Source organism: Shinella sp. AETb1-6 (assembly GCF_009826875.1).
Classification (GTDB): Bacteria; Pseudomonadota; Alphaproteobacteria; order Rhizobiales; family Rhizobiaceae; genus Shinella; species Shinella sumterensis.
Genome location: NZ_WUMM01000003.1, coordinates 55,500 through 112,614, shown reverse-complemented (window position 1 = coordinate 112,614; position 57,115 = coordinate 55,500). Strand labels below are relative to the sequence as shown.

General features: G+C 61.3%; 54 protein-coding genes. 15 read left to right on the top strand and 39 right to left on the bottom strand.

Translation table 11 applies throughout. The features are described 5' to 3' along the window. Positions 1-20 precede the first annotated feature (20 nt). The gene (locus GR158_RS06180) at positions 21-908 is read left to right on the top strand and encodes a LysR family transcriptional regulator (protein WP_160870377.1); all 888 of its coding nucleotides are present in this window, start codon (positions 21-23) and stop codon (positions 906-908) included. On the opposite strand, the gene GR158_RS06175 is transcribed toward GR158_RS06180, so the two are convergent. The 6 genes from GR158_RS06175 to GR158_RS06150 form a co-directional block, all read right to left on the bottom strand. Then, a complete protein-coding gene (locus GR158_RS06175; protein WP_160870376.1) occupies positions 897-2,384 on the bottom strand; it encodes an L-fuculokinase in 1,488 nt (495 codons plus the stop codon). The genes GR158_RS06180 and GR158_RS06175 overlap by 12 nt on opposite strands. A gap of 88 nt (positions 2,385-2,472) precedes the next feature. Further along, positions 2,473-2,970 carry a secondary thiamine-phosphate synthase enzyme YjbQ gene (locus GR158_RS06170; RefSeq protein WP_160870375.1) on the bottom strand — a complete coding sequence of 166 codons (498 nt, stop codon included), beginning with the start codon at positions 2,968-2,970 and terminating at the stop codon, positions 2,473-2,475. Between the two features lie 13 nt (positions 2,971-2,983). Then, on the bottom strand, positions 2,984-3,694 hold the full coding sequence (locus GR158_RS06165; RefSeq protein WP_160870374.1) for a triose-phosphate isomerase: 711 nt from the start codon (positions 3,692-3,694) through the stop codon (positions 2,984-2,986). Positions 3,695-3,699: 5 nt separating this feature from the next. Continuing rightward, the gene (locus tag GR158_RS06160; RefSeq protein WP_160870373.1) at positions 3,700-4,509 is read right to left on the bottom strand and encodes a sugar phosphate isomerase/epimerase; all 810 of its coding nucleotides are present in this window, start codon (positions 4,507-4,509) and stop codon (positions 3,700-3,702) included. A gap of 38 nt (positions 4,510-4,547) precedes the next feature. After that, entirely contained in the window at positions 4,548-5,324 is a 777-nt protein-coding gene (locus tag GR158_RS06155; protein WP_160870372.1) for an SDR family oxidoreductase, read from the bottom strand. A 290-nt stretch (positions 5,325-5,614) separates the two neighbouring features. Further along, positions 5,615-6,055 (bottom strand): helix-turn-helix domain-containing protein, encoded by a 441-nt coding sequence (locus GR158_RS06150; RefSeq protein WP_160870371.1) that lies wholly within the window; start codon positions 6,053-6,055, stop codon positions 5,615-5,617. Positions 6,056-6,160: 105 nt separating this feature from the next. Here GR158_RS06150 and GR158_RS06145 point away from each other — a divergent pair, with 105 nt between their 5' ends. The 5 genes from GR158_RS06145 to dhaL all read left to right on the top strand — a co-directional run bounded on the left by GR158_RS06145 (position 6,161) and on the right by dhaL (position 12,888). Next, entirely contained in the window at positions 6,161-7,375 is a 1,215-nt protein-coding gene (locus GR158_RS06145; RefSeq protein ID WP_160870370.1) for an MFS transporter, read from the top strand. A 237-nt stretch (positions 7,376-7,612) separates the two neighbouring features. Next, on the top strand, positions 7,613-8,560 hold the full coding sequence (locus tag GR158_RS06140; protein WP_134646526.1) for a substrate-binding domain-containing protein: 948 nt from the start codon (positions 7,613-7,615) through the stop codon (positions 8,558-8,560). A gap of 73 nt (positions 8,561-8,633) precedes the next feature. Continuing rightward, positions 8,634-10,133 carry a sugar ABC transporter ATP-binding protein gene (locus GR158_RS06135; protein ID WP_134646524.1) on the top strand — a complete coding sequence of 500 codons (1,500 nt, stop codon included), beginning with the start codon at positions 8,634-8,636 and terminating at the stop codon, positions 10,131-10,133. After that, complete coding sequence (locus tag GR158_RS06130; RefSeq protein ID WP_134646522.1) at positions 10,123-11,085, top strand: ABC transporter permease; 963 nt, start codon at positions 10,123-10,125, stop codon at positions 11,083-11,085. The genes GR158_RS06135 and GR158_RS06130 overlap by 11 nt, the downstream gene beginning before the upstream one ends. A 36-nt stretch (positions 11,086-11,121) precedes the next feature. Further along, entirely contained in the window at positions 11,122-12,888 is a 1,767-nt protein-coding gene (gene dhaL, locus GR158_RS06125) for a dihydroxyacetone kinase subunit DhaL (RefSeq protein WP_160870369.1), read from the top strand. Between the two features lie 6 nt (positions 12,889-12,894). On the opposite strand, the gene GR158_RS06120 is transcribed toward dhaL, so the two are convergent. Genes GR158_RS06120 through GR158_RS06095 form a run of 6 tightly spaced genes read right to left on the bottom strand, consistent with a single transcriptional unit; the run spans position 12,895 to position 18,765 of the window. Continuing rightward, positions 12,895-13,980: a sugar-binding transcriptional regulator gene (locus GR158_RS06120; RefSeq protein ID WP_246665556.1), complete on the bottom strand. Its 1,086-nt coding sequence runs from the start codon at positions 13,978-13,980 to the stop codon at positions 12,895-12,897. A 49-nt stretch (positions 13,981-14,029) separates the two neighbouring features. Then, positions 14,030-15,043, bottom strand: a complete 1,014-nt coding sequence (locus tag GR158_RS06115; protein WP_160870368.1) for a proline racemase family protein — start codon at positions 15,041-15,043, stop codon at positions 14,030-14,032. A 34-nt stretch (positions 15,044-15,077) separates the two neighbouring features. After that, a complete protein-coding gene (locus tag GR158_RS06110) occupies positions 15,078-15,851 on the bottom strand; it encodes an ABC transporter permease (RefSeq protein WP_134646514.1) in 774 nt (257 codons plus the stop codon). A gap of 1 nt (position 15,852) precedes the next feature. After that, positions 15,853-16,701 (bottom strand): ABC transporter permease, encoded by an 849-nt coding sequence (locus GR158_RS06105; RefSeq protein ID WP_134646512.1) that lies wholly within the window; start codon positions 16,699-16,701, stop codon positions 15,853-15,855. A gap of 5 nt (positions 16,702-16,706) precedes the next feature. Continuing rightward, entirely contained in the window at positions 16,707-17,720 is a 1,014-nt protein-coding gene (locus GR158_RS06100) for an ABC transporter ATP-binding protein (protein WP_160870367.1), read from the bottom strand. A gap of 4 nt (positions 17,721-17,724) precedes the next feature. Next, complete coding sequence (locus tag GR158_RS06095) at positions 17,725-18,765, bottom strand: ABC transporter substrate-binding protein (protein ID WP_160870366.1); 1,041 nt, start codon at positions 18,763-18,765, stop codon at positions 17,725-17,727. Positions 18,766-18,907: 142 nt separating this feature from the next. On the opposite strand from GR158_RS06095, the gene GR158_RS06090 reads away from it, so the two are divergent. Beyond that, positions 18,908-19,903, top strand: coding sequence for a GlxA family transcriptional regulator (locus tag GR158_RS06090; protein WP_160870365.1), 996 nt, complete (start codon positions 18,908-18,910; stop codon positions 19,901-19,903). 34 nt (positions 19,904-19,937) lie between these two features. Here the strand turns inward: GR158_RS06090 and GR158_RS06085 are convergent, their stop codons facing one another. Continuing rightward, on the bottom strand, positions 19,938-20,813 hold the full coding sequence (locus tag GR158_RS06085) for an AraC family transcriptional regulator (protein WP_160870364.1): 876 nt from the start codon (positions 20,811-20,813) through the stop codon (positions 19,938-19,940). Positions 20,814-20,983: 170 nt separating this feature from the next. Here GR158_RS06085 and GR158_RS06080 point away from each other — a divergent pair, with 170 nt between their 5' ends. Further along, complete coding sequence (locus GR158_RS06080) at positions 20,984-21,739, top strand: SDR family NAD(P)-dependent oxidoreductase (protein WP_134646501.1); 756 nt, start codon at positions 20,984-20,986, stop codon at positions 21,737-21,739. 85 nt (positions 21,740-21,824) lie between these two features. On the opposite strand, the gene GR158_RS06075 is transcribed toward GR158_RS06080, so the two are convergent. From GR158_RS06075 to GR158_RS06050, 6 genes are all read right to left on the bottom strand, one after another. Beyond that, positions 21,825-22,877, bottom strand: coding sequence for a carbohydrate kinase family protein (locus tag GR158_RS06075; RefSeq protein WP_160870363.1), 1,053 nt, complete (start codon positions 22,875-22,877; stop codon positions 21,825-21,827). After that, a complete protein-coding gene (locus GR158_RS06070; RefSeq protein ID WP_134646497.1) occupies positions 22,874-23,905 on the bottom strand; it encodes a hypothetical protein in 1,032 nt (343 codons plus the stop codon). The genes GR158_RS06075 and GR158_RS06070 overlap by 4 nt, the downstream gene beginning before the upstream one ends. 48 nt (positions 23,906-23,953) lie before the next feature. Further along, the gene (locus GR158_RS06065; protein WP_134646495.1) at positions 23,954-24,748 is read right to left on the bottom strand and encodes an ATP-binding cassette domain-containing protein; all 795 of its coding nucleotides are present in this window, start codon (positions 24,746-24,748) and stop codon (positions 23,954-23,956) included. Further along, complete coding sequence (locus tag GR158_RS06060; protein ID WP_160870362.1) at positions 24,748-25,734, bottom strand: ABC transporter permease; 987 nt, start codon at positions 25,732-25,734, stop codon at positions 24,748-24,750. Before GR158_RS06060 ends, GR158_RS06065 begins: the two co-directional genes overlap by 1 nt. A gap of 151 nt (positions 25,735-25,885) precedes the next feature. Then, on the bottom strand, positions 25,886-26,872 hold the full coding sequence (locus tag GR158_RS06055) for a substrate-binding domain-containing protein (RefSeq protein WP_209020845.1): 987 nt from the start codon (positions 26,870-26,872) through the stop codon (positions 25,886-25,888). A 189-nt stretch (positions 26,873-27,061) separates the two neighbouring features. Then, a complete protein-coding gene (locus GR158_RS06050; protein WP_160870361.1) occupies positions 27,062-28,609 on the bottom strand; it encodes an FGGY-family carbohydrate kinase in 1,548 nt (515 codons plus the stop codon). 187 nt (positions 28,610-28,796) lie between these two features. Between GR158_RS06050 and GR158_RS06045 the strand changes: the two genes are divergently transcribed. After that, a complete protein-coding gene (locus GR158_RS06045) occupies positions 28,797-29,993 on the top strand; it encodes an ROK family transcriptional regulator (protein WP_246665555.1) in 1,197 nt (398 codons plus the stop codon). A 250-nt stretch (positions 29,994-30,243) separates the two neighbouring features. Here GR158_RS06045 and GR158_RS06040 read toward each other — a convergent pair whose 3' ends face one another. After that, on the bottom strand, positions 30,244-30,756 hold the full coding sequence (locus GR158_RS06040) for a hypothetical protein (RefSeq protein WP_160870359.1): 513 nt from the start codon (positions 30,754-30,756) through the stop codon (positions 30,244-30,246). A gap of 118 nt (positions 30,757-30,874) precedes the next feature. Next, complete coding sequence (locus GR158_RS06035) at positions 30,875-31,540, bottom strand: transcriptional regulator (protein WP_160870358.1); 666 nt, start codon at positions 31,538-31,540, stop codon at positions 30,875-30,877. A gap of 266 nt (positions 31,541-31,806) precedes the next feature. Between GR158_RS06035 and GR158_RS06030 the strand changes: the two genes are divergently transcribed. Continuing rightward, complete coding sequence (locus GR158_RS06030; RefSeq protein ID WP_160870357.1) at positions 31,807-32,688, top strand: S9 family peptidase; 882 nt, start codon at positions 31,807-31,809, stop codon at positions 32,686-32,688. Between the two features lie 87 nt (positions 32,689-32,775). Here the strand turns inward: GR158_RS06030 and GR158_RS06025 are convergent, their stop codons facing one another. The 13 genes from GR158_RS06025 to GR158_RS05965 all read right to left on the bottom strand — a co-directional run bounded on the left by GR158_RS06025 (position 32,776) and on the right by GR158_RS05965 (position 47,421). Continuing rightward, on the bottom strand, positions 32,776-33,984 hold the full coding sequence (locus GR158_RS06025) for an MFS transporter (RefSeq protein ID WP_160870356.1): 1,209 nt from the start codon (positions 33,982-33,984) through the stop codon (positions 32,776-32,778). A gap of 1 nt (position 33,985) precedes the next feature. Continuing rightward, positions 33,986-34,993, bottom strand: coding sequence for a glycoside hydrolase family 3 N-terminal domain-containing protein (locus GR158_RS06020; protein WP_160870355.1), 1,008 nt, complete (start codon positions 34,991-34,993; stop codon positions 33,986-33,988). 14 nt (positions 34,994-35,007) lie between these two features. Then, positions 35,008-35,790, bottom strand: coding sequence for a DeoR/GlpR family DNA-binding transcription regulator (locus GR158_RS06015; RefSeq protein ID WP_160870354.1), 783 nt, complete (start codon positions 35,788-35,790; stop codon positions 35,008-35,010). Then, a complete protein-coding gene (locus GR158_RS06010) occupies positions 35,787-36,416 on the bottom strand; it encodes an HAD-IA family hydrolase (protein ID WP_160870353.1) in 630 nt (209 codons plus the stop codon). The genes GR158_RS06015 and GR158_RS06010 overlap by 4 nt, the downstream gene beginning before the upstream one ends. Before the next feature lie 83 nt (positions 36,417-36,499). Continuing rightward, positions 36,500-38,131: a GMC family oxidoreductase gene (locus GR158_RS06005; protein WP_160870634.1), complete on the bottom strand. Its 1,632-nt coding sequence runs from the start codon at positions 38,129-38,131 to the stop codon at positions 36,500-36,502. Between the two features lie 14 nt (positions 38,132-38,145). After that, entirely contained in the window at positions 38,146-39,648 is a 1,503-nt protein-coding gene (locus GR158_RS06000; RefSeq protein ID WP_160870352.1) for a GMC oxidoreductase, read from the bottom strand. Positions 39,649-39,658: 10 nt separating this feature from the next. Then, a complete protein-coding gene (locus tag GR158_RS05995; protein WP_160870351.1) occupies positions 39,659-40,753 on the bottom strand; it encodes an ABC transporter ATP-binding protein in 1,095 nt (364 codons plus the stop codon). A gap of 4 nt (positions 40,754-40,757) precedes the next feature. Beyond that, positions 40,758-41,636, bottom strand: a complete 879-nt coding sequence (locus GR158_RS05990; protein ID WP_134646470.1) for a carbohydrate ABC transporter permease — start codon at positions 41,634-41,636, stop codon at positions 40,758-40,760. After that, positions 41,626-42,522 carry a carbohydrate ABC transporter permease gene (locus GR158_RS05985; protein WP_160870350.1) on the bottom strand — a complete coding sequence of 299 codons (897 nt, stop codon included), beginning with the start codon at positions 42,520-42,522 and terminating at the stop codon, positions 41,626-41,628. The genes GR158_RS05990 and GR158_RS05985 overlap by 11 nt, the downstream gene beginning before the upstream one ends. Before the next feature lie 80 nt (positions 42,523-42,602). After that, positions 42,603-43,853, bottom strand: coding sequence for an ABC transporter substrate-binding protein (locus GR158_RS05980; RefSeq protein WP_160870349.1), 1,251 nt, complete (start codon positions 43,851-43,853; stop codon positions 42,603-42,605). Between the two features lie 73 nt (positions 43,854-43,926). Further along, positions 43,927-45,246 carry a histidinol dehydrogenase gene (gene hisD / locus GR158_RS05975; RefSeq protein WP_160870348.1) on the bottom strand — a complete coding sequence of 440 codons (1,320 nt, stop codon included), beginning with the start codon at positions 45,244-45,246 and terminating at the stop codon, positions 43,927-43,929. A 94-nt stretch (positions 45,247-45,340) separates the two neighbouring features. Next, on the bottom strand, positions 45,341-47,143 hold the full coding sequence (locus GR158_RS05970; RefSeq protein WP_160870347.1) for a thiamine pyrophosphate-binding protein: 1,803 nt from the start codon (positions 47,141-47,143) through the stop codon (positions 45,341-45,343). Positions 47,144-47,175: 32 nt separating this feature from the next. Beyond that, on the bottom strand, positions 47,176-47,421 hold the full coding sequence (locus tag GR158_RS05965; protein WP_160870346.1) for a hypothetical protein: 246 nt from the start codon (positions 47,419-47,421) through the stop codon (positions 47,176-47,178). Between the two features lie 89 nt (positions 47,422-47,510). Here GR158_RS05965 and GR158_RS05960 point away from each other — a divergent pair, with 89 nt between their 5' ends. Beyond that, positions 47,511-48,200: a hypothetical protein gene (locus tag GR158_RS05960; RefSeq protein ID WP_371731622.1), complete on the top strand. Its 690-nt coding sequence runs from the start codon at positions 47,511-47,513 to the stop codon at positions 48,198-48,200. 12 nt (positions 48,201-48,212) lie between these two features. Here the strand turns inward: GR158_RS05960 and GR158_RS05955 are convergent, their stop codons facing one another. Continuing rightward, positions 48,213-49,040 (bottom strand): helix-turn-helix domain-containing protein, encoded by an 828-nt coding sequence (locus GR158_RS05955; protein ID WP_134646457.1) that lies wholly within the window; start codon positions 49,038-49,040, stop codon positions 48,213-48,215. A 161-nt stretch (positions 49,041-49,201) separates the two neighbouring features. On the opposite strand from GR158_RS05955, the gene GR158_RS05950 reads away from it, so the two are divergent. Together GR158_RS05950 and GR158_RS05945 are read left to right on the top strand one after the other, a co-directional pair. Beyond that, the gene (locus GR158_RS05950) at positions 49,202-50,149 is read left to right on the top strand and encodes a Gfo/Idh/MocA family protein (RefSeq protein ID WP_160870345.1); all 948 of its coding nucleotides are present in this window, start codon (positions 49,202-49,204) and stop codon (positions 50,147-50,149) included. Between the two features lie 21 nt (positions 50,150-50,170). Further along, the gene (locus tag GR158_RS05945) at positions 50,171-51,055 is read left to right on the top strand and encodes a sugar phosphate isomerase/epimerase family protein (RefSeq protein ID WP_371731621.1); all 885 of its coding nucleotides are present in this window, start codon (positions 50,171-50,173) and stop codon (positions 51,053-51,055) included. Between the two features lie 185 nt (positions 51,056-51,240). On the opposite strand, the gene paoC is transcribed toward GR158_RS05945, so the two are convergent. The 3 genes from paoC to paoA are packed head-to-tail and all read right to left on the bottom strand — an operon-like array spanning position 51,241 to position 54,959. After that, positions 51,241-53,439 carry an aldehyde oxidoreductase molybdenum-binding subunit PaoC gene (paoC, locus tag GR158_RS05940; RefSeq protein ID WP_160870344.1) on the bottom strand — a complete coding sequence of 733 codons (2,199 nt, stop codon included), beginning with the start codon at positions 53,437-53,439 and terminating at the stop codon, positions 51,241-51,243. A gap of 3 nt (positions 53,440-53,442) precedes the next feature. Continuing rightward, complete coding sequence (locus GR158_RS05935; RefSeq protein WP_160870343.1) at positions 53,443-54,393, bottom strand: xanthine dehydrogenase family protein subunit M; 951 nt, start codon at positions 54,391-54,393, stop codon at positions 53,443-53,445. Continuing rightward, the gene (gene paoA, locus GR158_RS05930) at positions 54,390-54,959 is read right to left on the bottom strand and encodes an aldehyde dehydrogenase iron-sulfur subunit PaoA (RefSeq protein ID WP_305851968.1); all 570 of its coding nucleotides are present in this window, start codon (positions 54,957-54,959) and stop codon (positions 54,390-54,392) included. The genes GR158_RS05935 and paoA overlap by 4 nt, the downstream gene beginning before the upstream one ends. Before the next feature lie 202 nt (positions 54,960-55,161). Between paoA and GR158_RS05925 the strand changes: the two genes are divergently transcribed. Together GR158_RS05925 and GR158_RS05920 are read left to right on the top strand one after the other, a co-directional pair. Further along, positions 55,162-55,350 carry a KGG domain-containing protein gene (locus GR158_RS05925; RefSeq protein WP_160870342.1) on the top strand — a complete coding sequence of 63 codons (189 nt, stop codon included), beginning with the start codon at positions 55,162-55,164 and terminating at the stop codon, positions 55,348-55,350. A 119-nt stretch (positions 55,351-55,469) separates the two neighbouring features. Continuing rightward, positions 55,470-55,733, top strand: coding sequence for a hypothetical protein (locus tag GR158_RS05920; protein WP_134646447.1), 264 nt, complete (start codon positions 55,470-55,472; stop codon positions 55,731-55,733). Between the two features lie 67 nt (positions 55,734-55,800). Here the strand turns inward: GR158_RS05920 and GR158_RS05915 are convergent, their stop codons facing one another. Next, complete coding sequence (locus tag GR158_RS05915; protein WP_160870341.1) at positions 55,801-57,060, bottom strand: diguanylate cyclase domain-containing protein; 1,260 nt, start codon at positions 57,058-57,060, stop codon at positions 55,801-55,803. Positions 57,061-57,115 lie beyond the last annotated feature (55 nt).

The following is a 57,115-nucleotide window of genomic DNA, read 5'->3' as shown; positions in this document are numbered from 1 at the left end:
CAAATTTATCGTCCCTGCTTATGAATATTCAATTGCGGCATATAAAGTCGTTCATCGTCGTTGCGCAGGAGAAGAGCTTCTGTCGGGCGGCGGAGCTTCTCAACGTGTCGCAGCCGGCCCTTTCCCAGACCATCATTCAACTCGAGACGAACGCCGGTTTCCCATTGTTCACGCGCACGACACGCGCGGTCAGCCTCACCCCTTTTGGCGAACAGATGCTGACAAAAGCGCTGGCCGTCAGCCGGTCCATGGATCTGTTCCAGGAGGAGGCACGGCGGGTCCAACTGGCTCTCAAGAGCGAGCTGCGCGTCGGCTTCATGATCGGGACGGCGGTGGAGTTCATACCGGCGATCGTCAAGGAATTCGAGCGGGTGCGGCCCGATGCAATCCTCAAGCTGAAGGAATACGACTTTTCGGACCCGACCGCCGGCCTGATTTCAGGCGAGGTCGACTGCGGCATCATCCGCCCTCCGATTGGAGACGAAGACATCAACATCGTCGAAATAACACGCGAGAAGTGTGTCGTGTGCCTGCCGACAGGACACCCGCTGGCGGCAAAGGAAACCGTTGTTCTCGCGGACATTCTGGACGAGCCGTTGATCGGCGCGCCGACGCCGGGACAATGGCGCGACTACTGGCTGGCCGGAGAATACCGGGATGCACAACATCCCGCGCAAGTCGTGCTCGAGGTGGCAACCGTGGAGTCGGAACTGCAGGCCGTGGCAATGGGCCGGGCCATCAGCATCACGGCAGACAGCACGGCGCGTTACTATGCCCGGCCGGGTGTCGTCTTCCGCGACATCACCGACATGCGCGAATGCATTATCGGAATTGGCCACCGCGGTTCTCCCACGGCACTCATGGCTGACTTCATCGACGTCGTCAGGCGGATTTCGTCATCCATTTGACGGAAATTCGGAGAAGACCGGCCCGAGTGAATCGTACAATCGGCAGAACAAGCGATATTGCCGCTCGGCTTGGGAATTTGTCAGATCCGGATAGTAAATCGTCTTCATCCGGACACAGTGCTCGGCCGCCGCCTCATAGGTCGCATAGTACCCGCAAGACACCGCGCCGATGATGGCCGCACCGAGACTGGGAGCCTCTTCCTCGGCCGGGACTGCAACCGGCAGACCGCAGATGTCAGCCTTGATCTGCGACCACAGGGCCGATTTGGCGCCGCCGCCTGTCGAGATGATTTTCTCGAAGGCGATGCCCGACGACTGAAGGTTTTCGATGTTCTTCCGCAGAAGGCAGGCGACGCCGCACATGATGGCCAAGGCGAAATCATAGGCGTCATGGGCAATGGTCGCGCCGAAGAACACGCCGGTTGCATTGGGATCGAACTCGGGTGGATTCACACCCGTCAGATAGGGCAGAAACGTCAGGCGGGGATCGATCGCCTTTCGGCTGCATCGCGCATCCAGGTCCGCGAAGGGGGTGTCCGGCAGACATGCGTTCTTGAACCATTCCAGGCTGATGCCGCCGGATTCGCAGACTGGAAGATAGATGTAGCTGTCTTTGAAAGGTCCGCAGTAGACCGGCACGGTCGTGGCTGCCGAAAACGGGTTTTCGACGAGGGTCGCGATCGAGGACACAGTTCCCGCCGACTCGCTTACAATACCTTGCACGGCATTGCCGGTACCGATCATGGCAGCGAAGTGATCCAGCGTGCCGGCGTTGACGAGACAGGCCGGTGGCAGGCCGGTCATTGCGCGGATGTCGGGCAGGATTTCTCCGACCACGGAGCAAGGTTCCACGAGCACAGGTAGCCGGGAGACGTCGACTCCGCAGTATTCCAGCGGTGCTTCCCAATAGGTTTTGCCGACGATGTCAAAATAATGGGAAAACGGATAGATCGAGTGCTCGCCGACGAAACGGCCGGTCAGGAGGAAGATGATATAGTCTTTCAGGAGAAGAAATTTTTCAGCGTTCTGGAAGCATTCCGGCTCGTGGTGCTTGAGCCACAGGATCTTGGTCAGAGGCCAGGTGGGGATGATCTCTGGCTGTCCTGTGATCCGGTAACAGGTATCCTTGTCGAACAGCGCCGACAGGTCGTCGCATTCGCTTCGGGAGCGCATGTCCAGCCACGAAATGCCGTTGCGCAGCGGCTCCCCATGCGCGTCGATAACAACCAGCGATTCCGCCTGCCCGGTAATGACCAGTTGATCCGGATGCCAGTCCTGAACAGCAGCTGATTTTTGGACACAGGAGCGGATCAGGCCGACGATTTCGCTGAAATACTGCTTTGCATCGAATTCGACAAAGCCGTTCACATGGATATAGGCCACCGCCTTGCTTTCCATGGCAATAGGCCTCAGGTCGCGCGTATAACAGGCGACCTTTGTGTTTGTTGTTCCCAGATCGAGGGTAATGATCCCCATCGGCGGCACAACTCCTTCTTCCACCGTATCGTCGTTGTCAGCCGGCGGCGCATTGCCGACGCCGTCGCGAGAGCAGGCTGCGGCTCGGCTATTCGCCGACGATCTGCACCCGGACGGTGCGCTCCCTCGGTCGGGTCTGATCCAGATCGGCGAAGTAGATCCGGCCGAACTCACCCAGGGTCATTTTCCCGTCCAGCAGGGGGATGCTTTCCGAGCGGCCAAGCAGGGAAGACCGAATATGACCATCGGTGTTCAGGCACCAGGCATTGAGCTCGCCGCGGAGTTCGAAGGCCTGTTTGGTGTGATAGGCGCCAGGGTGGAGATACTGCCCTTCATATTTGCAATCAGGGATGATCTTCTCCAGGCAATTGATCGTGTCCTGCAGGATGAGCGGGATCTTCGCATATGTCTCCGCCTCCGAATCTTCTTGGATCAGCACGCTGCAGCTGGTGTGCTGGCTGAACACGACGACGATGCCATCCTTGATGCCAGCCTCTGCGACGATCGACGCGACCTTGTCGGTGACGTCCTCGAAATAGATGCCATGGGGCGAATTGACCGGGATCGTTTTATGAAACACGGGCATCCATTCAACTCCTTTAATCTGTGGTTCTCTCGCGATACGCTTGGCTCATCGCTTCGATCATGCGCGAAAGCATGTCCTTGGGATCCGCGGCGCGCATGATGGCGCTCGTCGAGCCCGTGCCGTCGGCACCGGAACGAATGATCTGGTAGACGTCATGCTCGTCGCTGATGCCGGCCCCGTGCAGGACGAGAATGTCGTTCCCGACAGCCTGCACGGCGGCATTTATCCTTGCGACTTCCAGCGCATCGTCCTCGCTGCGCTTGCCGCCGCCGATAAGGGCCGGAGATTCCGCCAGCACCATATTGGGCCGCAGCATCGCCACGGCCGCGCTCTCCTCGACGGTGGCGGCGCAAACGAGCGTGGCAAGGCCGACATCGTCCGCGCGACGGATTGTCTCGTTGAGAACCGACAGGCCCAGCGGTTTTTCCGCATGGTTCAAGAGAACGCCGACAGCGCCCGCCTGCTTGAGGGCTTCCGGCAAGACCGCGCCGACGCCCCGGCCAACCGGATTGGCATCCATGTGCTGGGCGAAGACCTTCAAATGCGTGGTGGCGTGCGCGATCCTCGAAATGTCGGTGTACTGCGCCGTAAAAATAATTTCGACGTCGAACTTTCGGCACAGCGCATCCGCGTGGATCGCCAGATCAAGCGCCTCATCGCCATACATGTAGACCTTGGGACCGATCTCGAAATACGGCGCTTTCAGCTTGAACGGCCTGAACATGACCGTCAGATCCTGGCGAGAATTCTGTTCAGGTAGTCGGCAGCTTCCGGCAAGGTCACGTCAGGCTGCCCCATCGTGCTGCATTCGAGGCTGATGAACTTGTCGTAACCCGTCGCCTTGAGGGCCTTCAGGCCACGCTCCCAATCAATACTGCCCCTGCCCGGCGTGCACCGGTTGTTGTCGCCCAGATGGACATGCCGGATCGAGCCGGCGACCGCAGCAATGGCGTCCGCGATATCGGCCTCCTCAATCGACATGTGGAAGAAGTCAGGCAGGACGCCGACCTCTTTCATGTCGAGCTTCGCGGCAACGCGGGCGCAATCGACGATACTGTTCATATAAGGGCTTTCGTAGCGGTTGATGCCTTCCAGCAGAACGGCCGCTTCGGTACCGGCAACGGTTTGCGCAATCTCCCTGTATGCGGCAAGGAAGCCCTCTTCCTGCTCCGGCGTCATCTGCTTGTAGACGTCGAACAGGGGCAGAGGGTCCTGGGGGCCCAGGAGATATTCGATTTCGGTAATCGCACCGATCCGGGCGCAGACTTCCGCCGCTTCGATGTAGAGCGCCTTCGTCGCGGCCCGCTCATCGGCGTTCTCGCTCATCAGCTTGCCGGCTGCGGGCGCCATGAAGAGGAACTCGCAGGGAACGACACCCGTGTTGTTTTCGAGTGTCAGCAGTTCCTCGAGTTTCTCGTCATTCCAGCCTGCGCGGTCCGCGAAGACGGTCACGCCGCTATAGCCCCAGCGCCGCAGGAGATGCGCCTTCTCGGTCAGCGTCTTTCCCGGAACCATGATATTGGTGCACGATAAAATCATTTCATTTCCTTCGGGATATCGCTTCCGATGCAGCGCGCTCAAAAGCAGGTGTAGGCGCCATCCACGATGAAGTCGGAACCTGTCGTGAAGGAGCTGGTGTCTCCCGCCAGATAAACCGCGATCGATTGCAGTTCCTCCGGATTGCCCATGCGCTTGATGGGCGAAAGTTCGTTCCATTGATCGATGAGCGGAACGAGCGCCGGCGAGTTGAGGGTCATTTCCGTCGCCATATAGCCGGGGCTGATCGTGTTGACGCGGACGTTTCGCGTTGCCCATTCCACGGCCATTGCCTTGCACATCTGAATGACCCCCGCCTTGGACGCCGCGTAGGACGCCTCCCGCTGCGGAACATTGACGATGTGCGCGGACATCGACGCCGTGCAGATGATCGACCCCTTGCCCTGCTTCAGCATGACACGACCGGCAGCCTGCGCGGTCAGGAACGTGCCGTTGAGATTGACCTCGATGATCTTCTTCCAGTCATCGTACGTGTCGTCCTCGACGGCGACTTCGTTGGAGATGCCGGCATTGCAGAATGCGATATCGAGCCTGCCGAGTTCCGACAGGATGCGATCGATCATTTCGTTCACCTGCTGCGGGCTGGTAATATCCGTCCTGATCGCGATCAGCTTGTTCGAGGTCGCCGAAGATATCTCGGCGCATGTTCTTTGCGCCTCGTCCAGATCGAGGTCGACAATGGCGACCTGCGCGCCCGCTTCCGACAAGGCCGTCGCGATGGATTTTCCGATGCCCCTGGCCCCACCGGTGACGAACGCGACCTTGCCGTCCAGCCGCATTTTTTCGAGAATACCCACAGTGAACCTTTCCCCACAGTGACTTTGCCTTTTGTCCATGGACAAATGGCTTTGAGAACTACGTCGTACGACATTCCGGGCGCGGAATTCGGCGGATCGGAAGGCGGCAACAGGCGCAGACGCGCACCGCCACAGGTGAGCCCGCCGGCAATGAATTTGCAGCCGCTCAGGCTGTGTTGCCGGACGTCGCGACCGACCGGCCATCTAACCTGGTCAAATTATGCATGCGGCGATGGCGGCAACAATGACGAAGAGTGGAATGACTAATTTGCCTGGATTATTAATTGGACTTAGCCCGTGACCACTGTGTCTTGCCAGTTGACGGGCCGGCCGTTGGCGGACTGGACGACAAGTCTTGCGATTGGCACACCGTTTTCCCGATCCACCAATGAGGAATGCGCCTCCCCGGCCGCAAACAGGAAATCCTCACCCCACTGACGTAGCGCGACGATGACGGGGAACAGGCCTCTGCCTTTTTCCGTCAGGACATATTCGCGGTAGGCGGTTCCATCGGAGGCGGGCGCAGTCTCGAAAATTCCGCGTATCACGAGGTCGCGCAATCGAGTGGCCAATACGCCCCTGCTGATACCAAGCCCGGTCTGGAACTCGCCAAAGCGGCGCTTGCCATCGAACGCATCACGGATGATCAGGAGCGACCACCAGTCTCCGATCGCGTCAAGCGAACGCGCCACGGGACATCCCGAGTTCCACAGGCTGACGCGTTTTACCATCCTTCCAAACCTCCACTACGCAAACCAGTTCTATCTTAGAACTAGATTTGCATCAGGCCAAGTGGTCTCTCGGTGAAACTGAAACAGCACTGCGAGGTATACGGAATGGTTGGGAAGATCGCGCACGACGTGCCGGTAAAGGGATTGTCGAGGGTCACGACATTGGTTCTCGCGGCCGCCGCAGGTTCGAGCGTTGCAAACATCTATTACGCGCAGCCACTGCTCGACTTGATGGCTCAAGACCTCGGGATTTCGGCGGCCACCATAGGCATGATCGTGATGGTCACCCAGATCGGATACGGCTTAGGGCTGATCTTTATCGTGCCGTTGAGTGATCTTGTCGATCGCCGCAAGCTTATCGTTGCGCAAGGGTTGCTGTTGGCGATTGCCCTTTTGATCGTCGCAGCGGCGGGAGCAAGAACGATGCTCTTGCTTGGAATGACTGCTGTCGGCTTATTGGCCGTTCTCGTGCAGGTCCTGGTCGCCCAAGCCGCCGCTCTGGCTACGCCAACTCAACGGGGCAAGGTGGTCGGCACGGTTACCAGCGGCGTGGTGACGGGCATCCTCGCCGCCCGATCCGTCGCAGGCATCGTTGCCGATATCGGCGGGTGGCGCGCTGTATATCTTGCATCCGCATTTGTGACACTTGTGATGGTCGGCATTCTCATGTCGGTTCTGCCGCGGCGATCCCAAGAACGCGGTTCGGAGACATATATTCGCGCACTCATCTCGACGCCGGGCCTGTTTCTGCGGGAACGCATGCTTCTATCGAGAGGCGCAATCGCGCTTCTCATCTTCGCGTCCTTCGCCACTTTCTGGACCGCACTCGTTCTCCCGCTCAGCGCACCGCCGTTTTCCTACTCTCACACCCACATAGGCTTGTTCGGGCTGATCGGGCTGGCAGGAGCGATAGGCGCAACATGGGCCGGAACACTTGCGGATAGGGGTTATGGTCGATGGACCACCGGCATTTCCTTGGTGGTCCTGGTCGCGTCATGGGGATTGATCGCCCTGCTTCCGCTCTCAATGACCGGGCTCGTTATCGGCGTTTTCCTGCTGGACCTGGCGGTCCAAGCCGTCCACGTCAGCAATCTCAGCGTCATCGTCGCTTTTAGTCCGGAAAAGAGCGGACGCCTGATTGGAGCGTATATGGTGTTTTACTCGGCCGGCAGCGCTCTCGGAGCAATTGGCGCCACCTCAGCCTATGCACAGTTCGGTTGGCAAGGCGTTGTCATGCTGGGCGCTACATTCAGTGCGATTGCGCTCATAGCGTGGATCGCCAGCCTGTTACCCGAGAACACCGATCGCTCAACCGCGTAGCAGAGCCTTCCGGCGAGTGCGCGCGTTGGGCTGACGTGTGGTTCACACCATCCCGCCGACCACATTAGGCCTCAGGGTTTCCACTGCTCCTCGGGGCAGACACCGCGCGCAGTTTACTCTTGTATTTTAAAACTTACATGTGTATCTGATAACGCGGAGGCTGAGGGTTACGGGATTCGAGGCCGCCATGCACCATTCAGGCGGGAGGAGACTTCGCCTGATCCAAGGGAGATCATCATGAAGAAAATCGCCATACTGTTGGCTTGCGCGACCGCGCTTGCCCTGCCCTTCACCGCGACCGCACAGGACGCGGAAGGCACCACCAAGAAGGATGCCTATCGCTTCGTCGTCGTGCCGAAAGTCGTGCATCCCTGGTTCGACAAGGTGAACGAAGGCGCCCAGGCTGCCGCTGCGGCCATCAAGGCCCAGACCGGCTCCGACGTCGAAGTCATCTATTCCGCACCGCAGGCCGCCGACGTGGTTCAGCAGAACCAGATCATCGACAGCGCGCTTGCGACCCAGCCTGATGGCCTGGCGCTCGACCTGCTCGATCCCTCGGGCAACCGCGCCTCGCTCGAAGAAGCGCAGAACCAGAAGATTCCGCTGGTCATCTTCGATTCCGTTCCGCCGGAAGGCATGGCCATCCCTTACATCGGTTCGGATTTCTGCGAGCAGGCGAAGATCGCGGCCCGCCGCCTCGTCGAGGTTCTCGGCGGCGAAGGCGAAGTCGCCATCATGCAGGGTGTTCCCACGGCGCCGAACCACTCGATCCGTGCCGAATGCCACCGCCAGGTCTTCGCCGAACATCCGGGCATCAAGGTCGTCGCCGAAGGCATCGACAATGACAGCATCGAGACGGCCCAGCAGCAGGCTGCCGCCATCATGCAGGCAAATCCGAACCTGAAGGGCTGGGTTGCTTCGGACGCCGCGGGCCCGATCGGCATCGGCCAGGCGATCGTCGAAGCCGGCAAGCAGGGCAAGGTCACGCTCGTCGGTCTCGACAATCTGCCGGAAATGCTCGACATGATCCGTGACGGCGTCGCCGACAGCTCGTCTGCTTCGCAGCCGGAGCTGCAGGGCTATTGGTCCGTCATGCTGCTTTGGGCGCAGGCGACCGGCGCCAAGGTGCCCGGCTATCTCGACACTGGCAACGCCTTCCTGACCAAAGAAAATGTGGGCGGCTGATCCGGGAGGATCGGATGCCTGAGGCGCGGGATTCCCGCGCCTCCTCCATTTCTTACAGGCGCTGAGGTGCCCCATGGCTTATCTTGAAACCCGCGGCCTCGGCCGGGATTTTCCCGGTGTGACCGCGTTGAACGGGGTCGATCTTTCGATCGAACTCGGCCGCACGCATATTCTCGCGGGCGAGAACGGTGCGGGCAAATCCACCCTCGTGAAGATCCTGACCGGTACCGACCGGGCCTCCCGCGGCGATATCCTCATCGACGGCCGCAACCCCGTCGAGGATCCCTCGCTTTACAAGAATGTCGCCTACGTTCCCCAGGAGCTCAATCTGTTTGCGCAGATGAGCGTTGCCGAGAACCTGTTCATGCCGTTCAGCCGGACGGGCCACGGCGGGCTCCTGGTCAACCGCGGCGCCCTGGTCGAGGAAGCGCGCGGCTATCTCGAACGCTTCGGCATCGAGGCCGATCCGCGCGAGCTCGTGGCCAACATCTCCGTTTCGGACCAGCAGCTTCTTCAGATTGCCCGCGCCTGCACAAACGCAGACATGAAAGTGCTGATCCTCGACGAACCCACGTCATCCCTGACGCGCGTCGAGGTCGACAGGGTCTTCCGGGTGATCCGTGGCCTGCTCGACCGCGATCACGCCATCGTCTTCATCAGCCACAAGATGGACGAGGTCTTCTCGATCGGTGACGACTACACGGTCCTGCGCAACGGCGAGAAGATCGAAAGCGGAAAGATTGCCGACATTTCCGAGGCCGACCTGATCCGCGCCATGTCCGGCCGCGACATCGCGTTCGAGGAGCACTTCCGTCCGCAGGTGCCGGTCAGCGATACGATCATGACCGTGCGCGGACTTGCCGGGCCGCGCTTCCAAGATATCGACTTCGAACTGCGCCGCGGCGAAATCCTGGGGTTTGCCGGGCTCGTGGGCGCCGGCCGCTCGGAGGTCATGCAGACGATCTTCGGCTTCCTCAAAGCCAAGGCGGGCACGGTCACCGTCGAAGGCAAGCCGTGGGCACTGAACGACACGGCCGCCTCCGTTGATGGCGGCATGCTCTATCTCTCGGAAGAGCGCAAGCATCACGGAATCTTCCCGCTGCTTTCTCTGCGCGAGAACATCGGCATCTCCATCCTGTCGCTGACGAAAGGTACGCTCGGCATCAGCAGCGGCCGCGAGCGTGAGGCCGTGCAGAAGATCATCGACGAATACGGTATCCGCACTTCGGGCATGGGCAAGCGCATATCGCAGCTTTCGGGCGGCAACCAGCAGAAGGCCATCATCGGCCGGGCGATGGCGACGCGGCCCCGCGTGCTGATCTTCGACGAGCCGACGAAGGGCATCGACATCCGCACGAAGACCGAGATCTACCGGATCATGAAGGGCCTTGCGGAAGAGGGCGTGGGCGTCATCCTCGTCTCGTCGGAACTGGACGAACTCAAGAAGTGCGCAAGCCGCATCATCACGATGCACCATGGCCGCATCACCGGCGCGTTCGATACCGCCGAAACGAACAATGAAACACTCGTAGGCGCCATCTTTGGCACGGAGGCGAAAGCCGATGCAAACTAAACCCCTGGCACTTTTGACGCGCAGCCCGCTTGCCGGCGTTTTCGTCGCGCTGGCCGTCATCTTCACGCTTTCCGCGCTGATCTCCCCCTATTTCCTGACGCCCTATAACCTGTCCGTCATCGCGCGTGGCCTCGCCTTCGTCGGCCTCATCACGATCGCACAGTCGATGCTGATGGTTCTCGGCGAACTCGATCTCTCGCTCGGCGTGATCGGCGGCCTGTGCGGCGTCATCTCCGGCATCCTCATGGTGCGGCTGGGTGTTGAACCCTATTCTGCGATGCTTCTGGCCGTTCTGCTCGGCGCCACGCTCGGTCTCGTGAACGGCCTGCTCGTAACCATGCTCAGGCTCCATTCCCTGGTACTGACCATCGGCACGGCCGGCATCTTCGGGGGCGCGAACCTGGTGCTGACGCGCGGCGTGGCAATCACCGGCATCCCGAAGGACGTCCAGTATCTCGGCCGCGGTGATGTGCTTGGCATGCCCGTCCCCTTCGTCATCATGCTCGCGGCGCTCGCTGTCGCCACCTTCGTGATGCTGAAGACGCCCTTTGGCCGCTACATGTATGCGATCGGCAACAACCAGGCCGGCGCGCGCATGCTCGGCATCAAGGTCGACAAGGTCCGCCTCCTCGTGTTCGTCGTCGCCGGCGCGATCGCCGCCCTGGCCGGCGTGCTCATGGTCGCCCGTCTCGGCACGGCGCAGCCATCGATCGGCGAGACATGGGTGCTCGCGCCCATCGCAGCCTCCGTCATTGGCGGCGTTGCCACGACCGGCGGCGTCGGCAGCCCGATCGGCGCCATCTTCGGTGCAGGCATCATCGCCATCATCGAGAACATCATCGTATTGTTCGGCGTCTCGCCCTACTGGCAGGGTATCGTCTCGGGCGCGATCGTCGTACTCGCCATTTCCTTCGACGCCATTTCCCGCCGCTATCTGCGTCGCGACGCGTGACGCATCGGCTGCATCGATCTGACGAAAGACAAGAGAATGAACCAGGAAGTCAAAACCAAGAAATTGATCAACGCCCCGGAAAACATCATCGCCGAGATGATCGAGGGCATGGTCGGCGCGCATCCCGACATGCTGCGGGTGGAGGGTGAAACCGGACGCGCCGTTGTTGCGGTCGATGGTCCGCGCGACGGCAAGGTCGGCATCGTCGTGGGGGGAGGTTCGGGCCACGAACCGGCTTTCGCGGGCTATGTCGGACGCGGCCTCGCCGATGCCGCCGCCGTCGGCAACGTCTTCGCATCCCCCTCGCCGTCGCACATCGTCGAAGCGGCCCGCGCGGTGGATGGCGGTGTGGGCGTGGTGATGCTCTACGGCAATTATACCGGAGATGTCCTCAATTTCACCATGGCCGCGGAAGAGCTGGAGCAGGCCGGCATCGCGGTGCGTCATGTGGCAGTCGCCGATGACGTCGCCTCCGCGCCGATCGAACGCAAATCCGAACGGCGCGGCATCGCCGGCGACTTCTTCGTGTTCAAGATCGCAGGCGCCGCCGCCGATCTGGGCGAGCCGCTGGCCCGCGTCGAGGCGCTCGCGCACGCAGCAAACGACGCAACCCGTTCGATGGGTGTGGCACTCAGCCCGTGCTCGCTGCCACAGACGGGCAAACCGAACTTCACGATCGGCGACGATGAGATGGAAATCGGCATGGGGCTTCACGGCGAGCCCGGCATTCGCCGCCAGAAGCTCGCGACGGCGGACCAGGTGACGGACGAACTTGTCGACGCCATCTTGGGGGAACTCCAGGTCGAGGCCGGTCAGCGCGTCGCTGTTCTGGTCAACGGGCTGGGCGCCACCTCGCAGATCGAACTCTATGTGATCTTCCGCCGCGTCAAGCAGCGCCTGGACGCGCTTGGCGTCGAAATTCACGCATCCTGGGTCGGTGAGTACGCGACATCGCTGGAAATGGCCGGCGCATCGGTCACGATGATAAAGCTCGACGATACGCTCCAGGCCCTGCTGGATCATCCGTGCCGAACCCCCGCCCTTGTCGTCGGCACCTTCGAGAAGACGAGCGGCGTCGCATCGCGCACCCGCCAGAGCGCCAGACTGGTCGAAAGCGCGGCCCCGTCTGAAGGAAAACCCGGCGTTCTCGTGACGGAGGGCGACGTGACGCCCGCCATTTTCAAGGCGATGATGGATGCGGTAGGCGAGCAGATCATCGCGGAGAAAAACTGGCTCTCCGAACTCGACGGCGTGATTGGCGACGGTGACCACGGCGTGACGATGGAAATCGGCTGGAGAGCGGTCCAACTGGCGCTCAAGGATGCCCAGGACGACGAAACGATCGAATCCATCTGCAAGCGAATGGCCAAGGCATTTCTCGATGCGGTCGGCGCATCCTCCGGCCCGCTCTATGCCACCGCGTTTCTGCGCGCCGGCACAGCCGTCAGCAACCGTCTCAATCTCGACGGCGCCGGCATGGCCGAATGGCTGATTGCCGCCTGCCAGGGTATTCGCGACCGAGGAAGGGCCGAACCCGGCGACAAGACGATGGTCGATGCATGGGTCCCGGCCGTCGAGGCAGCCGCAAAGGCGGCGGCCAATGGCGGCTCGTCGCTTGACGTGCTGGTCGCGGCAAGAGATGGCAGCGAGGCCGGAATGAAGGCGACCGCCGCGCTGGAATCGCGCCGGGGCCGTTCCGCCAAGCTCGGCGAACGCTCCGTCGGCCATATCGACCCTGGCGCGGCATCGACCTACGTCACCCTGCGCGCCATGACCGCCGCCCTCGAAAAGGCGCGTGGCTGATCGATATCAGCGCGGGCCCTGGAGAAGGGCCCGCGCGACCCCCTCATTCGTAACGAGCCGATTGACGTAGCCGGCGCGCAAAATGGCGCGGATGATCGGGATCTTGCGGATGCCACCCGACACCAGCACGGAAATCGGCTTGAGCTTGAGCTTCTCCGGCGGGAGCGCAATGATCGACTCGTTCAGGAAGTGATCGATGGGCCGGCCCTGGGCATCCAGAAACCAGCCCATGAACTCCCCCACCGCGCCACGTTTCAGGACGGTATCGAGATTATCCTTCACGACTCGAATCTGGGTGAGCGAGGTATCCTGCGTCAACGCCCCGCACGAAACGATGCCCACATCCGCGATCTCCGTTCGCGCGAGGACGTCGGTGAGTTCATCGTTCAACAGGATGGCATCGCGGCTTTCCGGGTTGGCGCAGTAGATGGGCGCGGTCAGATAATGACATTCGATGCCGAGCGCGCGTGCAAACGCCGTCGCGACCTCGAATGTGTTCGTCGACGAGCCACTCGTCACACCGCCGGTCAGCCCCACGACCCAGCTTTCGGATCGCGGACGCGCCCGAAGCGCGCGGACCGCAAAGCTCAGGGTTCGTCCCGACCCGATGCCGACACCCATGTCACGATCTTCGATGAGCTCGCTGGCAAGCGTCCCGGCCGCCTCGCCGATGACGCGTTTCTGCTCGATGTAATCGTCGAGGTCCGGCACCACGACGGCGTCGGCGAGACCATAGCGATGGGACACTTCCTCAGCGAGTTCGATGCAATCCGTCAGGGGCAGCGAAACGCTCACCTGAACCGCGCCGGAATCACGAACCTGGCCGATGATCTTGTTGACCTTCAACCGCGTGATATTCATCCGCTGAGCGATTTCCTGCTGGGTCTGCCCGCCTATGAAGTAGAGCCAGGCGACGCGCGCACGCTCGAGGTCCTCATCCAGAAATCCCGGTTCATTTGGCATTGAGCGGCACACTCCATATCGCGCCTCCTCAAATAACCACTTCACTCTACGCGGGCAACCGTGGTGCGAACCGTCGGCGGTATCGGTATGGACGGGAGCCCGACAATCGCTGCCGTTCACACGCGCCATTCGCGATGACCGAGATGCCGGCGGACTTGCCGCCGGCATCCTATTCACATCAGAGCACGAGAAAACCCGCGTCGACCGGATCATCGCGGTTTATGGTCCAGGCGGCCGTACCCAGCATGCCGGCAGTGCCCTTGACGGTGGGGCGCACAGCGCGGACTTCACCGAGCTTTGTCTCTCCGATCAGGCAGCCTTCGAACACGCCCGATCCCAGCAGGCCTTCAGACGTGATCGTCTGGTTGAGGCTGATCACGCCACGCTTTTCGAAATACGCCATCATTGCCGACGTGCCGGTCCCACCGGGCGAACGGTCGAGCTGGCCTGCCGAGAAAACGTGGACGTTCTTGTAGAGGCAACCCTCGATCGTCGGCTCGTGCCAGAAGGTCACGAAGTTCAGATTGTTGATGTGCGCTTCGGTCGGGTGCTGCACCTTGACTTTCTCGCGGATGGCTTCGCGTGCGATCAGGCCCATGCGGGAAAGCTCGGAACCGTTCTCCGGCGCGATACGCAACGTCGTGTTGCGAAGATCGATGATGCCGAAGTAGTTTCCGCCCCAGACCAGATCGGCCTTGAGGCGGCCGTAGCCCGGCAATTCGAATTCGATATCCTGCTCGGCAACATAGGCCGGAACGTTCTCGAAACGGGTCCAGAGCACGCGATCACCTTCGTGCGCGACTTCGGCCACGACCAGGCCCGCCGTCGTCTCGAAGCGGATCTTGGTAAGCCCGTCCGGCGAGCGCCGCACCAGGCCGTTTGCGACCATCGCCATTGCGACCGCAATGGTTCCATGCCCGCACATATGCGAATATTCCTTGCCGTCGATATAGATCAGCCCGGCATCGAATTCGGAAGATGATGGCGGTGTGAGAAAGACGCCGAACATATCCGCATGACCGCGCGGCTCGCGCATCAGCGCCTTGCGCAGCCAGTCGTAGTTCTCTTCAAGAAAAGTACGCTTCTCAAGGATGCTCGAATTGGCCGGATAGGGAATCCCACTGTAGATGATGCACAGCGGCTCACCTTCCGTGTGGGTATAGATCACGTTATACACGTCCTGAACGCGCATTTTTCTTCTCCTGACGATGTTTGGGTGAATACGTTTAACTTCCGGACAGGAAGTCCAAGCCAATCAGCCAATCGATCAATATGATTGCTATGGCTGCTGCCAAGATGGTTAGCGACGAGACCGCCGCGATGGAGGGATCGACCGAGTACTGCACGTAGTTGAACAGTTGAACCGGGATCGTGTTCAGGGTCGACGTCGTATTGAAGATCGATAGCTCGACATTGATGAACGACGTGATGAAAGCGAATATTCCACCCGACACCAGTCCCGCCTTGATCTGCGGAAGCGTAACCAGAAAGAAGGTGGACCACGCTGATGCGCCAAGATCACGCGATGCTTCTTCCTGGGACAGCTGGTCGTGGGAAAACAACGGCAGAAGCGTGCGCAACACGAAGGGGGTCACGATGATGACATGCCCGACCAGCAGTGCCGGAAAGTTCCTTACCAGCCCGATCGACGCACCGAATTGCAGCAAGGCCGCGCCGATCACGATATGCGGCAGGACAAGCGGCGACAGGAGGACGGCGGAAAGCGCTGATTTGCCCGGAAAGGTGTAGCGCGTCATCGCAATTGCGGCCGGCAGAGCCACAAGCATCGCCGCCATCGTCGCCAGGGCAGCAAGACCGGCACTGGTGAGGAACGAGCGAATGTAGGTCGGGTTCTCCAGGATCACCGCATACCAGGAGAGCGTCAGCCCCTGAGGCGGAAAGGCGAGGAATTTGGTTTCGGTGAGCGACACGCCGATCACCACCACCAACGGCAGCACGAGATAGGCCAGCGTGGTCAGCGCTATGAGACGAATGATCATCTCAGTTTCCCTTCTTTTCGTGCACGCCGATGCGCGTCATCCAGGACGAAATGCCGATAAGGGCCATGGTGAACGTAAGCAGCGTGATGGAAAGCGCGCCGCCATAGTTGAAATCGAAGACAGTCGAGTATTGCTGAAAGGCGAGCATGGCGAGCACGGTGACCTTGCCACCGGAAAGGAGCGCGGGCGTCACATAGGCGCTGATTGCCATCGAAAAGACGATGATGCCCCCGGCCATGACCCCATGCATCGTCAGCGGAAACGTGATGCTGCAGAAGGTGCGGAGTGGTCCGGCCCCCAAGTCGCGCGAGGCGTGCTCGAGCGATGGTTCGACGCGGGCAAGCGCGTTGCCGATCGTTAGCACCGTGAACGGCAGAAGAATGTAGACTAGGCCGATGAGGATGCCGGTCTCTGTTCCGAGGAAACGAATGGGACGTTCGATCAGGCCGGCTCCCAGCAAGGCGTCGTTGACCAGTCCCGTCCGTCCGAGGAGGACCATCCAGCCGAACGAGCGAACGATGTTGGACGTGAAAAGCGGAAGGATCAGCATGATGACGCATGCCCTACGCCAGCTGCGCCATTTGACGATGCGCACGAGGTACCACGCCAGCGGATAACCGAGCACGATGCAGATGATCGTGGAGAGAATTGCCAGCCGGAAGGTAACGGCAATGACCTGCCAGTGGTAACCATCCAAAAGCACGCGCCCATATTGGGAAAGCGTGAACTGCCCGTCCTGCGTCGTCAGCGATGCGACGAAGACGACACCGAGAGGAATGAGGAAAAAGGCGGTGAAGACGCAGAGCGGAAGCGCCAGCAACCAGAGAAGGGTGAGACGGGAGGTAAACATCTGCCCTACCCTTCCAGGATATGGATGTCGGCCGGATCGAATCCCGCGATGATCTCGACGCCTTCGCGGATGTCGCCGGGCAGGACGCCGTAGCTGCGCGCATGCAACGACCGGCCGCCGGAGACCATGTAGATGTTGGAGGTGCCGCCAACATATGTGCTCGCCGAAACGGTCGCCGGAAGCGAAAGCCAGCCGTCCGGTAGGCTGTCGGCGCGCGTAAAGACACGAAGGTTTTCCGGGCGCAATACGCCATCGAAAGCAGCGTCGCGCGCGAGCGAACGCCCGTCTTTCTGCATCGGCACGATGTTCGCCTCACCGATAAAATCGGCGACGAAACGGGTGCGCGGCCGACGGTATATGGTCTCGGGCTCGTCGATCTGTTCGATACGGCCGGCCGACATCACTGCGATGCGGTCAGACATGGCCATCGCCTCATCCTGATCGTGTGTCACGAAGATGAATGTGATACCGAGTTGGACCTGCAGCTGTTTGAGTTCGATCTGCATCCGTTTGCGCAGCTGCAGGTCCAGTGCCGACAGCGGCTCGTCAAGCAGCAGCAGCTTGGGCTTGTTGACGATGGCGCGGGCGAGCGCAACGCGTTGCTGCTGACCGCCCGACATCGCACGCGGGCTGCGCGGTGCCATCGCGGCCAGGCCAACCATTTCCAGCGCCTCATGCGCCCGCACTTCCGCTTCCTTGCGAGAGGCGCCGGCACGCCGCGGGCCATACGAGACATTCTCCAGAACCGTCATGTGCGGGAACAGCGCATAGTTCTGGAAAACAGTGTTGAGTGGCCGCCGCTCCGGCGGCAACGACGACACATCCTGCCCATCGATGATGATGCGCCCACCGTCGGCCGACATGAAGCCGCCAATGACGCGCAGAAGTGTCGTCTTGCCGCAGCCGGACGGACCGAGCAGAGAAATGAACTCGCCCTGCATGACATCCAGCGACACGCGATCGAGCGCTCGGTGGCTTGAGAAGGACTTCGAGACGTCTTGGATGGCAAGCAGGGTCATTGGCTCAGTTCGCGATTTCGCGGTTCCAACGGTCGGTGACTGCGGGACGCTTGGTGTTAACGTCCGACCAGTCGAAGAGGCGCAGGCTTTCGATCGATCCGCCGGCACCCCAAGGCAGCTTTTTCTCCACGTCGGGTGAAAGTTTCACGCCGGTGACAGCCGGACCAAGATAGAGCTTTTCGGCAAGGCAGCTCGCCGCCTCGGCGGTCAATGCGGTGTCGATAAACTGTGCGGCAGCATCGGCATTTTTCGTTCCCTTTACGATATGCATGCGAGCGTCCGTTGCCCACACGCCCTCCTTGGGAACGGTGAAGCCGATCGGAAGGCCGGCGTCGATGAGGTCCCATGCGCCGACGTTGAAATGGGCGCCAATGACTACTTCGTTGCTTTGAAACGCGTTCGATGCCGCACCCGACGTATCATAGAGCAGACCGGTGTCGAGCGCCTTCAGCTTGGCGAAAGTGGCATCCATGGTTTCGGATTTGTCGCCGAAAGCCCCGGCGAGGAAAATCACGAACGGGACGCCAGCCGAATTGTTGGGCGAAGGGATGGCAACGGCGCCCGCATAGCTCTCGTTCCAGAGCTCTTCCCAGCTCTGGGGCACGTCGCTGACCTCGGACGTGTTGTAGATGAGGCCGAGCGAATAGTAGCCCGCGCTGACAGCGAACGCGTGGTCGCCGTTCTTATAGATCGCCTGCGGCTGAAGGGCGCCGGCATTGGAGAGCTTTTCCAGATCGATCGGCGCCAGAACGCCAGCGGCCTCGGCGATCTCGCTGATCCCGCCATCCATATAGGCGACGTCGATGACCGCTTCGCCCGTCTGCTGCTGCAGCTTGGACAGCGTCGTCGTGGAATTGCCGATCTCGGCGACGACCTTGATTCCGGTTGCTTTCGTGAAAGGCTGGGCGACACACGCGTCGAATGCTTCACCCCAATTGCCACCGTAGTAGGCGACCGTAATCGATTGCGGCGTCGTCTGGGCATGGGCTGCATGCGACAGGCCGACAAGTGCCGCCGCCGTGCTCATCAATACTTTATTCCACATCTCGTTCTCCGTCTCTGGGGTGTCGCGTTTTGCGCTTGGGATCATTGTCCGGGGAGGACCATAGCAGTAAGAAGACGATCTCTATTGAATAATATGGCCACATGGTTGAACATTATCGACAAATCTGGACGGACGAGCCTTGATGAGAACACCGGAGAATAGCTTGGAGCTGCGTATCGCCTTCGTCTTGCAGGACAAGTTCACGCTGGCGGCCTTTTCCGGCTTCATAGACGCGCTTCGGCTGGCGGCGGACGACGCGGCCAAAAGCCGGCAGATCCGTGTCGGCTGGAGCGTATACTCGCTGAAGGGAGGCCAGGTTCACGCCAGTTGCGGTCTGTCCGTAACAACGCTGGCGGCCCCGCGCGATCCCACCGGTTACGACTACATCGCGATCTGCGGTGGCAACAGTTTCGACGATGATACCCCGTCGCCTCAGTTGCTCCACCTCATCCGGTCGGCCCACAATCTCGGTATCGGCCTGCTTGGAGTCTGCACGGGAAGTTTCGCGCTTGCCCGAGCCGGCCTGATCGACGCCCGGAGATATTGCATCCACTGGAACGTTCTTGAGGCCTTCAAGAGCCGGTTTCCACGGGCGCAGATCTCCATGGACAGAATTTTTGTCGATGAAGGCGATGTCATCACCTGCGCCGGATCGACCGCGGCCATCGATCTGGCGCTTTATCTCATCGTGCGGCACTGCGGATCAGAACGGGCGCGGCAGGTCATGCGCCACATGATGCTCACATCGATGCGACCGGCGAGCGTACCGCAGGCGCACTTCTTCCAGTTGCCGCCTGATGGAACCGACAGCCGCGTGCGCAAAGCGTTGCATTTCATGGAACAGCAGCTCGACCAGCCGCCCAACAGCCTTGCGATTGCACGGTACTGCGCGATTTCCCACCGCCAGCTTGAGCGCCTGTTCCGTACAAATCTCAATCAGACGATAGGACAAGCGTTCAGAAGCATGCGGCTGAACTATGGGCGCTACCTTCTATCGGGCGGCTCGCTCTCGGTGATGGAGATCGCAAACATCACGGGCTTCGCCGACACGGCGCATTTTTCACGCGAGTTTCGCAAGGCTTTCGGACAGACGCCCAGCACCTTCCGGGCGTCGTCGAGCCCAAGCAGTGCAGCCTGAAACCGGCCGCCAAGACGTCCCGTTCTGCGTGGCGTCATGCACCCAGCCTCGCCTCGCGCATATCACGGCCGGGTGGCATGCCGAACAGCCGCGCGTAATCCCGCGTGAACTGCGGCACGCTTTCATAGCCGACGAAGTGGGCGGCGTGGGCGATGCCGGCACGATCCATGAGCATTATCCGGCGCGCCTCGATCAGCCGCAGCTGCTTTTGGAACTGAAGCGGCGACAGCGTGGTGACAGCGCGAAAATGCTGATGAAAGGACGATTCGCTCATCCCCGCCTCTGCTGCGAGATCCCCAACGCGCAGTGTGCCGGCATAGTCCTGGCGGATCAGTGCCACCGCCCGTGCTATACGATCGGCGTGGGTATCGGCCCTGCCAAGCGAACGGATCGCGGCACCATGCTGCCCGGTCAGCAGCCAGTAATGCATCTCGCGTATCAACGCGTCACCCAGCACCGGCAGAGCGGAGGGCCTCTCCATCAGTCGCAGCAACCGCTGCGCCGCATCCATCACGTCGGCGTCCGCCGGCTCGACATGGATCGGGCCGGCATCGACCGGACGCAGATCGGCCTCGGTGGTCAGCGCGCGCAGGAGTGCGGCATCGAGTTCGAGCGCGACCGCATAATACGGAGCTGACGGGCTTGCATCGAGAATCTGGCTTATCGTCGGCACATCGGCCGTGATGACCAGGGCTTCGCCTGCACCATATTCGAAGCTCTTCGTGCCCATGGTCACGCGTTTGCGGCCCTGAAGGCAGATCGCTATCAGCGGCTTTTGCACCGCGACCTGCAATTCGCCCGGATGCAGCACACGAACCGCACCCAAACCGCGAAAGGGCGTGGGCGCAAAACCGGACCGGTCGGAATGGCCATTGGTATGACGGCGAACAAGGTCAAGAAGAGTGTGCATGAGACGGTCTTATGAAAATTTCGTTGCCGTATCAGGCAAGGATATCGGCTCATTTGCAAGCCATATCGTCGAGATTCGCAGAAACAGGCAAAACTCGGCGAGGAACAGGCAACTCTTCGGGGCGCTTCCGCGCCATCTTCGGCTCACCCCAACGACGGAAGGAGCATTCCATGAGTAAAATCGCACTGATCACCGGCGCCAATCGCGGCCTTGGCCGCAACACAGCCATCGCGATTGCCCGCCACGGCGGTGATGTCATCGTGGCCTATCGTGGCAACGCCGCCCAGGCGAGCGAGGTCGTCGCGGAAATAGAAGCCATGGGCCGCAAGGCCGTTGCCCTCCAGCTCGATGTTGCAGACATAGCAAGCTTTCCGGCTTTTGCAGATGCGCTGCGTAGCAGCCTGCGGGAAATCTGGAACCGCGAAACGTTCGATCATCTGATCAACAATGCAGGCCATGGCGAATTCGCCCCGTTCCGGCAGACGACCGAGGCACAGTTCGACGGGCTGTTCAACGTGCACGTGAAGGGCGTATTCTTCCTGACCCAGGCGCTTTTGCCACTGATTGCCGATGGCGGCAGGATCGTCAATTTCTCGACCGGGCTGACCCGCTTCTCCTATGAAGGGTTCTCGGCCTACGCGTCCGCCAAGGGCGCGGTCGAAACGCTGACACGGTATATGGCGAAAGAACTGGGCCCGCGCGGCATTGCCGTAAACGCCGTCGCTCCAGGCGCCATCGAGACCGATTTCGGCGGTGGGGTCGTGCGCGATAACAGGGATCTGAACGCACAGTTCGCCCAGCTGACGGCACTCGGTCGCGTCGGCCTGCCCGACGATATCGGTCCGATGGTCGCGAGCCTGCTCTCCGATGACAACCGCTGGGTGACCGCACAGCGCATCGAGGTTTCGGGCGGCCAGGCTATCTGACTTCGGCCGGAGCGGTGAGCGAGCCAAGCGGCGCGCCCACCGCTCTGTTGGCCATGTTGGCAACGGCGGCGCTGTCCCATTTCGTTCAGTGAGCGCCGGTGGGCAATTGGCCATCACCGCCGGGAGCGCGAACGCCCCACGTTTTCGCGAGGGACAGGCACTCACGCCACGGCACGATCGCACCGGTCGTGGAAATGCTGCGAAGGGACGCCGCGGCGGCGGCATGAGCCAGTTGCAGTGACTGCGAGATTGTCCATTCCTCGTGGAGGCCATAGATCATGCCGGCGGCAAAAGCATCGCCGGCGCCGTTTGCGCCCTGGATCTCGCTCTCGGGAATGGCAACGGAGGGCAGGACCGTATGCTCTCCGTCACGCGTCACGGCGATCGCGAAGCCCGGGCAATGCACGGCAACCAGCGTCATCGCGCCACACTCCATGACGGCCTCCGCCGCTCTTATGCAGGCATCCCTGTCGGACATCCCGGTCCGAGTGGTCTCGATTCCGGCAATCGCCCCGATCTCCACGTCATTGACAATGAGATAATCGAGATGCGGCAGGCATGGTGCAACAAGCGCGGCCATCAGGTTCGGCTCGATGCTCGCCAGTTCCATATTGGTGAGCAGGCCAGCCGCGCGCGCTTTCTTCAGGACGGCCACCCAGCCATTCGGCTCGTCATGCCAGGGTGAATCGAGAATACGATGCACGCCGGGCAGACCGAGATGCAGAAAGCGCATTCGTGTTTCGGAAAAGTCGAAGTGCTCGGGCGTGAGCAGTGCACCTGTTCCGGCATGGAAGATGTGGGTGCGCCTGTGCGTTGCGCGCGACACGAAGGCATCGCAGAACTGGGTAGCGGCACCTCCCGTCGTCCTCATCTGCCGCGTATCGATCCCGGCGGCCGTGGCGGTCGCCATGAGGAAGCGGCCGTCGTCATCGTCTCCGACAAGAGCGATCGTCTCGACCGGGATGGCAGGATCGAGCAGCTTGATGTCGACGGCGAGATTGCAGCCCGATCCGCCGCCGTGACGCTCTTCCTCGAACAGTTCGGCAAGGCCATCCTCGCCGGGCCAGTGGCTGACCGTGCGATTGTAATCGACACACCACGTGCCGGCTGTGAGAATACCCCGCCGGCCGCTGGTCATTTCGACTGTTCCGCCTTGAGAACCGCTTCGGTGACGACGTTATCCTCGGCAAGTGCGCGGATAGGCGTGATCCCGTCCTTCGAAAGGCTGGCATGGTAGGCTTTTACGGCCTCGGACGGGGCAATCGTTCCCGAAGCGACTTCGCGCATGAAACGCACCATCTCCAGCGGATTTTCGGCAAGGTTGATCTTGCGGCCGAACAAGGCCACCCGCGCGCCGAAACGTTCGGCCTGGTGCAGGAGTTCGAAGCAATCCCGCGTCGTTCCCGCTCCGCCGCCCAGGACGCCGACGATGACGCTCGGGTCATAGGAGGCGAGCTCTTCCATTGCCTTGGCCCCGTTGAACGGGATTTTGAGGAACTGCGGCCGGTCCGCCTTCGTCACACCGGCAAGGCAGCGCATCATGACGTCGTTGACATAGTGCGGCACCATGTCAGGCGCGATACCGGAATCGACATTCGGATTGAAGACTTCGAGGAAGTATTTGAAATTGTTGCGCGCAGCGTCCTCCCGGAACGCATGGAACGCTTCCAGCGCCTGATAGTCATGGTCGAGATCGTTGTTGAACGTGATGGAATAAAGCCCGAGGTCCGTGCCGGTGATCGGAGCGCCAGGCGCCGGGTCGATGGTGCCGGTGGCAACGCGCGAAAGGGATGCCGTCCGGAAAGGCCGCGACGGCTGTTTCGAATAGGTCGCGCCGCGGCAGACCCAGACATCGGTCGTGTCGTTGGCGCGGATTGCAGGCTTCACCGCGCTGTTGCGGTAGACGCCCATCTCGATCAGCGCCTCCATGTTGGAGGCTGATGTCAGCATGATATCCACGAGGTCCTGCTCGACCACGGCACGGATGTTTTCCAGGAATTCTGGCCGGGTGTAGTGGCGCGACCAAGTACCGTCCTTGGCCCGCTTGGGGCCGCACGACGTCATGCTCGGCCCCATATCACCGTCCTTGGCATCGGCGATGATGAAGTCGTTGCGCGTGTACTGGCCGGCGCGGATGCGCGCGAGCTTCTGATCGAGGCGGTACATGAGGCTATTTCCTTTCGTTGCGGCCCGGCCCGAAGGCGGGCGGAAGACTTAGGCCGTCGCGGCACCGGTCATGATGGCGACGACATCGTTCATGGTATGGGTTTTCGGCGACACGACCGCCGCACGCCGGCCAAGCCGCATGATGTGAATGCGATCTGCAATGTCGAAGACATTGGGCATGTTGTGGCTGATCAGCACCACCGGCAGGCCGCGATCGCGGATCGAGCGGATGAGTTCCAGCACCTGCCCGGTTTCGCGCACGCCGAGCGCGGCAGTCGGCTCATCCATGATGACCAGCTTGCGGGCAAAGAGCGCCGCACGCGCAACCGCCACCCCCTGTCGCTGGCCGCCAGAGAGTGACTCGACAGGATTGTCGATTGCCGGCAGGCGGAACTTCAACTCGTTCATTGCGCGTCGGGCTTCCTCGCGCATCCGTTTCTTGTCAAGGCGACGGAAAAGGCTTCCCAACAGGCCGGGCGCACGCAGTTCACGGCCAAGGAAGAGATTGGACGCGATGTCGAGCGCCGGGGCGACGGCCAGATCCTGATACACCGTCTCGATACCGGCATGACGCGCATCGAGCGGACCCTTGAAATGGATGGGAACACCATCCAGCAGGATTTCCCCGCTGGTGGGGTGCAGCGCGCCTGTCAGCGCCTTGATCAGCGTGCTCTTGCCGGCGCCATTGTCGCCGACGACGGCCAGGATTTCCCCGGCGCGCAGTTCGAAGTCGACGCCATCAAGTGCGGTGACATGGCCGTAGGTTTTCACCACATTGCGTGCTTCCAGCACGATATGGGGCTTTGTCTCGGTGGCCTGAAGGGGCGTGGTCTCGGCAGACATCAGCTTTTCCTCCGGGACATCTGATCGAGTGCGACAGCGATGATGACGAGGATGCCTGTGACCAGGTCCTGCCAGAGCGGATCAATGCCGGCGAGCGTGAGGCCGTTGCGCAGCACACCGACGATAAGGGCACCGATCAGGGTGCCGGTGAGGCCACCGCGCCCGCCGAAAAGGCTGGTGCCGCCGATCACCACGGCGGTGATCGAATCGAGATTGGCGCTCTGCATCGCATTGGGATCGGCGTTTGGAATGCGCCCGAGCGCGAGCCAGGCGGCAATGCCGTAGATCAGCCCGGCGAGAAGGTAGACCGAAAGGAGATGCCGCCGCACCGGAATGCCGACAAGGCGCGCCGCCTCGGTATTGTTGCCGATGGCATAGACGTGACGGCCCCATTTCGTCTGGTTCAGCAGATACCAGACGACGGCGTAGAGCGCGAACATGATCAGCACGCCATAGGTCAGCACGAAGCCGCCGAGCTTCATCGTGTTGCCCGTCCACGCGAGAAAGGGATCGCGCACCGGAAACGCGCCACCTTCCGAGATCAGCCGCAAGGCGGCGGTCAGAATGCCGAGAATGCCGAGCGTGACGATGAAAGGCGGCAGCCTGAGCCCGCTGACGAGACCGCCAGCGGCAAGGCCGGCTGCTGTGCAAAGCAGGATGGCAAAGCCCATCGACAGAACGGGATCATAGCCGAGGTTGACCAGCTTGCCCGCAACGATCGTGCCGAGAACGCAGATGGCGCCCACTGCCAGATCGATGCCGGCCGTCAGGATGACAAGTGTCTGGCCGATGGCCAGCACGCCGATAATGACGGTCTGCTGCAGGATAATCGACAGGTTGTGCGTTGCCAGGAAGCGCGGATTGCTGAGCGCGAAGATCAGGCAGAAGCCGATCAACACCAGCAGCGGCCCCGCCGAGGGCGCACCAAGGATGCGCGATTTCAGGCTTCGCGACGTCTCGACTGGAGAAACGGTGGCTGTTGTCATGGCGATCTCATGCTGATGGTCATCTTGCGCGGCGCGCCCCACCCGGGAAACGTCGGCTGGACGCAGCCGGCGGTGTGCTCACGGATGCAGCGATCCCCGAACGGGGCCACGCTCGGCATAAGCCTCACATGGCCCCATCGGGAGAAAGCGTTCAGTCACCCCAGCAGTTTTCGAGACCCCAGGCGGTATCCTTCGATTCCAGCCCCTCGACCGGCTTGTCCGTGATCAGGAAGGAACCGGTGTTGACGAAGCCGCTCGGCTTTTTGCCGGTGGCTGCATATTCCACAACGGCATCGACACCCATAGCGGCCATCTTGTAGGGGAACTGCATGACGGTCGCCGCGATCTTGCCGTCCTTGACGTCGCGCACACCCGCGCAGCCGCCGTCGATCGATGTCAGCATGACATCGCCTTCCTTGCCGAACGACTTGAGCGCTGCATAGGCGCCAGCGGCGGCAGGTTCGTTGATCGTATAAACGGCGTTGATGTCGCCGTTCTTGGAGAGCAGGTTCTCCATGCCGATCTGGCCCTTGTCCTGCGCGCCGTTTGTGATCGCCGCACCGGCAATGGACGGATCGCCTTCCGCGATGCCGAAGCCCTTCAGGTAACCGTCGTGACGGAACGTGTCGACGGTGCCGCCGGGCGTGCCGTCAAGCATGGCGACGACGGCCTTCTTGTCGCCGAGCGCCTTGCGGGCATAGCTGCCCTGCTGCACGCCGGCCTCGAAATTGTCGGTCGCGAAAGTGGCATCGACCGCATCCGCCGGGTCCGTTGCCGTGTCGAGTGCAATGACAAGCACGCCAGCCTCGCGTGCCTTCTTGATGACATCGAGCATGCCGGAGGAATTGTTCGGGGTAACCAGGATGCCCTTGGCGCCCGCGCTGATCAGGTCCTCGATGGCCGCAACCTGGCCTTCATTGTCGCCGTCGAACTTGCCGGCGCGCGCGATCAGCTTGACGCCCTTTTCCTTGGCGCGGGCGTCGGCCGCCTGCCGCATCTTGACGAAGAATGGATTGACCTCGGTTTTCGTAACGAGACCGACGATGACGTCTTCCGCTGAAGCGGACCCAGCGGCAAAAGTCAGGCCCAGCGCAAGGCCGAGCGCGCCGAAAGCCGTCGAACGCACGGATGTGCGAATGCTATGAAGCGACATGAAACCCTCCCAAATTTGATGACGCCGCCGAGCCTTCTGGCTCTCACGGCCGGCACGACCTCTCCTCAAAGGCCGAGGGAATTTGCGCATCTCTTTTGGATAAAGTCAAATGCTAAAAACTTATGTTTTGTATATTTTTATGCAAAATACGCAGGCTGCCGAAATCGTGCCTGGTCACAAATCACGAAGCGCATGCATCGCCGAGTGAACGGTTCCACCCGATGTCAGGCCGCGGTAAATTTCATAGACGGATCGATAGCGCGATGCCTTCATCGGTTGCGGCTCGACACATGTAAAACGTTGGGCACCGAAACGCGCGGCGCCGTCGGCGTACGTCTCGACAGCGCCGCTGGCCACAGCGCCATGGATGGCAGCACCAACGGCCGTGGCATTTTCGATGTCGGGGACTTCGACGCGGCAATCGAGCACGGCTGCCATCATCTGAATCAACAAAGGATTTGCGCGCGCCAGGCCGCTTGCCATCAACACGCGGTCCACCGGCAATCCACCTGAGGGAAAAAGATCGAAGATCGTCCGCGCGCCAAAGCACAGGCCTTCCATCAGCGCGAGATAGATTTCACCAGCCGTTGTGTGGCGCGTCAGGCCGGCAAGCAGGCCGGTCAGATTGCCATCAGCGAACGGGACACGGTTGCCGCCCAGCCAGTCGATCGCCACAAGACGGCCGGCCGCAGGCGCGAGCGCGGCCACCTCTTCGTTATAGGCAAGGAAGCTTGCCTGCATGCCCTTGCCGCGCGGAAACGTCCGCACGAACCACGCGAGCGTGTCGCCGAAACTCGGCTGGCCGGCTTCGTAGCACCAGAGCTGCCGCATCGATCCATCGAAGGCGACACCTTCGATGCCCGGAGGTAGTGGCCTGTACGCGTCCCCTAGATAAAGATAGGCGGCGGACGTCCCCAGCGCGCCGACAAAACAGCGCGGCGAGACAGCACCGATGGCCGGCAGCAAAACATGCGAATCGATGACCGCGACGGCGACGACTGCAGCACCCTGAATACCCGTCACGTCACGCCATTCCGCCGATAACGTTCCCGCCGCCGACCCGACGGGTAGCGGGGCTGAAAGCCGCTCGTGAAGGCCCCCCACTATACCCTCGGGATAACCGGCTTCGGCCGAAAACTGCGCCTTGAAGGCGGCAAAGCCCAGGCCCCGCGCCTCCTGCCCGGTCAATTGCCAGACAAGCCAGTCGCCACTTTCGATGTACCGGTCCGTCGCCGCCCACAGCGCCGGCGCTTCCGCCGCAATCTGCGCGGCCTTCGCCAGCAGCCATTCGCCGGAGACACGCCCTCCGAAATTGTCGAGAAACGGGGCCGGGCGGGCATTGATGCTGTCCGCATAGGCCTGCGCGTTGTGCTTCCAGAGCTTTACATAGGCGTGCGGATCGCCAGGGTACCGTCGTGACAGCGGCACGCCGTCGGCGCTGGCAGGAAGCGGCGAACTGGCGGTAAAACCGAGCCCGATGCCTTGGATCGTGCGCCCGCGCCCCAGCCGCGAGAGAATGTCGGCCGCAGCCTCCGTGTAATCATCGGCGTTCTGCAGCGTGAAGCCGGAAGGGATGCTGCTTCCTTCAGGCAGCACAGTCGTCATGATCCCGTGCCGATAGGGATGGACGTGGTGGGCCACCTGTTGCCCGCTTTCCGCATCGACCAGCACGCCCCGCGCAGACTCGGAACCGTAGTCCAACCCGATAAGATATGTACGCACGAACGAACTCTCCACCCACAATCACCCGATACATACAAAATAATACATAAATAGCAATCTTATGTATTTTATTATACATAATGAGCCGTTGCACGGAAATCCTCGCTTTATTTCGCCGGCCTTTCCCGCTAGAGCGGGCTGACGGGAGCTTTGCATGAAAAAACCAAACCAGAGTATCGACGCGACGATGATCGACGGGGCGGGAAGCCTGCTTTCCCTGATCGCCTCGGGAGCGGCAACATCACGCGCCGAATTGCTTGAGGCGTCGGGCCTGTCGCGGGCTACGGTCACGCAACGGTTGAACGGGCTTTTGGCAAGCGGGCTCGTATGCGAGACGCAGGACACGCTGCCGAGCGGCGGACGTCCCACGCGCGTCCTCGCGATCAACGCGGAAAGCGGGTTCGTGATCGTCGCCAACATCGGCGAAACGCACATTCATCTTGCAGCCATGGATTTGCAGCCGGCTATCCTTGCCGAGACGACGCTGCCCTTTTCGATTACCAGCGGGCCGGATGTAACGCTGGCACAAATCGGCGATGCGATTTCTGCACTGGCGAAAGATGCTCAGAAGACGAACGGCCTGTTTGTCGGCATCGGACTCAGTCTGCCCGCGCCGGTCGATTTCAAGCGCGGCTGCGTCGTCGGCCCGTCGGTCCTGCCCGGGTGGGATGAGTTCGATATCATCGGCTGGCTGAAGCGCCGTTTTGCCGTGCCGGTTTATGTCGAGAACGACGTGAACCTGATGACGATCTGTGAACACAAGCGCCGATTTCCCGCCATCGACGACATGGTCTTCGTCAAGATCGGAACGGGGATCGGAAGTGGCATGATTGCCGGTGGCCGGCTTTTTCGCGGCGCACAGGGCGCTGCAGGCGATATCGGCCATATCCAGTTCCTGTCGGACGATGCACCGCTCTGCCGCTGCGGAAAATTCGGCTGCATAGAGGCGCGCGCTGCCGGTTGGGCAATCGCGCGCGATCTGAATGCACGTGGTTTTCACGCGGAAACCGCCCGCGATGTCATCGACCATGTCGACCAGCGCAAACCGGAGGCGCTCATGCTGCTACGGGCGGCCGGTAGAACCATTGGCGAGGTCGTTTCCGATGTCGTCAGCATCCTCAATCCCAGCCTGATCGTCATCGGCGGCACGCTGGCGCGCGGTGGAGACTTGCTGCTCTCGGGCATTCGCGAGCTCGTCTATCAGCGCTGCCTGCCGCTGGCGACGCGTAACCTCTCGATTGTGCTGTCGACGGCGCAAGAAGACAGCGCCCTGTTCGGGGCGGCGTATCTCATCTTGGACGACCTTTTTGGTGTCGCGAAAGTCGAGCAATTGCTCGAGCGATACTCCAATTCGGACGGCGCGCCATTGAGAGCGGACGGTTGAAACGCGCGGATTGATCGACAAGCAAGTCTCTGACGCCCGAGGTCTTCACTGGCTAAGGAATGAACGCATAAGAGATCCAATGGATCAGAGACGGGAACGAATCCGCATTCGACGTCGTCATGGAGCATTGCGATAAAGTGAGAAGCGCCTTCTCCGAGCGCCGACACTCGATACAGGTCGGCTCTGCCTATCCGTTGGCTCGATCGCGATCTTTCCGGCTTACGCCAAACCGACGGACCACGCGGGCAGCTTAACGTTCGTAACGCTCCAGCATCGTCCTCAGCTGTGCGTTCTGGAGGCGAAGCTTGCTCGCCAACTGCTCGCGGAAAGTCCTGATCTCTTCGTCCAGACTGGTCATCTGCTCGGAGACGGTAGGGGCAACCTGCGGAGGCTGCGCGGCAGCAGCGGGCGGTTCCACGTTTCCGGCACGGCCTTTTCGCTTGGCCGATGCGGGTTTGGCAGTGTTTCTGGTTTTGTTTGGTTTCCGGGTTTTGTTTGGAGAGACATCGGCAAGGGAACTGCCGACGTCTTTCGGGACGTCGGCGTTATCGTTCTCCACCGTCCCGTCAGCAACGGTGCCGCCGGCAGCATCGTCAAGCTGCGAGCGGACGGTGGAAGGGCCGTCGGGTTGATCGACGGCCGCCGGCTTTTCTGTCGAATCCGCAATCGCCGGAACGTTCGGCTTTTCGACCGGGTCATCTTCCTGCCGTTGCTGGCGTCGCGGCGACACAAGCCGGGCAAGGATGTTCCAAGGAGACGCCATTTATCGACCCCGCGTTATCCGCCTGCAGACTACGAGTTCACACGCTGACGCGGTCAAACGTCATCAGAACACTCGTCAACACATGAACCCGCGGCCGAACATCGGCCGGCTGCCGGCATTAATCGAGCTTAAGCCGCTTGCGCAGGTCGGCGTTTTCGGTGCGAAGCTTCTCAGCAAGCAGCTTGCGCAGCTTCTGGTTTTCTTCCTCAAGCTGCAGCAGGTCCGAGATATCGTCGGTCGCTTTGGAGACGGCAGGCGTCTTCTTCACGGGCTTTGGAGTACGCTTCACGGGCTTGGGCTTTGCGGGAGCAACAGCTTCGACCGGTTTCGCCTTGCGTCCCCGCTTCTGCTTTCCAGCCGTGTCGTTCGAAACGACCGCTGTTTCCGATGCGGTGCCGGCGGAAGCCACCTCAGCAGCCACCTTCTTAGCGCGCGGTCGGCGCTGCTTCTTCGCCGGGGTGGGCGTGCCAACAACAGTCGGTGCATCTACAGTGGTCGTCGTTTCGCTTTCGTCAGCCATGGTCGTCTCCTCGTTGGTTGCTCCAGTTGTGTGCTGCCGAACCGGTTCTGTCAAGAACGGTTCAACTGCCTCAGCTTTCGAGGCAAGCACATCGCCGGCGGATCTGTCGTCCGATTGATTGCCTGGAGCATATGGCACCGCCTCTTCCTCAACATCGCGGGCAACAGATTTGAGATCAATGCCGCCCCATATCGAGTTGGACTTGGGGTCTGGCTTGCGTCGACCCTTGTATTCGACTGCAAAACTACGTTGCGTTTTTTTCAAAGTTGGAAGCCCTACATATCCAAGGAAATGTTTGACGGCACATCAGCGCAGCCGCAGGCCTACTCCATAATGATTACGCATCTCTCAGTCCAGCCCGTTATACATCTCGTGTCGGGGCCGCGCCCCATCGCGACGGCGGACATCTGATCGACAACAATTCTCGGGTCATGCTTCTGTTCGCGTCACCTTTCTCATCAACGCGAAATTGGCATGAAAGCACTCTTTGCGAAGATTGTTCAAAGCCAACAACAATGAGGTGAACTGTGATGAATGTCTGCTCCTTAGTGGCAACGCTGCTTCTGACTCTCGTGTCAACCGCCGGTCATGCTGCAGAAACGGCGGTGAGAATTGAAAGTGGCGGAAGAGGGCTCGCCGGCATCCTGAACCTGCCGGACAATGAGAAGAACCCGCCCGTCGTCCTCATGCTCCATGGCTTCACCGGCCAGAAAAACGAATTTCCCATCGCAGGAGGCACAACGGGACTTTTTGCCTATACCGCTGCACGGCTTGCGGATAGCGGTATCGCCAGCCTGCGCATCGACTTCAACGGATCGGGAGAGAGCGACGGAAATTGGGAAGACACCACGTTTTCAGGACAGGTCAAGGACGCTGTTCTCGCATTCGATTACCTGCAAGCCCTTCCGAATGTTGACGTCTCGAAGATCGGTATTCTCGGCTATAGCCAGGGCGGTCTTGTCGGTGGGCATCTGGCCGCTTTGAGGCCGGAGGCATCCGCCGTCGTCCTCTGGGCACCGGTCACCAATCCCGTCGCGACCTATAGCACCATCATGGGAGTTGATACGGTGAAGAGGGCAATGTCCGGGCCGGTGGAAACCGTTACGACGGCCAAGCTGTCGTGGGGAGGCGAAACAAAGCTCAAGGGTGCCTTTTTCAGCGAACTTCCAAAAGTGACGCCGGTGGGCGCCATTGGTGGCTATCCCGGTCCCTTGCGGGTCATCGTCGGGCTGAAGGAGACGGTCGTGACACCGCAGCCGGCGGCCGGGCATATTTTGCTCGATTATCACAAAGGCCCCGATGATCTCATCACGGTCGATTCCGACCATGACTGGAACGCCGGAACCACGACAAAGACGGTCGACGAGGTCCTGCTTCCCGCGACGATCGAATGGTTCAAGACCAATTTCTAGGAATCATGAACGTGCCCGTCGAGAAACGTTGCATCTCCCGCGCGGGCGCGTGCTCATGGCAGGTCGCTCCTGCCATGAGCGCCGAACTCAGTGCTCCGATCGGGAGCGCTTGAGACGACGATCAAGTGGCACCGTCATACCGGCTATTACCAGAAAAGCGATCAGGATCACCACGAAGCTCACGACGAGCGTGGTTGCCTGCGCAAGAAAGCCCAGCACGGCCGGCCCGAGCAGCAGGCCAGTGTAGCCCATGGTCGTTACGATGGAGATGGCGCGGCCGGCAGCCCTCCCGCCGACACGTCCTGCACTGGCGAAAACCGCCGGCACCATGTTCGCAACGCCGAAGCCGCACAAGGCAAGTGATGCGAAGGACAGAAATGCATGGTCGACAAACAGCAGGATGGCGATCGCGACAGCGCAGATCAGCCCGCCTGCCCGGATGATGATCCCATGGCCCAGCCGGCGCGCGAGGCCATCGCCGGCGAAACGACCAACGGCCATGGCCGCGGCAAAGGCCGCAAATGCATAGGCGCCATGGCTTTCGGGCCGACCGAGCACATCGATCATGTAGATCGCTGTCCAATCCATCACGCCGCCCTCGGCAAGCATGGCCAGAAACCCAATCGCACCCAGCAGAAGGATCAGAGCTCGCTGTGCGGCACCAAGACCGGCCGCAGGCTCGCTTCTGCCCACCCCGAAAGAAACCGCCGAATACTCCACCCGACCTGCGATCAGGCGGGAGACGAAGGAAAACGACAGAACCAGCAGACCGGCAATGCCCAGGCATGCGAGCAGGCCGCCGCCGTACCCGATCAGCTGGCCGACGAGAAGCGCGCCAACAAGGTTGCCGACGCTGAATACCGCGTGGAAGGACGACATCAGATGCCTTCCCGTTTCCTGCTCGATCCGCGAGGCGCCCGTATTCATGGCGACGTCGAGTGTGCCGAAAGCGGCACCCGCGACGACAACGGCTCCACCGAGCGCAACGGGATTTTCGATGAAGGGAATGGCGAGGAAAGTCGCACCGAACACCGCGCCGCCGCAAAGGCTGAGCGTTTCGTTGCTGATCACCCGGTCGATGTAGCGGCCAATCGTCATCATGAGAACGATCGCGCCAAGGGCGAAGCACAGCAGGACAAGCCCGAGCTGCCCCTTGTCGAGCCCGACGCCCGATGCCAGGAGCGGCAGGCTGGACGCCCAGGCACCGATGCCGAGGCCGGCGGCGAGAAAGAAGAGCGTGCATTGCAGCCGGCTTGAAGACCGCCATGTCGATGGAACAGCTTGATTGGAGGTCATGTCACACACCGGTCGCGTTCTGCCTGACGCGGGCTGCCGCTTCACCGAGACGCTCCCGCGTGATGCGCCCTGCCCGCGTCGCAGCTGCTATGCCCTCACATAGCGTGTCGAGATGCGGACCACCGCCGACAAGCAGCAGGTCAGCACCGGCATTAAGGGACGCAGTCGCGGTTTCCAGCAGTGTGCGGCCGCGCAGGGTTGCGGGTGCATCGAGATCATCGCTGACGACCAGCCCCTTGAAGCCGAAGTCGTTCCGCAGCATCGCCATGACCGCCGGCGACGTGCTCGCGGCGTTGTCGGGGTCGATCGCGGCCACCGGCGCCGGACCCGTCATGATCGCCTTTGTGCCGGCTTCAATGGCGGCGGTGAACGGGAGTGCATTTTGGAGAATGCGTTCGCGCGGCGACAACAACGAAACGTCGACGAGCGCCGGATCTTCAACAAGATCGTTGAAGCCGGGGAAGTGCTTCGTCACCGCCGTGACGCCTGCCGACTGTACACCCTTCACGAAGGCCGACACGACCCGTGCCACGGCTTGCGGCTCGACACCCATGGTACGGGCGCGCAGCCAGGGGTTCTGGCCGTCGACGATATCGGCAACGGGGGCGAGGAACATCGTAACGTCGAGTTCGCGCGCCGCGGCCGCAGTGACCCGGCACCGCTCTGCCAACGCCTCGTCGTCCAAGGCCTGCGCTTCCTCAAGGGTGGGAAGTGCCGGCACCAGGCCCTGTAACCGCTGGATACCGCTGAGTTCCTGATCGACAGCGACGATAAGATGAGGCGTCACGGCTTTCAATGCAGCGATGCAGGCATGAAATCGCTCCGGCGTTTCTCTCGCCAATCGCTCCGGCGACATGGCGCGGGCGACATATTCCGCCCGGTTTTCTCCGATCAGCACGGAGCAGCCGCCCCGCTCGAGAAAGGGAAGCATGACCTCCGCAAAATCGAGGCTATCGAAAGCGGGGAGGATGACCGCCCTTGCGTCCTGATCGACTGAAAAATCCGTCATCGTCTCATACTCCGTCAAACCGCTTCCACATCGATGCCAACATCACGTATGGCCTTGAGGATCGCTGTATTCTTGCTGCTGGTGAACAGCGTTGAAATCATGGATACAGGCGCCACCTCATAGGTCGCCGTCTGGCCGAGCTTTTCGGCAGTGGCCAGAAGCAGGGTCTTGTTTGCTGCGCGGATCATCGCTGATTTCAGGAGCGCGTCCTCGTAATCGTCAGCGCGCAATGTCATGTCCTCGGCAACGCCACAAGTGCCGAGAATGCAGTAGTCGACGCGCAGGGCGCGGATCGCATCGATCGCCGCAACGCCTGTGGCGCTACGCGTCAACCGGCCGAGACGCCCGCCGAGCATGATCACCTCGGCGGATGGATGGTCCAGCGCCGCGGCGGCTACATCGACGGCAGTCGTGATGATGCGCACGTCAAGCGTCGGCGAAAGGGCGCGCACGAAACGCACGATGGTCGTGCTGGAATCCACCAGGAGCGTCGCGCCTTGGGGGATGGAGGCCGCGGCCGCGCCGCCAATCGCCTGTTTCTCTTCGGAATGGAGCGTTTCACGGCGATGAAAATCAAGTGCCGGCGTGACAAGCCGTGCCGCGCCACCGTGGAACCGTTGCACGAGGCCGGCATCCGAAAGGTCGCGCAGATCGCGGCGGATCGAATCCTCGGAGACACCGAACTCCTGCGCCAATGGCGCGGCGAGCACGCGCCCTGCGGTATTGATCCTCTCGATAATGACAGCCTGCCGCTCCTCCGGAGAGAGCGCCGCCAGTTCCTTTCTGTCTGCGTTCACCCCATCGCCTCCGTTTCGCGCGCCAAAAGGCCAAGCGATATCAAACGCGCTTCAAGCACCTCTGCGCTCCGGAAATGCTCTGTGTGAAATCCCAGCGCCGCTGCCGTGGCGATGTTCGCAGCATTGTCATCGATGAACAGGCATTGTTCCGCACGAACGCCTGCGCGCTCCAGAAAGCGCTCGAAGATCGGTGCATGCGGCTTGACGAGTTTTTCCGTACCCGAGACGACAAGAACCTCGAACACATCCAGGAACGGGAAAATCTCCCTGGCGCGTGGGAAAGTCTCGGCCGACCAGTTCGAGATCGCATGCACGGGAACGCCACCCGCCTTCAGGCGACCGAGCAACTCCGCGGTTCCAGCAATCTCGCCGCCCAGCATTTCATGCCAACGCAGCCAGTAGGCCTCGATCAACTCGGCCTGTTCGGGATGGCGCGCCGTAAGTTCGGCAATACCGTCGGCGAAGGGGCGGCCAGCGTCGAATTGCTCGTTCCACGCGCCCGTGCAGATATCGCTCAGGAACGCCGAAACCGCCACGTCATCCGAAAGGAGCTTGCGATAGAGATAGGCCGGGTTCCAGTCTATCAACACACCGCCGATATCGAAGACCACGATGCTCGGATTCATTGTCTTGCCTCTTCGTGCACAAACTCGATTCACTTATGCACGAATAGGCGAATTTACGCAATAAAACGCAACGCCATTTTTGTTCAAGTCCGCAAGAAATCCGCGGCGCGCTCGCCGATCATGATGCAGACGGAATTGGGGTTTCCGGAAATCAGCGTCGGCATGACGGACGCATCGGCGATGCGAAGGCGCTCGACGCCGTGCACGCGAAGCTTCGGATCGACCACGGCCATGTCGTCGCGGCCCATCCGGCAGGTTCCAGCCGGATGCAGGGCAGCGTGGGCGTCCTTCACGCAGAAAGCCCGGATCTCCTCACGCGTCCGAAGCGAGGGGCCCGGCGTGTGGCGCGCCGCCACGAATTTCGCGATGGCGGGCTGTTCCATGATATCGAGCGCCGCCATCGTTCCATCGGTGATGGCTTCGAGATCGTAAGCCTCGGAGAAATAGCGAGGCGCCACGCGCGGGTTCGCTGCCGGATCGGCGCTCAGCAGCGTAACCTCACCGCGCGACCGCGGCCGGATCTGCCCCAAATTGACCGTGCAGCCGTTGCCGCCCGGCACCGCATCGACCCCCTCCTCGATGCCGGCGCCGACAACCATGAAATACTGGACGTCCGGCGTCGCCTGTGTTTTGTCACCCCACCAGAAGGCACCTCCCTCGATGAGGTTGGATGCCGCCGGTCCGTTGCGGAAAAGCGCATAATTCAGGCCGGCAGCAGCCTTCCAGTGCAGCTTCTTGTACTTGTCGTAGCTGTGCGGTCCGTTCAACTGGTAGACGAGGGAAATCTCGATATGGTCCTGCAGGTTCTGACCGACGCCGGGCAGGTCGGCGTGGACCTGGATGCCGTGCTTTTGAAGTTGCTCCGCAGGACCGATACCGGACAGCATCAGAAGCTTCGGCGTGGCGATCGCGCCGGTCGAGATAATGACCTCCTGATCCGCGCGGTAGACGATGCTGCGCCTTCCCTTCACGCACTCGACGCCGATGGCCCGTCCGTTCTCGATGATAAGGCGAGTGACAGTGGTTCCCGTCTCGATGCGCAGATTGCGCCGTTTGCGGGCCGGTCCGAGATAAGCGACGGCAGCGGAACTGCGCCGGCCGTTCTTCGCCGTGATCTGATAGAGGCCGCAACCGGCCGGGGCGCCCGAATTGAAATCCGGGTTGTATGGTAGTCCCGCCTGCTGGCAGGCCTGCAACCACGCGCGGGTCAGCGGGTGGATATACTCGATATCGGAAACGCCGAGCGGCCCGCCGACGCCATGCGCCTCGTTGCAGAAGCGGTTATTGTCCTCGGCACGCTTGAAGAACGGCAGCACATCCCGATAGCCCCATCCCTCCGCGCCAAGCTCCACCCACTGGTCGTAGTCGTCAGGCACGCCACGGATGTAGATCATCGCGTTGACCGAGCTGCCGCCGCCCAGCACGCGCGCCTGTACCATGGTCGGCGTATCCGTCCGTTCCTGCTCTGGCATCGGCTCCCAGGGAATGCGCTTCAGCAGATCCCCCTGCGCCGTTTTGTAGTAGGCGCCGGGAATGTGGATATAGGGACTGAGGTCGCGCGGCCCCTCCTCGATCAGGAGAACACGCGTATCCGGGTCCTCCGACAGCCGCGCAGCGACGACGCAGCCCGTCGAACCGCCGCCGACGACGATATAGTCGAAGGTGCGAAGTTCTTCCGGCTGACGCGGAGAAATGCCGTAGCGTGCCGATCCCATGTCGCGAACCGTCATCACTTTCCTCCCGCAATGGCGGCACCCGCCTTGATAGCGAGCGCGGCAATGGTCAGCGCCGGGTTGACGGCAGCCGATGTCGGCAGCACCGAGGCATCCGTGATGTAGAGGTTCTCCACATCGTGGCTGCGGCAGTTCACATCGACGACGGAGTTTTTCGGATCGTCGCCGAGGCGGGCCGTGCCGCATTGATGCGACGTCGTCTTGCGGCCGAAGGTATGTGTCAGCACGATCGGGAAGCCGGCTTTGCGCATCACTGCGCGGGTTTTGCGAATGAGCGCCTCATGCGCACGCATGTTCGATCGGATCCAGTGCATAACAATCCGCCCGTCGCGAACCATGACCCGGCTTTCAGGATTGGGCAGGTCCTCGCTTGTCAGGAACCAGCCATAGGCGTAGCGCGCCATGAGCCGCGCAAACCATGCCGGCGCCGGCATCGGCAGATTGGCCTTGAGGATGTTGCCGGTGATGTGGCCAAGAAGCTGCACATTCCCGAGAGGAAAGCCGTACTCGTTGTCTTCGTTATAGAAATCATTGAAGGCAATGGTCTTCTGATAAACGCAGCTGTTGGCGGCGAAGGGATCGATCGTCAGCATCGCGGTCGTGTTGTGGTTCATGAAGTTACGGCCGAGCTGGTCGGAGCCATTGGCGAGGCCTGACGGATGCGCCTTGCTGGCCGAGCGCAGAAGGAGCGCCGCGGTCTGAACGGCACCGGCCGCCACGGCAAAGCGATCCGCCGAGATCCGATGCTCGATCCCGTCCTTCCCATAGACGGCTGCAACGACACGACGCCCGCTCGGATCGGTCTCGAGGCGGCTGACGCTGGCACCGGTGACGAGGCTGACATTCGGATGCGCAAGCGCGCCGGCGAGCGGGCCGACCTCCGCATCGATCTTGCCTGTTCCGGTGTTCGGAAAGGCGTCCCAGCCGGTCTTGGCCCGCTTCAGCCAAGCCTCGATATCGATCGACAGGGGCAGGGACGCGGGATGAACCCCGGCCTTTTCAAGCCGGCGGCGCACCGCAGCCATGGCCGGTTCGTCGGGAACCGGCGGATAATCGTAACGCTTTTCGTGCGGCGGTTCCGTCGGATCGCCGGAGACGGAGCCGCGCACCTTGAAGATCGCCTCGGCAGCATCATACCACGGCGACAGATCATCATAGGTGAGCGGCCAGCCCGGCGATGCACCGTCCATGTGACGGCGCGGGGAAAAATCCTCTCGGCGGTAGCGGTACATGACGGCACCGAAGAACTTCGAATTGCCGCCGACATAGTAGTAGTTTCCGGGCAGGAAGCTTTCGCCGTCCGTCCCCAACCACTCCTCGGACGACCGGTAAAAGCCCTTCTGGAAGATGGCAATGTCGTCACGCGCCTCGGGGCTGTCCGTCAGATGCCCTCCCCGTTCGAGAATGACGATCCTGAGGCCCGAGGGCGCAAGGCTGTAGGCCAAGGAGGCTCCGCCGATGCCGGAGCCGATGATGACGATGTCTGCCGTCTCGGTCATGAAAGGTCTTTCAGTCGATGCGCGTTTCGGTTTCACTGTCGAACAGCACGATCTTCGAGGTATCGACCGCCAGCGCGGCTTCGCGACCCGCATGGGCCTGCCGTGGCGGGAGACGGGCGGTCACTTCCACGCCGCCAAGCTGGAAGACGGCCAGCGTATCCGGCCCGGTCGGCTCGACGACGTCGAAATCGATGGTCAGCGAAGGAGCGGGGCTGCCGGTTGAAGCAATGGAGAAATTCTCCGGACGGATGCCAACCAGGACCTTCTTCCCGGCATAGCGACGCAGGGCATCCGCCGAAAGCGCGATCCCGCCGATGCGCGCCGCCGGCCGGCGCGCGATCCCGATCACCGCCGTGCCGTCCGCTTCCAATAGGGCCGGCACGATGTTCATCGCGGGCGAGCCGACGAAGCGTGCGACATAGACATTGGCTGGCCGGTCGTAGACCGCCTGCGGTTCGTCGAGCTGCTGCACCACGCCGTCCTTCATCACGGCGACGCGGGTGGCAAGCGTCATCGCTTCGATCTGGTCATGCGTGACATAGACGATCGTCGTACCGAGACGCGCGTGCAGTCGTTTGATTTCTGTGCGCATGTCCACGCGCAGCTTGGCATCGAGGTTCGACAGGGGTTCGTCGAACAGGAAGAGCTTCGGCTCACGTACGATGGCGCGCCCCATGGCGACACGCTGGCGCTGACCGCCCGAGAGCTGCGAGGGTTTGCGGTCGAGCAGATGGGTGATCTGAAGCAGATCGGAGGCTGTTTTCACGGCCTTGTCGCGGTCGGCCTGCGCGACCTTGCGGATCTTCATGCCGAACTCGATGTTCTGCCGCACGGTCATGGTCGGGTAGAGCGCGTAGGACTGGAACACCATGGCGATGTCTCGATCCTTCGGCGACAGGTCGTTGACGGTCCTGCCGGCGATACGGATCTCGCCGCCGGTTACCGTTTCCAATCCGGCGATCATGTTGAGCAGCGTGGACTTGCCGCAGCCGGAAGGCCCGAGCAGCACGAGAAAGTCGCCGGTGCCGATGGAGATGGAGACTTCCTTCAGAACCTCCAGATTGCCGTAGGCCTTGCGGACGCGATCGATTTCAAGAGTGGACATGGGCTCAGCCTTTCACGGCGCCGGCCGTCAGCCCGCGGACGAAATAGCGGCCCGCGACGATGTAGACGACCAAGGTTGGGATGGCGGCGATCATGGCGGCGGCCATGTCGACATTGTACTGCTTGCGGCCCATCGTGACGTTGACGATGTTGTTGAGCGCAACGGTGATCGGGGAGGACTGGCCGGCCGTGAAGGACACGCCGAACAGGAAGTCGTTCCAGATCTGGGTGAACTGCCAGATGCACGACACGACGATGATGGGCAGGGCCGCCGGCAGCATGACGGAGAAGAAGATGCGGAAGAACCCTGCCCCATCGATCTGCGCCGCCCGCGTCAGTTCATCGGGAATGGTGATGAAGTAGTTGCGGAAGAACAGCGTGGTGAAGCTGATGCCGTACACCGTGTGCACCAGCACGAGACCGGGGATCGTGCCCGACAGACGCAGGCTGCCCAGAAGCTGAGCCATCGGCAGGATGACGGCCTGGAACGGCAGGAAACAGCCGAACAGCATCAGGCCGAAGACGAAGTTCGCCCCGGGAAAGCGCCATTTCGTCAGGATATAGCCGTTGATCGCGCCAATCGCGGTGGACAGCGCAACCGCCGGAATGACCATCAGCAGCGAGTTGACGAAATAGGGGCGCAGGCCATCGCAGGCCGTACCGATACAGGCCTGCCCCCAGGCCTTTTCCCAAGCCTCGAAGGTGATCGCCTGCGGCAAGCCGATAAAGGAGCCCGAATAGATTTCGTCGAGCGACTTCAGCGAGGTGACGATCATCACCCAGAGCGGCATCAGATAGAAGATGGCGAGCGCGATCAGCGATCCGTAGATGAAAAGGCGGCCGAACTGATGCGCGCGGCGCGCGGAGCGAGCCTCAGTGCTCATTGCGCGCCTCCTTCAGCTCCGAATAGAGATAGGGAATGATGATGGCGGCGACCGTCATGAGCATCATGATGGCGCTTGCAGCCCCGACACCCATCTGGTTGCGCCGGAAGGTGGCGGAGAACATGAACGTGGACGGCATCTCCGTCGCATTGCCGGGGCCGCCGCCGGTCAGAGCCAGCACAAGATCGAAGCTCTTGATCGAGATGTAGCTCAAGAGGACGATGACACTCAGGAAAGCCGGGCGCAGCATCGGCACGATGATGTTGAGATAGATGCGCGGCAGGCTCGCGCCTTCGATCTGTGCGGCCTTGATGATCGACGTGTCGATGCCGCGTAGGCCGGCCAGGAAGATGGCCATGGCAAAGCCGGTCGATTGCCAGACAGCGGCAATGACGACGCAGTAGATGGCGTATTCGGGCCGCGTGATCCAGTCGAAGACGAAACCGGTCCAGCCGAGATCGTTGACGACCTTCTCGACGCCGAGATCCGGGTTGAGAATCCACTTCCAGGCCGTCCCCGTCACGATGAAGGACAGCGCCATCGGATAGAGATAGACGGCGCGCAAAAACCCCTCGGCGCGGATCTGCTGATCGAGCAGGATGGCGATCAGCAGGCCGATCGCGATCGTGATCGCCAGGAACAGCACGGTGAACACGAAGAGATTGGCGACCGCCGTTTCCCAGCGTGGCGTCGACCACAGGCGGATATATTGCTCCAGTCCGACAAAGTCGTATTTCGGAACCATTTTCGACGACGACAGGGAAATCCAGCCCGTCCAGGCAATGAAGAGATAGACGCCGACGATGATGGCGACGAGGCTTGGCGAAAGGACCAGCCGCGGCAGCCATCGCGAGAATCTATCCTTCAGCGAAAGTGTACTGCGCATGACAGTCATCCCACCGTTTCATAATATTCATGCCCGAAATGCCCGCCGGAATTGTCCGACGGGCATTTCGGAACGAGCGATCAGCGCGCGTTGTTGATGCCGTCGACCAGAGCCTGGACGGCGTCCTTGGAGGACATGTCGGTGACGAAGAACTTGCCGACGACGTCGCTGAACACGCCGGAGAACTGCGGCGGGGCTGCGAAGCCCTCCGTCAGGCCGCCCACCATGTTGCCACTGGCAACAGCCGCTTCACGATCGGCGAAGCTGCGCTTGGCGCAGGCGTCGAAATCCTCGACCGAGACATCCGACCGGGCCGGAATTGAGCCCTTGATCTTGTTGAAGTTCTTCTGGACCTCCGGGTCCATGATCGATTCCGCCCAGGCATCCTGCGCAGCGATGACGGCCGGATCGTCGTTGTTGAACACACCGAAGGCATCGATGATGAACTTGAAGTTCGCGGTTGCGGCCGGCGTCGGGAAGCACAGGAAATCTTCGCCGGGCTTCATGCCCTTGGCCAGAAACTCACCCTTGGCCCAGTCGCCCATGATCTGCATGCCGGCCTTGCCGCTTGCGACCATGCCCGTCGCCACCGCCCAGTCGCGGCCGGTGAAACCATCGTCGACGAGACCGCGCACCTTGCGCAGCTTGTCGAAGGCATCGATCATCTGGTCGCTGGAAAGAGCGGCTTCATCGAGATCGATGACCGCCTTCTTGTAGAACTCCGTACCATTCACATCGGTCACGATCGCTTCGAAGACCTCGAGGATCTGCCAGGGTTCGTCGCCGATGGCCAGCGGCACGACGCCGGCTGCCTTGAGCTTGTCACCGGCCGCGATGAGCTCGTCCCAGCTCTTCGGTTCGGCAATACCCGCCTTGTCGAAAACGGCCTTGTTGGCCCATACCCAGTTCTGGCGATGCATGTTGATCGGCAGCGAGATGAAGGTGTCGTCGCTCTTGACGAAGGCGAGCAGCTGCGGCGCCAGCGCCTTGTCCCAGCCGTTCTTGGCATAGAGATCGTTGAGGGAGCGCAGGACGCCCTCCTTCGCCCAGTCCAGGCCTTCGTAGCCGAGGAACTGCATGGTTGTCGGCGGATTGCCTGCGGCAAGGCGCGTCCTGAGCGCCTGCAAGGCGTTCGCACCGGAAAGGCCTCCGACGGCGCTGTCCTGCCAAGTGTAACCCTTCGAAGCGAGCTTGTCCGTAATCACTTTCAGCGCGTTGACTTCGCTTTCGGAAACCCAGTGATGGATGCCTTCCACAGTTCCCTTGCTCTCGGCCATTGCGGCGACCGGAAGAAGCGAGATTGAGGCGGCAAGAAGCGTAATCAGTTTCATTATGTTCCCCTGTATTTGCTCTGGTGGTTGAATGTGGATGGCAGGTGCGAACTCCCGGCACCTGCCGCATGGACTATGCGTCGGCCGGTTCGACCGCCGCCGCATAAGGCACGTTGCGGCCGCCATAGCGGCGGACGCGGATGTTGGCCTGCTCGGCATGGCCGGCAAAACCTTCCATGAGGCAAAGCCGCGAGCCGTAGGCTCCGATCATGGCGGAAGCCTCGTCGGTCAGGATCTTCTGGTAGGTGCAGGTCTTCAGGAATTTTCCAACCCACAGGCCGCCGGTGTAGCGGGCCGCCTTGTTGGTCGGCAGCGTGTGATTGGTGCCGATCACCTTGTCGCCGAAGGCGACATTGGTGCGTGCGCCGAGGAACAGCGCACCGTAGTTGCGCATGTTGTCGAGGAAGTAGTCCGGATCGCGGGTCATGACCTGGACATGCTCGGAGGCGACACGGTCGGCTTCCGACAGCATCTCTTCGACCGTGTCGCACAGGATGATCTCGCCGAAGTCTTCCCAGGCCTTGCCGGCAACGACCGCTGTCGGCAGGATTTTCAACAGCCGCTCGATCTGCGCGAGCGTGTCGCGCGCCAGCTTTTCCGAATTGGTGATGAGCACCGCCGGAGAGTTGACGCCGTGCTCGGCCTGACCGAGCAGGTCCGTTGCGACGAGCTCTCCATCAACGCTGTCGTCGGCGATAACAAGCGTTTCCGTCGGGCCGGCGAAAAGGTCGATGCCGACGCGGCCGAAAAGCAGGCGCTTGGCTTCCGCCACATAGGCGTTGCCAGGGCCGGCCAGCATATCGACGGGCTCGATCGTCTCGGTGCCATAGGCCATGGCGGCAATCGCCTGCACGCCGCCGAGGCAATAAATCTCGTCGGCGCCGGCAAGTGCCTGCGCCGCGACGATCTTCTCCGCAATTTTTCCCTGGAATGGCGGTGCGCAGGTGATGACGCGCTCGCAGCCGGCAACCCTCGCCGTCAGCACGGTCATGTGGGCGGAGGCGAGCAGCGGATATTTGCCGCCCGGAACATAGCAGCCGACATTCTGGATCGGCACGTTCTTGTGCCCCAACACGACGCCGGGCAGGGTCTCGATTTCGATATCCTTCAGCGCCGCCTTTTGCGCCTCGGCGAAGCGGCGGATCTGCTCCTGGGCGAAATCGAGGTCTTCGCGTTCGCGGATCGACAGCGCATCGATACAGGCTGCGATTTCCTGCTTGGTCAGGCGATAGGAGTCCCGGTCGAACTTGTCGAACTGGACGGAGAGTTCCCGAACCGCCTTGTCGCCACCGTCCCTGACCTTTGCCAGAAGGGCTTCGACTGCCTTGGTGACCGCGCTGTCGGTGCCGCCGTCTTCGATGGTGGCCGTGGCCGTTTTGATGTGCCGGATCATGACAAAGTCTCTTCGTTCGCGGCCACCGGTGGCGCCGCGTCATCAATGGTCTTGGGAGGGTTGCAGGGAGGCTGTCGCCTCCCCGCTCAAGCAATCAGAGGTGCTGCTCGCGGGCGCGCATCTCTGCGTAGGCCGCCTGTTCCTTCTCGTAGTAGGCCGGCGACGGGAAATCCCACCAACCGGTTGCGAAGGGGCCGGCCGCGTCTCGCGAGACGATGACCTCCACAAGCGCGGGGCCGCCGCATTCGAGCGCCGCCTTCAGGCTGCTTTCGAGATCCTCGTCCTTTTCGACCTTCCAGGCCTGCAGACCGAACGCCCGGGCAGAGGCCGCGATATCCGCCGAATAGGGGGCGCCATTGCCCGCGTGATGGTTGAATTCGGAGGCGATGTGACGGCCCATGAACTTGCGCATGCCGCCGCGGATCGACATGTAGCCTTGGTTGTTCAGGACAAGGAAGACGACGTTGATGCCGTTCATGACCGCCGTGCCCATTTCCGGCAACGACATCATGAAATCGCCGTCGCCCACGATTGAAACGACCTGACGGTCCGGGCAGGCGAGCTTGGCGCCGAGTGCCGCCGGAACCGCCCAGCCCATCGGCGAATAGGAGCCGGACGTGATATGGGTACGCGGCTCGTAGACCGGGAAGCTCTGCTTGACGGAACCCTGGGTGTTGCCCGAGCCGACGACGACGATGCCGTCGCGGTCGAGCACCTTGCGCAGCGCCACGAGCGGACGCTGCGAGGTGAAAGGCGTCTCGCGGCTGTTTTCGCGCGGCTCGACCAGAGCGCGCCAATCGGCCTTGGCCTTCTGCACGTCGGCGAGGAACGGTTCTCGACGTGCCTGCATTTTCTGGGCATCTGCGTCCGAGATCAGTGACAGGATCGCCTCCAGAGTCACCTTGGCGTCCGCGACGATGCCGACTTCTGTCTCGTAGTTCTTGCCGATCTCACGCGGATCAAGGTCGATGTGAATGAGCTTGGCCGAAGGGATCGAGAACGAGACGCCCTTGGCATAGGAGGACGCCGACCAATCGGTGAATCGGCAGCCGACGGAAACGACCACGTCGGCGGACGCGGTGATCTTGTTGCCGCAGGTCGTGCCCGTCTGCCCGACTGCGCCGATGAAAAGCGCATGGTCTTCGGAAATCGCGCCCTTGCCGTTCCAGGTGATCGAGACGGCCGCACCGAGCTTTTCGGCAAGACGCGTCAGCTCGGCCGAGGCGTTTGCCGTGATCGCGCCGCCGCCGGCGACGATAACCGGGCGTTCGGCGGAAAGAAGAACCTTCAACGCTGCTTCGACGGCCTTGGGATCCGGATAGGCGACACCGACCGGCAGGCGCTTGCCAAGCGGATGGATGGTCACATCCGCCGCCTCGACCTGCACGTCCATCGGGACTTCGACATGGACCGGACCCGGTCGGCCTGTCAGCAATTCGCTGAAGGCACGGTGCATAATGCTTGGGAGGACCTGCACCGAATTGGCTTGCCAGGCGCGCTTCGTCACCTGTTCGGTGATGCGCGGGAAGGCGTTGTCCTGCTGGCGCTCCAGCTCCTGCATGGTGCCGTGGCCGTGCATGTAGGTCTGGGGCGAACCGGAAACGTAAAAGAGCGAGGTCGAGTCGCAATAGGCGGTGGCAAGGCCGATGATGGTGTTTGCGGCGCCGGGACCGACAGAGGTCGAGCACGCCATCGGCTTGCCCGAAGCGCGATAGTAGCCATCGGCCATGTGAACCGCGCTCTGCTCATGCATGACCTGGATGAAGGGAATTTCCGATCCCTCCTGCAGGAATGCGTCGAACAGCGACCAGATGCCATGGCCCGGCACGCCCGCGACATATTCGACGCCGTATTCCTTCAAAGCCTTCGCGACGACTTGGCCACCTGTCAGTTTCATGTGATCGACCCTCTGAAATATCGTTATGGTGCTTACAGGAAGATCAGCAGCTCGGGGCGTCTTCCGATGAGAGCCGCATTCTTCGGCGGAGCGTGACGCATCGCAAGTTCGCAGCAATTGAAACGCTGACGCAAGGTGACGCACATTGAGCGCAGTTTTGCATCATTCGACTGGCTAATATCGACCGGATGTCGCGTCATGTCGCCACGGAAGAACGCCAGAAGCTGAAAGGCGGCCGGCTGCGCATCCTTCGCAAGCTGAAGCGGATTTTGCGCCATGATGCGAAGAAATAAGTTGCGCCGCGAACTTCTTTGACGCCATCCGGTGTGGCTTGTTTAGGGCACAGAAAGAGACGAGAGGCATTGCAGTGCAGAACCTGAGCAGAGACCTGGCTTTCGCGGACGCGTTCATCACGGCGACGCTTGTGGAAAATGTGGTCGACTACGATGTGGCCGACGCGATCGTCGTCAATATCAGCCCCTCCCCCATGGTGACCGGCGATGAACACCCCGCCATCGTCCCGGCGTGGAAATCCACCTGGCTGAAGGGCGGGCGCATCCGTTCAGCCGAGCGAGCCGCCGTCATCAAGGTCGTCAACCCGACCAATCTGGGCGGCTGCATGTTCCGGGGCTGGGATTGGCTGGGAAATCGTATCCGCAGCTTTCCGCGCGATACGCCGCTTTACATCTCGGCGCAGGATACGATCGGCACGGTTATTCTCGATCCACGGGTCTTTACCAATGAACGTGCGAGCGCCGAGGCGCCGCAGACCTTCACATTGAAGCTCAATCTCTGGTGGTCGCCCGGCGATACGGATTGCTTCATCCACAACGAGCACCCGTTCCTGGAAACCCATACGCAGATCCATGGCTCGGGCCGCATGCAGAAGTTCAAGACGCGGGATGCCGCTGAGATCTACGAGGACGTCGTCATGCCGATCGGCTATTCGCACGACCCCTTCTGCCGGGTGACAGGCGAAAATCAATGGACCTATCCCTGGCACCGCTACTATGCGGATACCGACAGCGTCTGGCTTGCGGTCGAACTCCATCCCTAGGGTGGCGGGACGTCAGCTCATCTGGATCATGTCCGAGCCATCGCCGAGATATTGCAGGGCCTCGCGGGGAATGGCCGGGTCGTTGCGATCGAGAACTGTCAGGTCCTTGAGTTGATCGCGGCCCAGCAGACCCGGGCCGCGATAGTGCAAGGCCACCTTCGTGGAATACGGCTGGCGAAAGACGGTCGCCGCGATGCCGCTGGAGATGCCGAACATGAACCGCTTGGCATTGCGCTTGACCTGAGCATAGACGCCGAACGTCAGCTCGTTGGACTGGATACCCTCGAAATCGGCTGTGAACAAACGGTCGGCGACGGGAAAGCAGAAACCGTAATATTTGAAGACGTACTCCGTCTTCTTCGGATTATCGAAGCTTGGGAAACGCTCGACGTAATAGTGCTGGAGGAACTCGTTGTTGCGGTAGATGCAGAAGGCAGAGCGCAGCACGAAGCCCTTGTAGATCGAGGAGAACTGGTAGCGATCGTAGACACCCACAATGTCGTCGTGATCCGCCCTGTTGTTCTCCACGATCATGTCGGAAACGAAACGCGTGAATTCGGGCATCTGACGGGCCGTCGCCATGGCGTGAAAGAAATTGCCTTCCACAAGGGTGCGGAATTCGTCGGGATCGGCAAACAGCATCGGCACGCTGAGCCCGAAATAGTTCGCGATGATCCGAAGGTTGGCTGCCGATGGGACATGGGCGCCGGAGAGGTACTTGTTGAACTGCTGCCGGTTGACATTGATCTTGCGGCAGACCGCAGCGACGGAGCCGTGCTGCCCGCAGAGTGTCCTGAGATTTGCCGCGAAAGCATTACCGTCTCTACCCAGATGATCCATTCCGGCCCCTCAAAAGTGACGCATTATGACGCTCAAAATACGTCATATCGCTAAAGGTATCAATCATCTGCGAAGTTGTGCCGCAAGGCGCCCCGGATCAATCTCAAGGCGATAAGAGGAGGATTTTAGTGCACCCTACGCAAGCCACCGGCTGGTCCGTCATGGGCACAGGCACGATTGCAACGGAGCACATGGTTGCGGCGATCCGCGCGGCAGGCCACCAGCCGCTTTGGGTCGTCAGCCGTAACGAAAGATACGCCGCGCATTTTTCGCAGGACATGGAAATACCCGGCATCACCATCGACGCACGCGAAGCCCTGCGCGATAAACGTGTCGGCTTCGCCTATGTCAGCGCGGCGAGGAGCCGACGGAAACATTACATCCTGGCTGCCGCCGCGGAGGGCAAGCATCTCTTGTGCGACGGCCCGATCGCAGGCGGCAGCCGCGTCGCCGCAGAGCTGACCGATGCCTGCGCGAAGGCCGGCGTGATCCTCGCGATCAACCAGCCACTTCGTGCCTTGTCACCGCACCAGACGATGCGCCGCCTGCTGCAAGAGGGCGAAATAGGCACCCTGCAATCCCTGCTGATCGCGCGTGGCGCGCCTTTTCACCCTCCACCGAACCGACATATCGACGACGTCGTTGATCACGAGCAAGCCCTGCTCGACATCACTTTGGAGGACATCGATCTCGCCCGGTTTCTGACCGGGCAGGAAGCGGTTGCCGCATCTGCGCTCATCGCCGCGGATCAACGCGCCTATGCAATCGAGATGTCCGGTGGCGCGATCCTGCAGGCGTATGAGAGTTTCACGGCAGCGGAATTCGAAAGCGTCGTGATGCTCGCAGGCGATCGTGGAACGCTCGTTGCCCATGGGACGCTCAGCGGAAAGGGGTCAGGAACCCTCGTGCGGCGCCTGAACGGCCGAAATGAACTCATTCCTGTGCGGGACAGAGACCAGCACATGTCGACACTGGAGGCTTTCCTGGCGCTTCCGCAAAAAAATGGCGGGATCTGGCTTTCGCTCGGCGAAGACAATGTCATCGCGCTTCAGGTCGCAGAAGCCATTCAGGCCGCGCAGAAGCGTCGGCCGGTTGTCGTCAGCCAGTAAACGGACCATCGGAGCCCGACCGTGATCAAATCCCACAACCAACTCGTTTTTCATTCCATGGCGTCGAAACCGAATTCGCTGGCGATCGACATCGAGATCGCCAAAAGCGTTGGCTTCGACGGACTGGAGACGTCCGGCGCCAAGATCTCCGCCTATTTCGACGCCGGTCACGACGAACAGGCGCTCAAAGCCCGGCTTGACGGTCTCTTCCTTCCCGGTATCGGCTTCCTGATCGATCTCGAACGGCAGGGAGAGGCTCGAAAGCAAATGCTGCAGGAGGCGGAAGCCTTGTGTGTGCTCGCCAGCGCCGCCGGCGCCAGGGGGATTGAAGCGATCACCGGGCCGCTGGATATCAGGGTTTTTGAAGCCGATGCCAAAAAACATCACCCCGATCTGTACCGAGGCCTGATCGACCTGCCGCAAACGGAGCAACTTGAACGCACGGCGTCAAATCTCCGGGCGGTCGCCGATATAGCGGCGACCTACGGGCTTATAGTCTATCTCGAATCTCTTTCCTGGACCCCTCTGAATAGCCTGGATGCGCAAATGCGGATTCTCGATCTGTGCAAACGGGACAACGTGCGCTTCGTGATCGACTTCTGGCACGCCTATACGTCGGGCGACAGTCCGGAGCGTGTCGCTCGCCTCGACAAGGACCTGATCTACGGCGTGCATCTTTGCGATTCCCTTGCCTATAGCGGGGGCGTACCCAACGAGGCAGCGCTGCGGGATGTGCCCACCGGCGCAGGCGTTCTCGACCTGCAAAGCTGGGTCGATGCGGTAAAATCGACGGGGTACAAAGGCTGGTGGAGCTGCGAACTGTTCTGCCGGCGTCAACACCAGGAGAACAGCTTCGATGTCGCCAGGGAGCTCAAGGCGTTGATGGAGAAACTGATATTCGAGTGATAAGGCAATCGCTCCTGCGGTCCCAGCGTGGCGTGCTTGATGCGCCCAAAACAAACGACCGGAGTGATTTGCTTCATCCGAGTTTTCCGTCAGCGGCGATGACGTCGTCCCGCGTATCGACATCGGTGCGGGCCGCCGCAAGGCAGGACGATATCAAACCCGGACAGTCGTTCATCATGCTCGCCCTACGCGACCTCGGGCAACCCGCCGATCAGCTTGTCGAGTGTTATCGGATAGTCCCTCACCCGGACACCGGTGGCGTTGTAGATCGCATTGGCGATGGCCGCTGCGACACCGCAAAGGCCCAGTTCTCCTACGCCCTTCGCTTTCATCGGGGATGAGAACGGATCGGTTTCATCCATGAAGATCACGTCCTGATGGGGGATGTCCGCATGAACAGGCACCTCGTAACCGGCGAGATCGTGATTGACGAAGAAGCCGCGGCGCGTATCGACCACCAGTTCTTCGGACAGGGCCGCCCCCGCGCCCATCGTCATGGCACCGATGACCTGGCTTCGTGCGGTGAGTGGGTTGAGGATGCGGCCCGCCGCACAGACGGCCAGCATTCGGCGGATGCGCGTCTCGCCGGTAACGATATCGACCCCGACTTCCACAAAATGCGCGCCGAAGGTGGATTGCTGGTGGGTTTTGTCGAGATCCCCCCATGTCATCGTGTCTTCGCCGATGAGCCCGTCCGCACCGGCTGCCTGGGAGAGCGGCACCGCCCGGTCGCCGGAGCGGACCCGGCCACCGTCGAAAACAACATCCTGCGTGTTGAAGCCGAGCCTGGCGGCGACCGCCGCGCGCAACTTCACACAGGCCGCGTAGACGCCCGATGTCGACGAGTTTCCGCCGAACTGGCCGCCGGAACCGGACGAAACGGGATACAGGGAATCACCCAGACGCACCGTCACCCGGTCGATATCGACCCCCATCATTTCCGCCGCCGTCTGGGCGATGATCGTGTAGCTGCCCGTGCCGATATCGGTCATGTCGGTTTCAACCGTGATCATGCCGTCGCCATCGAGGCGAACGCGCGCACCAGAAGGCATCAGAAGATTGTTGCGGAAAGCGGCGGCGACACCGACGCCGATCAGGACGCCGTTCTCCCGCCGCGTTGCGGGCGCGCCGCGCTTCTGCCAACCAAAACGCTCCGCACCCAACCTGAGACAACCGATAAGATTGCGATGAGAAAAGGGGCGCTCCGGCTTTTCGGGATCGACCTGCGTATCGTTGAGAATACGGAATTCGACCGGATCCATTTGCAGCTTTTCCGCCATTTCGTCGATGGCGATTTCAAGCGCCATCATGCCCGGCGCCTCACCGGGCGCGCGCATGGAATTGCCTTCCGGCAGGTCGAGTGTGGCAAGCCGCATTGCCGTCTTGCGGTTTGCCCCGGCATAAAGGAGACGCGTCTGGTTGACAGCGAGCTCCGGCTGGCCGCCGGGAAGGTCGCCGGACCAGCTTTGATGGCCGATCGCCGTAATCCGGCCATCACGTTCCGCGCCGATGCGTATGCGCTGGACAGTTGCCGGACGGTGGGTGGTGTTGTTGGCCACCAGCGGCCTCGGCAACGCCACCTTGACGGGTCGTCCGGCCGCCTTTGCGGCGAAGGCCGCCAGAACGGCATCCGCACGCAGGAAAAGCTTGCCCCCAAAGCCGCCGCCAATGAAGGGCGACATCAGATGAACCCGTTCCTTGTCGATGCCCAACGTGGTCGCGAGATCGCTGCGCCACCAATCGATCATCTGGCTGGATGTCCAGATCGTGAGATCGTCGTCTTTCCAGGCGGCGACGGAGGCGTGCGGTTCCATCATCGCATGCGACTGGTCGGGCGTCCTGTAGAAGGCGTCGAGCGTCACCGGCGCATCGGCGAAGGCCCGCTCGAAATCACCGACGGCGGTATCGGGCTTGTCCGAATCGTCGGGTTTCACCGCACCATCCATCGCCTCTTCGAGATCGTAGGCGCCGTCCTCAGGCGCGTACTCGACCTTGACGAGAGCGCCTGCGGCGCGGGCCTCCTCGAAAGAGCGCGCCACGACGACGGCCACGGCCTGATGGTAATGCTGGATCTTGTCGCCGCCGAACACCGTCGCGGTGTTGTACTTGCCCTTCTCGCGCTCGCCGACATCGAGTGTCGTCACCACAGCCAGCACACCCGGCGCCTTTTTTGCGGCCTCCGTATCGATCGACCGTATACGGCCCTTCGCGATGGCGGCGCCGACAGGGTGGCCGTAGGCATAATCCATCTGCGGATCATGCCATTCGTAGGCATAGCGGGCGTTGCCGGTCGTCTTCAGCTCACCGTCGACGCGCGGAACAGGTCGCCCAACAACGTTGAGCCGATCAATGGGATTTGTGGTTGCTGGCTTGTCGAACTGCATGTCTTACCCCCTCGCTTCCGTGAAGATCGCAGCGACCATGCGCTCGACCAGATCGACCTTGAAACGGTTCTGTTCTGTCGGACGGGCATCGGCCATCAGGACCGCAGCGGCCCGGCCCGGTCCGTTCGCAAGCTCCGCCTCGGCTTCTTCCGAACGCCATGGCTTATGCGCCACGCCGCCGACAGCGATGCGGCCCGTGCCGTCGGACTGGACCACCGCGCCGATTGAAACGAGCGCGAAGGCATAGGAGGCGCGGTCACGCACCTTCCGGTAGACCTGCCTTCCGCCGACCGGCGGCGGCAGAACCACCGCCGTGATGATCTCGCCGTGCTCGAGGTCGGTTTCGATATGTGGCGTCTCGCCGGGCAGGCGGTAAAAATCGGCGATGGGTATCGTGCGCCCGGTGCCATCGCCCTTCACAGTTTCGATGGTCGCGTCGAGCGCGCGCATGGCGATTGCCATGTCGCTCGGATGGGTGGCGATACAGGCGTCGCTCACGCCCACTACGGCGTGCTGGCGGCTAAAACCATCGATCGCGGCACAGCCGCTGCCGGGGTTGCGCTTGTTACAGGGCTGGTTGGTGTCGTAAAAATATGGGCAACGCGTGCGCTGCAGCAGGTTTCCCGCCGTGGTGGCTCGGTTGCGCAATTGTCCGGATGCCCCCGCCAGCAGCGCACGGGACAGCAATCCGTAATCGCGCCGAACCGTGTCATGCGCCGCAAGGTCCGTGTTGCGGACCAGCGCGCCGATGCGCAAACCGCCTTCAGGTGTGGCTTCGATCCGGTCAAGCCCCAAACCGTTGACATCGATCAATCGCGCCGGCCTTTCAATTTCCAGCTTCATCAGGTCCAGGAGATTGGTGCCTCCGGCAATGAACTTCGCATTGGGATAAGCGGCCACCAGGTTGGCCGCTTCCTGGACGGACGTGGCCCGCTCATAGGTAAAGGCTCTCATGGCGTGCCCTCCGCAACCTCGAATATGGCGTCGAGAATGTTGGAATAGGCACCGCACCGACAGATATTGCCGCTCATCCGCTCGCGAACTTCCTCCGGCGTAAGCGCGATCGTGCCCGTCAGATCCTCGGTGACGTGGCTGGGTATCCCCGTGGCGATTTCCTGAAGAACCGCCACGGAGGAACAGATCTGCCCCGGCGTACAGTAGCCGCACTGAAAGCCATCATGTCGAACGAAGGCAGACTGCATTGCATGCATGTTTTCCGGCTGACCCAGCCCCTCGATGGTGGTGATCTCGTCGCCCTCGTGCATCAGCGCCAGCGACAGGCAAGAATTGATGCGGCGACCATCGGCGATAACCGTGCAGGCGCCGCATTGGCCATGATCGCAACCCTTCTTCGTTCCGGTGAGGTGCAGATGCTCGCGCAAGGCATCGAGCAGCGTGGTGCGATTGTCCAGCGTGAGCTGGTAAGGCTGGCCGTTGACCTTAAGGGAAACCGTCGAGGTGAAATCCATCTTCTCTTCCAGAGCTTGCGCTTTGATGTGACCGACTGCTGTCCTTGTCAGTCGTGGGCGGGTTTAAGAGAAACGGATTCCGCTGAAAAAGTTCCATCGCCGCGATATGCAACTGCGTCGCTGCCCCTAGACCCGTGGCCCGATCGCCGGCGCCAATCACGAAATATTTCATCAGGGAACGACGGACGCAGATCGTGGTTGACTCGGCGCAGGCGAATGAACGCCTGCCTTTCTAAACCCAAGGAGAAGCATAATGCCGAACCAAGGCGGAACTCATGAACAGCACGTAAAGGCTGGTCAGCAGAGCCAGAAGAACGACGATCAAAAACGTCAGGCTGCCGGCAGTCGCGACCAGAGCGGCGGTGAACGCGGCGGCAAGGGCAATTTCGCGAACGATCGCGAAAAAGCCTCCGAAGCCGGACGCAAGGGCGGAAAACACTAAACAGCCCAAAGATGGGACGGAGCCTGCCACGGATGTGGCAGGCGAAAGCCCATGACTTTCGCTTGGGAACGTTGCCTCCTTTTAATCGTTGAGGGCCGAACCGCATAACGGAGGATTAGGTGGCTAGGTTCTATTTCAAGATTCAAGACCAGGAAGGCGTACTCCTCCCGGACAGGGCCTTCGAATTTGAATCCGTCGCGGACGCGACGGAGCAAGCGAAAACCCTCTTGGCGGAAATGGCCCTCGACGGACTGCCCAAAGAACCGGTCGACAGCATTTCGGTCGAGTTGCAGGATGAGGACTTCAGGCCCTTGCTCACATTGCGTCTCCTGATGGAGACCCTCCCGCACGGCCAGTCGACTTTGCCATCGCATTCGCCGTAGTCGATTTCAGCCGGAGAATCATGTTTGTCCGACAGCCAGACGACTCCCGCACGGCTGTCGACGCGGACTAGAACCGCATGGCGTCTTTACCGGCCGCCTTCGCATCATAGAGTAATGCGTCCGCCTCGTTGATCAGCTCGCTTATATCGCGCTTGGAAGAGCTCCACGTGCCGCCAATGCTCGTGCGAACCTCGGCGATGTTACCGCCGATAGGGATAGGCTCCCTCATACGCTCCATGATGCGTTTGGCCGCGGCCTCCCCTGTAACGCGGCTCCCGGCGATAACCACAACGAACTCATCCCCGCCGATCCGCGCGACGAGATCGTTTTCTCTGACAGCGGATGTGAGGCGGGTTGCGGCGGTTTGCAGGACGATATCTCCCATGGCATGGCCATGAACGTCATTCACCTTCTTGAAGCCATCCAGGTCGAGCGCAAGAACGACGAAGCCGTCAGCCGACTGTAGAGTAGCGAATGCGATCGAAAGGCCACGGCGATTCAAGAGCCCGGTCAGCGCGTCCGTGCGCGCCGTCTCCTCCAGCATCTCGATCCTTCGCCGCTCTTCCGTGAAATCGATCGCCATTCCAACGATTTTGACCGGCCTGCCTTCGCTGTCACGTAGCAGCCTCCTGTCGCAGCGCATCCAGCGTTCGCCATGGATGGTATCGAGACGATATTCAGCGACATTCTGATCGAGTTCTCCCGCGATCAGGGGCGTGAGGTCCGCCTGAGCGCCATCGTTCACATTGACCCTGTTGACGTAGCACTCAAGATCAAGCCGTGCAGCGGTTGGACCGCCGATAAACTGAGCCAGCCGGTCCGATGTCTCGAATTTTCCGGTCAGAATGTCCATTTGCCAGAAGCCGCCGCGGATGGCTTCGAGCGCCAGTTCAAGTTGCGCCGCACGCTCGGCAAGCTGTCGCTCATGCTCCTTATGGCGGGTGATGTCTTCGATTTGCGATATGAAGCGCACGACCTTGCCGTGGGCGTCGCGCATGGCGGCGATATGAATGAGGACGTGAACAATGTCGCCGAACGGCCGAACATACCGCTTCTCGATCGTATAGCCGTCCCGCCTTCCCTGCAGCACCTGTTTGAACAGAATGAGATCCGCCTCGATGTCATCAGGATGGGTGAACTCCTTAAAGTGCATCCCAAGTATTTCTGCGACAGGAAGACCCAGCAGCTTGGCGAATGCAGCATTGCCGCGGACAATCCGACCCTCAAGATCCACCAGGGCGATCCCGATCGGAGCGTTTTCGAACGCAAAGTCGAAAAGCGCCAGACGGGTCCGGGGATCATCCGCGATATGGGGTTCCGCTGCCATCTTTCCTCCGAAGAACGAACATCACCAGAATAGATGTATCGCGCCCGGAGAAGGA

Bases quoted from the DNA above. Each gene is read 5' to 3' on its own strand.
- GR158_RS06020 (WP_160870355.1), bottom strand. From the start codon at position 34,993: ATGACGGATTTTTCAGTCGATCAGGACGCAAGGGCGGTCATCCTCCCC.
- paoC (WP_160870344.1), bottom strand. From the start codon at position 53,439: ATGCAGTTCGACAAGCCAGCAACCACAAATCCCATTGATCGGCTCAAC.
- GR158_RS05970 (WP_160870347.1), bottom strand. From the start codon at position 47,143: ATGAAACTGACAGGTGGCCAAGTCGTCGCGAAGGCTTTGAAGGAATAC.
- dhaL (WP_160870369.1), top strand. From the start codon at position 11,122: ATGAACCAGGAAGTCAAAACCAAGAAATTGATCAACGCCCCGGAAAAC.
- GR158_RS06115 (WP_160870368.1), bottom strand. From the start codon at position 15,043: ATGCGCGTTCAGGACGTGTATAACGTGATCTATACCCACACGGAAGGT.
- GR158_RS06170 (WP_160870375.1), bottom strand. From the start codon at position 2,970: ATGCCCGTGTTTCATAAAACGATCCCGGTCAATTCGCCCCATGGCATC.
- GR158_RS05915 (WP_160870341.1), bottom strand. From the start codon at position 57,060: ATGGCAGCGGAACCCCATATCGCGGATGATCCCCGGACCCGTCTGGCG.
- GR158_RS06070 (WP_134646497.1), bottom strand. From the start codon at position 23,905: ATGTACCGCCTCGATCAGAAGCTCGCGCGCATCCGCGCCGGCCAGTAC.
- GR158_RS06160 (WP_160870373.1), bottom strand. From the start codon at position 4,509: ATGATTTTATCGTGCACCAATATCATGGTTCCGGGAAAGACGCTGACC.
- GR158_RS06180 (WP_160870377.1), top strand. From the start codon at position 21: ATGAATATTCAATTGCGGCATATAAAGTCGTTCATCGTCGTTGCGCAG.
- GR158_RS06080 (WP_134646501.1), top strand. From the start codon at position 20,984: ATGAGTAAAATCGCACTGATCACCGGCGCCAATCGCGGCCTTGGCCGC.
- GR158_RS06005 (WP_160870634.1), bottom strand. From the start codon at position 38,131: ATGGGATCGGCACGCTACGGCATTTCTCCGCGTCAGCCGGAAGAACTT.
- GR158_RS06150 (WP_160870371.1), bottom strand. From the start codon at position 6,055: ATGGTAAAACGCGTCAGCCTGTGGAACTCGGGATGTCCCGTGGCGCGT.
- GR158_RS06085 (WP_160870364.1), bottom strand. From the start codon at position 20,813: ATGCACACTCTTCTTGACCTTGTTCGCCGTCATACCAATGGCCATTCC.
- GR158_RS06090 (WP_160870365.1), top strand. From the start codon at position 18,908: ATGAGAACACCGGAGAATAGCTTGGAGCTGCGTATCGCCTTCGTCTTG.
- GR158_RS06060 (WP_160870362.1), bottom strand. From the start codon at position 25,734: ATGACAACAGCCACCGTTTCTCCAGTCGAGACGTCGCGAAGCCTGAAA.
- GR158_RS06165 (WP_160870374.1), bottom strand. From the start codon at position 3,694: ATGTTCAGGCCGTTCAAGCTGAAAGCGCCGTATTTCGAGATCGGTCCC.
- GR158_RS05990 (WP_134646470.1), bottom strand. From the start codon at position 41,636: ATGAGCACTGAGGCTCGCTCCGCGCGCCGCGCGCATCAGTTCGGCCGC.
- GR158_RS06120 (WP_246665556.1), bottom strand. From the start codon at position 13,980: ATGGCGCGTGTGAACGGCAGCGATTGTCGGGCTCCCGTCCATACCGAT.
- GR158_RS06045 (WP_246665555.1), top strand. From the start codon at position 28,797: ATGATCGACGGGGCGGGAAGCCTGCTTTCCCTGATCGCCTCGGGAGCG.
- GR158_RS05965 (WP_160870346.1), bottom strand. From the start codon at position 47,421: ATGGCGCAAAATCCGCTTCAGCTTGCGAAGGATGCGCAGCCGGCCGCC.
- GR158_RS06030 (WP_160870357.1), top strand. From the start codon at position 31,807: ATGAATGTCTGCTCCTTAGTGGCAACGCTGCTTCTGACTCTCGTGTCA.
- GR158_RS06075 (WP_160870363.1), bottom strand. From the start codon at position 22,877: ATGACCAGCGGCCGGCGGGGTATTCTCACAGCCGGCACGTGGTGTGTC.
- hisD (WP_160870348.1), bottom strand. From the start codon at position 45,246: ATGATCCGGCACATCAAAACGGCCACGGCCACCATCGAAGACGGCGGC.
- GR158_RS05995 (WP_160870351.1), bottom strand. From the start codon at position 40,753: ATGTCCACTCTTGAAATCGATCGCGTCCGCAAGGCCTACGGCAATCTG.
- GR158_RS05955 (WP_134646457.1), bottom strand. From the start codon at position 49,040: ATGGATCATCTGGGTAGAGACGGTAATGCTTTCGCGGCAAATCTCAGG.
- GR158_RS06175 (WP_160870376.1), bottom strand. From the start codon at position 2,384: ATGGGGATCATTACCCTCGATCTGGGAACAACAAACACAAAGGTCGCC.
- GR158_RS06025 (WP_160870356.1), bottom strand. From the start codon at position 33,984: ATGACCTCCAATCAAGCTGTTCCATCGACATGGCGGTCTTCAAGCCGG.
- GR158_RS05985 (WP_160870350.1), bottom strand. From the start codon at position 42,522: ATGCGCAGTACACTTTCGCTGAAGGATAGATTCTCGCGATGGCTGCCG.
- GR158_RS06140 (WP_134646526.1), top strand. From the start codon at position 7,613: ATGAAGAAAATCGCCATACTGTTGGCTTGCGCGACCGCGCTTGCCCTG.
- GR158_RS06135 (WP_134646524.1), top strand. From the start codon at position 8,634: ATGGCTTATCTTGAAACCCGCGGCCTCGGCCGGGATTTTCCCGGTGTG.
- GR158_RS05925 (WP_160870342.1), top strand. From the start codon at position 55,162: ATGCCGAACCAAGGCGGAACTCATGAACAGCACGTAAAGGCTGGTCAG.
- GR158_RS05980 (WP_160870349.1), bottom strand. From the start codon at position 43,853: ATGAAACTGATTACGCTTCTTGCCGCCTCAATCTCGCTTCTTCCGGTC.
- GR158_RS06095 (WP_160870366.1), bottom strand. From the start codon at position 18,765: ATGTGGAATAAAGTATTGATGAGCACGGCGGCGGCACTTGTCGGCCTG.
- GR158_RS06000 (WP_160870352.1), bottom strand. From the start codon at position 39,648: ATGACCGAGACGGCAGACATCGTCATCATCGGCTCCGGCATCGGCGGA.
- GR158_RS06130 (WP_134646522.1), top strand. From the start codon at position 10,123: ATGCAAACTAAACCCCTGGCACTTTTGACGCGCAGCCCGCTTGCCGGC.
- GR158_RS05950 (WP_160870345.1), top strand. From the start codon at position 49,202: ATGGGCACAGGCACGATTGCAACGGAGCACATGGTTGCGGCGATCCGC.
- GR158_RS06105 (WP_134646512.1), bottom strand. From the start codon at position 16,701: ATGTTTACCTCCCGTCTCACCCTTCTCTGGTTGCTGGCGCTTCCGCTC.
- GR158_RS06100 (WP_160870367.1), bottom strand. From the start codon at position 17,720: ATGACCCTGCTTGCCATCCAAGACGTCTCGAAGTCCTTCTCAAGCCAC.
- GR158_RS05935 (WP_160870343.1), bottom strand. From the start codon at position 54,393: ATGAGAGCCTTTACCTATGAGCGGGCCACGTCCGTCCAGGAAGCGGCC.
- GR158_RS06010 (WP_160870353.1), bottom strand. From the start codon at position 36,416: ATGAATCCGAGCATCGTGGTCTTCGATATCGGCGGTGTGTTGATAGAC.
- GR158_RS06110 (WP_134646514.1), bottom strand. From the start codon at position 15,851: ATGATCATTCGTCTCATAGCGCTGACCACGCTGGCCTATCTCGTGCTG.
- GR158_RS06145 (WP_160870370.1), top strand. From the start codon at position 6,161: ATGGTTGGGAAGATCGCGCACGACGTGCCGGTAAAGGGATTGTCGAGG.
- GR158_RS06040 (WP_160870359.1), bottom strand. From the start codon at position 30,756: ATGGCGTCTCCTTGGAACATCCTTGCCCGGCTTGTGTCGCCGCGACGC.
- GR158_RS06065 (WP_134646495.1), bottom strand. From the start codon at position 24,748: ATGTCTGCCGAGACCACGCCCCTTCAGGCCACCGAGACAAAGCCCCAT.